The organism is Microbacterium proteolyticum (assembly GCF_014192415.1).
GTDB classification, from domain to species: domain Bacteria; phylum Actinomycetota; class Actinomycetes; order Actinomycetales; family Microbacteriaceae; genus Microbacterium; species Microbacterium proteolyticum.
Genome location: NZ_JACHXY010000005.1, coordinates 1 through 41,865 on the forward strand (window position 1 = coordinate 1; position 41,865 = coordinate 41,865).

Below are 41,865 nucleotides of genomic sequence, written 5' to 3' on the forward strand. Positions count from 1 at the left end.
GAGGACTCGCGTCACGCTACGACAAGACCGCCACCTCATACGCAGCCGGACTCAACCTCGCCGCAGCACTCCAATGGATATAGCAACACGGCCTAACCGGGTCACCATCCGCAAGCAGCCGGAGCAACGGGACCAGCAGGGTTGTCTCGGCGGATCCGGCGAGACGGTCGATCAGGTCGGTAGCAAGGTTCGTCATCGTAATTGATCCAGTTCTGATGGGGTGCGTGCGTCGGTGCACTGTCAGGCGCAGCAGGACAGTTTCGAGACGTCGGTGGTGAACGCTTTCGCGACGATACGGATGCCCTCGGCCATGGTCAGATACGGGGCCCACGCGTCGGCGACCTCGGTGATGGTCTTGCCGAGGATGTAGACGCCGGCGGCGGCGAGCTCGCCCGCGTCCTGAGCGACCGCGGTGAGGCCGAGGATTTCACCAGTGTCGGCGTTGGCAACCATCTTGATGAACCCGCGGGTGTCCCGGTTCACCACCGCACGAGGCACATAGTGCAGAGGCAGGACCCGACAGTCGCAGCGGATCCCGGCCGCGATGACCTCTTCCTCGGTCATCCCGACCGCGCCGATCGCGGGACTGGTGAACGTCACCCGCGGCATCCGCGTGTAGTCGACCGCTGCGTCCGCTCCGTTGAAGGCGTTCTCGGCGACCAGCGTGCCGTGGCGTGCCGCGACGTAGACGAACTCGGGGTGCCCGGTGACATCCCCGGCCGCCCAGACCCGAGGGTTGGAGGTTCGCAGTTCGTCGGTGACGACGACCTGTCCGGCGTCGCCGGTCTTCACCCCGACGACGTCGAGGTTGAGTCCTGCCGTGACCGGGCGGCGTCCGAGCGCGACGAGGATCTCGTCCGCACGGAACTCCTGCTCACCGCCGGAGACCTCCGCCGTGACAACGACCTGACCGGTGGCGGTGTCTCGGACGACCCGGGGCGGAACAGCACGGCGGACCACCCGGATGCACTCGTCGGCGAAGACCTCCTGCAGAGCCTTGGAAACCTCGGGCTCCTCCTTCGACGCGAGCCGGGAACGCACCAGCATGGTCACCGTCGAACCCAGCCGGGCAAACAGCTGAGCCAACTCCAGCGCCACGGAGCCACCACCCAGCACCACCAACGAGTCGGGCACCTCGGTCAGCTCCATCGCCGACGTCGACGTCAGGTAGCCAACGTCGTCGAGCCCCTCGACGGGCGGGGCCCAGGGGGCGGAGCCCGTGGCGATTAGGTAATGCGCGGTCTCGATGGTCTCAACGGTGCCGTCGGCAGCGGTGACCTCCAACACGGGCGCATCCGGAGTGCCAGCGAAGGCTGCGTCGCCCTGCCGGACCGGCCAGCCGTACGCCTCGGCCACGTCGAAGTACTTCTCCCCCCGCATGGCCTCGGCCAGCTCCTGCTTGCCACGCACCAGACCGGGCATGTCCACCGGGCCCGCGGTAGCGGCAATCCCTGGGAATCGGGCGCCGGCGTCCGCCGCCACATGGCGGGCCTCACCGGCAGCGATCAGCGCCTTGGACGGCACACACCCGGTGTTCACGCACGTGCCACCGAACGTGCCGCGCTCCACCATCACCACCGACTTGCCCAGCATGGTGGCGCGGATCGCAGCGGCGAACGCCGCACCACCCGATCCGATCACGGCCAGATCAAACCTCGACTGCATTCCGATCCCTCCCGGACCTATCGCGAACATTCGCTGCTACAGTCATCATCAACCTTCCTGTGCGGTGGAAGGTCAAGTCCTCTGACGAAGGAGCGTCTATAATGCGGATCGGTGAACTCGCTGAGGCGGCCGAGACGACCGCAAAGACGCTGCGGTTCTACGAAGACCAGGGACTCCTACCCGCGACCGAGCGCACACCCAGCGGCTACCGCGACTACACGACTGCGGCGCTTGCCCGTATCAACTTCATCCACCGCGGTCAAGCAGCCGGACTCACCCTGGCCCAAATCCGGCAGATCCTCGACATCCGCGACCACGGCCAAGCCCCCTGCAACCATGTTCGCGACCTGCTCGACACACGCCTCGCTGACATCGACCAGCAACTCGCACAGCTCCACGACCTCCGCGACACCCTCGCCGCGCTACGCGACCAGGCAGACCACGTCGAGCCCGACACCTGCAGCACCGACCAGGTCTGCCGCTACCTATAGCAGCGCCCCGATCGAGAGGTCTGAGAACTATGAGTCGTCTCCGGTGATCCCCGGGCGGAGAGGACGGACTCGAGACCATCACCGCGACATCGGATGACCGCCGCCAAACAGCACTGCAAGAACACCGCCAAAGAGCGTCATCAGTCACAACATTCCGGCACCTCGTCGATTGCCCCGTGGGTGGTGCGAAACCGATCGGTTTCGCACCACTTATTAATCGGCAGTTACCGATATGATCGTCACATGCCGATGACACAAGAGCTCGCAGCTGCTGTATCTCTGTTCCACTCTCTTGCCGATCACAGTCGCCTGACGATCCTGCGTCGGCTGTCCGTTGGTGAAGCGCGGGTGAGGGACCTCACCGACGAACTCGGCTTGGCGCAGTCAACCGTGTCAGAGCACGTTGGATGCCTCCGCGAATGCGGACTCGTTGTTGCCCGCAGTGAGGGCCGACAGAACTTTTACTCTGTCTCCACTCCCGAGGTGATCGATGTTCTCGAAGCGGCCGAGCGACTCCTCGCCGCGACGGGTTTCAAGGTCGATCTGTGCAAGACGTACGGGAGCGACGCCCGATGATCGGAACCATCGTGGCCGCCATCGGCCTGTTCGCGGCGACGAACATCGACGACATCGTCGTCCTCACCGTTCTGTTTCTCGCGTCCGCACGCGGAGCCCTCCCGGGATGGAAGGTCGTGGCCGGACAGTACCTCGGCTTCATCGCCCTGGTCGCAATCAGCAGCCTCGCCGCCGCAGGCCTCACCATCGTCCCGGACGAATGGGTCGGGCTGCTGGGCCTGGTCCCACTTGCGATCGGTGTTTACGGGCTGATTCGTACGCTCCGACATCGCGGCGACGATGACGACGACGACGAAAGCTCCATCAGCGCCGGGGGCCTGCTCGGAGTTGCCGGCATCACCATCGCAAACGGCGCCGACAACATCTCGCTGTACACACCTGTCTTCCGCACCAACCCGGTTCCGGACACCATCGTTACCATCATCGTGTTCTTGGTACTCGTTGCCGTGTGGTGTCTTATCGCCCGCTTCGTGGGTACCAGCAAGGCTGTCACAGAGGCTCTTGAGAAGATCGAGCACTGGCTCGTGCCGGCCGTGTTCATCGGGCTGGGCCTGTACATCCTGATCGAGTCCGGCGTGATCGTTCGCCTCATCGAAGTCCTGTCGTGAGCAGATTCACACGCCTCCTCGCTGCCGCTGCTGCCGTAGTTGCCGCCTTCACGGTCGACCAACTCACCAAAGCGTGGGCCCTGTCCTACCTCGACGGAGGCCGTGATATCGACCTTGGGCTGGGCGTATCCCTGCGCCTCGTGTTCAACCCTGGGGTCGCATTCGGTCTCGGCGGCGATGTGGGAGCGCCGCTTGTCGTCGGCGTTATGGTCCTTGTCGCCGCGCTGCTCACGTGGATCGTCATCCGAGTGCTGCGGAGGCAGAGCATGGGCGCTACTGCGCTGCTGGCTGCCGCCCTCGGCGGCGCGATCGGCAACCTGTGGGACCGCACCACACGCGCTGAAACCGGACCGCTCAGCGGAGAGGTCGTCGACTTCATCGCTGTCGACTGGTTCGCCATCTTCAACGTGGCTGACATCTTCACAACCCTCGGCCTGCTCGGGTGGGCAGCCTTGTATCTGCTCCGTCGAGACCACGCTCCCATCAGCGGGAGCACCGGTGACGGTTCCCAGCACCGCGGCTGATCTGGGAACGAGGAGGGCCCGCACGGGTATTCGTGCGGGCCCTTCGCGGGTGGCGGAGGGCGGTGCCCGCCGCGATGCGCGTTACTGCTGGTAGGGGATGAGGCTCAGGCCGCTGTCATCGACGACGAGGATGTCGCCGTTGTTGGTGATGGTGACGGCTTGGGCGGTGCCGTGGATCGTTCCGACTTCGAACCAGTTCTGCGCTCCCGCGGTTGTGGCCCAGATCCGTCCCTGGGTGCCGATACCGACCACGCGGTTGTGGTCCGGGGAGGCGCTGAGCCCGGCAAGAAGGGGAGCATCCGGCCACGCCTGAAATGTGGCAGCCCGGTCGGTGCTGACCAGCAGACCATCCGCGGTGGAGGCCATCACTCGCCCTGCTGCGTCAACGGCGAGCGACATGGCGTAGACGGGTGCCCCGGTGGGCTGCCAGGAGACACCGCCGTCTGTGCTGGTGAGCATTTCATTGGCGTCGGTGGCGACGCCGTAGAGCGTTCCGCGGGGGTCCGCGGCGAGGGCGTGAAAGTCTTTCTCGCCTGTGAATGCGGTGGGTTGCCAGCTCTGCCCGTTGTCGGAGCTTCGGATGATGCCCAGGTTGGGGGCTCCCAGCTCGGGCGGGGTGGTCCGACCGGGGTGGCCAGATGCCACGAGTGTGTCGTCAAGGACGGTCAGGCCCATCGCATCGAAGTCCGTCTTCGCCAGGCGGGCGCCCAGCTCACCGTCACGGGTGACGGTGAAGATGCCCTCGTGGGTTCCGATAAGGAACCCATCGGTGGCGGGGTCATCAACGATGCCGTGCACGTGCGTGAGCGGCTGCTCAGGGTGGTCGTCACCGGTGAGGGACGGTGAACCGGCGCAGCCTGCGAGAGCGAGCGCGACCATGGGGACGAGGGTGACCAAGGACAAGGCGCGGGTGCGGGAGCCCGGCGCGGTGAGGTTGGTGTGGTGGTGCTGCATTGGGGGTGCGTTTCGTCTGATCGGGTGGTGGGGCGCGGTGGTTTTCCGCGCCCCACCCGGGTGATCAGAGAGTTGCCAGAAGCTCCTCCATGGTCGCGATTTCGGACGTCTGCGATTCGACGATCTGGTTGGCCAGGGCGACGGCGTCGCTGTTCTGGCCGTTGCTGGCCTCTTCCTGGGCCATCTCGATCGCGCCGCGGTGGTGTTCGATCATCTGCTGAAGGAACAGTCGGGCGGCGTCCGTGCCGGTGGCCTGCTCGAGGGCCTGCATGTCGTCCTCGCTCATCATGCCGCCGCCGCTGTGGTCCATGCCGCCCATGTCGGAGGAGGTGGCTCCCCAGTCCTCGAGCCACCCTTCCATGGTCGCAATTTCAGGCTCTTGAGCGGCCTTGATCTGCTCCGCCAGGGCGGTGACGCGCTCGTCGATGCCGTCTTTCGACAGGAGCGTGTCGGACATCTCGATCGCTTGAGTGTGGTGCTCGATCATCATGGTGGCGAACATGACGTCCGCTTCGTTGGCGTCAGCAGATTGCGCGGGGGTAGCGCTGCTGCTGCTTCCGTGGTCCATTCCGGGCATGCTGCCGCCCGAGGTGGTTCCGCCGGAGCATCCGGCGAGAGTGAGCAGGGCGGCGAGAGTGAACGCGGCGGTCGCCGCGGCGCGGGTCTTCATGGTGGTTGTCTCCATCGGTCGGTGATGAGGCACGACGGTTGTCGTGCGGGAAGATGCGTTGCCCGCGCGGAAGGCGGGCGTACGCGTCATCACGTGCGACTGATGCAGAGAACCGTGAGGGAAGGTGGCGGGACAATCTGTGCGGGCGCGGGCCACCGGGCCTGTACCGCGCGGAGTACGTCGTCTCGGACGGTAATGCGCCACCCGATACGGTGACGTGCGAGCACGAGCACGCTGACAAGCAGCGCCAACACGCACGCCATCCAGGCCATGGCGTGATCGTCGCCACAGTCGCCGCAGCCGTCGTCGTGGGCGGCGGTCGTGTTCAGCTGGGCGGAGAGGGGCGACGCATCGTGATGGGTCGATACCTCTCCCGCGACAGCCACCGTGTCGCCATGTCCGGAGGCGGTGGTGTGGGTGTTGAGGGAGTGCATTGCCAGGAGCCCCACGATGACGGCGCCGGTTACAGCGATCACCATCAGCAGGGTGCGGGTGAATGCACGCTGGCCACGCACATGCTGCGCGAGGGTAATCAGCGACATCTTCACCTCCTGGTCGGTTTCTAGGCTAACTTTCGCCGGCGAGGGCGGGTGGGCCGCTTGACGGCCAACGCGCGCTTTGCCCGCGAGTGGGTGACGGGAACTGGTGGGTTACAACGCCGCGAGGAGGTCGTTGCACGCCTGCTCGCAGCGGCGGCATGCCTCTGCGCAGACCCGGCAGTGCTCGTGCATGTCGGCGTGCTGCTCGCATTCCTGCGCGCACGCGGCGCACGCGGTGCGGCATGCCTCCACAACAGCGCGAACCACCTCGACGTCCACCGTCGTCTGTCGAGAAAGCACCGCACCGGTCGCGGTGCAGATGTCGGCGCAGTTGGCGTTTTTGGTGATGCACGTCACCAGCTCGGCCACCATGTCTTCTGACAGGCACGCGTCGGCACACGCGGTGCAGGTCTGCGCGCATTCGATGCAGGCCTCAATGCAGCGGGCGAGTACGTCCGCGGCCTCAATGGACGCGGCCTTGGGGTGAGTAGTGAGCATCTGATCGATAGCAGTCATGTTCGCTGGTCCTTTCCCGGGGACCGTCCCCGGCGCCTGCCACGATACGAGCGGGCGACGGGGACGATTCGGGGGGTTGCGGGCGCGGGGAAACTACTTCGCGGCGACGGCTTGCGGGCTGAGGTCGAGCCGACGCAGGAGTTGCGCGTTGAGCGCGACGACGATCGTGGACAGCGACATCAGGATCGCTCCGACGGACATGGGGAGGACGAACCCGATAGGGGCGAGCACTCCGGCGGCGAGGGGGACGGAGATGAGGTTGTATCCGGCGGCCCACCACAGGTTCTGCTTCATCTTCCGATAGCTGGCCCGCGACAGGTCGATCACGGACAGCACGGAGCGGGGGTCGTCGCTGGCGAGGATGACCCCGGCGGACGCGATGGCGACGTCGGTGCCCGCGCCGATGGCGATACCGACATCGGCTTGCGCGAGGGCGGGTGCGTCGTTCACCCCGTCACCGACCATGGCGACCTTGCGGGATTCGTTCTGGAGCTGCTTGACCTTGGATGCTTTGTCTTCTGGGCGGACCCCGGCGAAGTAGCGGTCGATGCCGAGGTCGGCGGCGACGGAGGCGGCAACCGCTTCGGCGTCTCCGGTGATCATGACCACCTGCACGCCCCGCTGGTGCAGTGCGTCGACCGCGGCGCGCGATTCGGGGCGGATCTCGTCCGCCAGGCGCAGCGCTCCTGCCACCTGCCCGTCGATGAGGACGTGGAGGATGATCGCACCCTCCTTGCGCCACTCGTTCGCGATCGACCGCTCAGCGGCCTTCTCCTGCTCGAGCATGTAGGGGCCGCCGACCTGGACGGTGCGCCCGGTGACCTGCGCGCGGACACCGACGGCCGGTGACGATTCAAAGTCGTTGGAGGAGGGGACGGTGAGCTGCTTCTCTTTCGCGGCGTTCACGATCGCCCGAGCAAGGGGGTGTTCAGAGTCCGCCTCGGCGGCGGCGGCCAAGGCCAGCAGTTCGTCTGCATCGACCCCTTCGGCAGGGTCGATCGCGGTGACGGCCGGCGTTCCCTTGGTGAGTGTGCCGGTCTTGTCGAACAGCACCGTGTCGACGGTGCGCATGCTTTCCAGCGCGAGACGGTCCTTGATCAGAACACCGCCGCGCGCGGCACGCTCCGTGGCGATCGACACGACGAGCGGGATCGCCAGTCCCAAGGCGTGCGGGCAGGCGATGACCAGAACGGTGATGGTGCGGATGACCGCTTCGTCGGGGAATCCCACCAGGGACCACACCACAGCGGTGACCGCGGCCGCGCCGAGCGCGAACCAGAACAGCCACCCCGCAGCACGGTCCGCGAGCCGCTGCGCGCGAGAGGAGGAGTTTTGAGCCTCAGAGACGAGCTTTTGGATGCCCGCGAGGGCGGTGTCCTGCCCGACCGCGGTGATTTCTACGCGAACTCCGGAGTCGGTGGCGACCGTGCCGGCGACGACCTGATCGCCGTCGCCGCGGCGAACGGGGCGGGATTCTCCGGTGATCATCGACTCGTCCATGCTGGCCGAGCCCTGCACGATCCGCCCGTCCGCGGGAACCCGCCCACCGGGGCGGACCACAACCACGTCACCGACCTGCAGCTCAGCGGGGGCGACGGTGACGGTGGTTTCCCCGTCCACCTTCTCGGCCTCGTCGGGCAGGAGCGCGGCGAGGGAGTCGAGGGCGGAGGTGGTCTGGGCGAGGGATCGCATCTCGATCCAGTGCCCGAGAAGCATGATGACGACCAGCAGCGCCAGCTCCCACCAGAAGTCCAACTCGTGGTGCAACAGCCCGAGGCTTGCCCCCCAGGACGCGAGGAACGCGACGGTGATCGCGAGGGCAATGAGAAGCATCATGCCGGGCTTGCGGGCGCGCAGCTCGCTGACGGCGCCGGTAAGGAACGGGGCGCCACCCCAGACATACATGACGGTCCCGAGAATCGGGGACACCCATCCCACCCACGCCGCGTCCGGCAGCGGGTAGCCGATCAGCATCGAGAACATGCTGGAGAAAGCCACGACCGGCACCGCGAGAACCAGCATGATCCAGAACAGCCGCCGGAACCGGGCGACGTGATCACCGTGACCGGCGTGACCGCCGTGGTCGGCGTGACCGTGCCCGGCGTGCCCCGCCGCAGGTGCCCGATCATCCGTGCCGTGCGGGTGGCCCATCGCTGCGTGGTCGTGTACTGCCGTTGCCGCCGGAGCGTTGTGGCCCTGGTGGTTCGTGCGGGCCGAGTGGTTGTGATGTTCGTGCTGGCTCATGGGAGCCTCCTTCGCTGGGTGCGCCGCCACGGCGCACGATTCAGGCCGGTTGGGGCATGGGAGTGCGGGCGATGTGCACGGGTGCCGGCTCGGGGCGGAACCGGCGCAGCCGGAGGCTGTTGGTCACGACGAACACCGACGACAGCGCCATGGCCGCCGCGGCGACGAGCGGGTTCAGCAGCCCGGCCATGGCGATCGGGATGGCGGCGACGTTGTAGGCGAAGGCCCAGAACAGATTGCTCTTGATGGTGCGGAGGGTGCGGCGGGAGAGTCGGATCGCGTCGGCCACGACGGTCAGGTCGCCGGAGACGATCGTGATGTCACTGGCGGCGATCGCCGCGTCCGTGCCGCCCCCCATCGCAAGGCCGAGGTCGGCTGCGGCGAGGGCCGCGGCGTCGTTGACGCCGTCACCGACCATTGCGACCACGTGGCCATCGTTTTGGAGCCGGCGGATCACTTCGAGCTTCCCGGCGGGGGTGACGCCGGCGTGCACGTCGGAGATGCCGACCTCAGCGGCAATCCGTGCGGCCGTGGTGTCATTGTCGCCGGTGAGGAGCACCGGGCGCAGCCCGAGTGCGCGGAACAGTGCGATGGCGGTCGAGCTGGTCGGCTTCACCGTGTCCGCCACGCCGATCGCGCCCAGGTACTGCCCGTCGCGGCCGACCGCGATTGCGGTACTGGTACGAGCGAGCGTGTTCAGCTCCGCTGCGGCCTCCGACGGTGGGTGGATGCCCCACTGCTCGGCCAGCCAGGAGGCGCGGCCCGCGACCACCGCGGCGCCGTCCACGATCCCCTGCACACCGAACCCGGCGTGCGAGGCGAAGCTGTCCGCATATGCACCAGGCGCGGTGGCGGTGATCGCGCGGGCGACGGGATGCTCGGAGCCCGCCTCGACCGCAGCGGCGACCCGCAGCAGCTCGTCCCGGGTGACACCAGGGGCGGGGTGAACGGTGGTGACGGTCATCTTGCCGGTGGTCACGGTGCCGGTCTTGTCGAGCACGATGGTGTCGACGGTGCGGGTCTGCTCCAGCACCTGCGGTCCACGGATCAAGATTCCCAGCTGCGAGCCCCGGCCGGTGCCCACCAAGAGGGCGGTGGGGGTGGCGAGGCCAAGCGCGCACGGGCACGCGATGATTAGTGTCGCGACCGCGGCGGTGAACGCTTGTTCCAGCGATGCCCCAGCGATCATCCAGCCGACGAAGGCGGCGGCGGCAAGTCCGATGACGATCGGGACGAACACGGCCGACACCCGGTCAGCGATGCGTTGCACCTTGGCCTTGCCGGTTTGGGCTTCCTCCATCAGCCGGCGCATGCGCGCGAGCTCGGTGTCGGCGCCGACCCGGGTGATTTCTACGGTGAGGCGGCCGCCGACATTCACCGTCGCTCCTACGACGCGCGACCCAGTCGTCACCTCGACGGGGACTGATTCTCCGGTGAGCATGCTGGCATCGACGGCGGAGGCACCATCGATCACCAGCCCGTCGGAGGGAATCTTCTCCCCCGGTCGAACGAGCACAGTGTCTCCGACCGACAGCTGCGCGACCGGCACCATCCGTTCGGCGCCGTCGACGAGCTGCGTGGCGTGCTTCGCGCCCATCTCCAGCAGCGCCCGTAACGCCTCCGACGATGATTTCCTCGCGCGCGCTTCGGCATACCGCCCGGCCAGGATAAAGACGGTGACCAGCGCGGCCACTTCCAGATAGATTTCGTGGCCCCCGGCCTGCGGGGTACCGACGAGGGTGAACGTCATCGTCATGCCGGGCATGCCTGCGCCACCGAAGAACAGCGCGTAAAGGGACCACCCGAATGCGGCGATGACGCCAACGCTGATGAGGGTGTCCATGGTCGCCGCGCCGTGTCGGGCGTTGACGGCCGCGGCCCGGTGGAACGGCCACGCGCCCCAGACCGCCACCGGGGCGGTGAGAGTGAGGGCAAGCCACTGCCAGTACTCGAACTGCAGCGCCGGGACCATCGACAACACTGCCACCGGCAGCGACAGGGCGGCACTAATCAGCAGACGCCGCCGTAGCGCCCCGACCTCGCCGTCCTCTCGGTTTGGGGTGTTCTCATCGATATCACCGCTCGGTGGCGGTGCGGGGAGAGCCGCCTGGTACCCCGCGGATTCGACGGCGGCGATCAGGGTGGCAGGGTCGACGTCGTTCCCGCGAACACGTGCTTTTTCGGTGGCGTAGTTCACCGTTGCTTCCACACCGGGAAGCTTGTTCAGCTTGCGTTCAATCCGGGTCGCACACGACGCGCATGTCATCCCGGAAATATCGAGTTCGACGTCGACCGCGCTCATGCGGGTGCGCCGGCCAGGGTGTAGCCGGCCTCCTCCACCGCGGCCTGCACTGCGGCAGCATCGATCGGGGTCAAGCTGTGGATGGTGACGCGCGACGTACCGCCGGCGTTGAGGTCTACCGTGACGTTCTCGACACCGTCGATCGCAGTCAGCTCCTCCGTGACGCTCGACACGCAGTGCGAGCATGTCATTCCGGTCACCAGGACGTCTTCTGTCACCGTCGCCGCGGTGGACGCGGGTGCGTCTGTCGCTGCGGACGTGGCGCAGCAAGCGCAGCCGGCGTTGGTGTCTTTCAGGCCGAGGTCGATGCGGTCGGTCATGATTTGCTCCTCTGGGGTTGGTGCGGGATCAGGAACGGACGAGCCGTGCAATCGCGTCGTTGGCCTCACGAATCTTCTCTGCGGCAACCTGGCCGCCCTCTGCGCTCGCCTCCGCGACGCAGTGGCGGAGGTGATCCCCGAGCAGGGATAGCGCAACCGTCTCCAAAGCCTTCGTCGCGGCGGAGACCTGCGTAAGGATGTCGATGCAGTACTTGTCTTCATCGACCATTCGGGCGATTCCTCGTACCTGACCCTCGACGCGACGCAGCCGCTTCTGGAGGTCGTCTTTGTTGCCCTCGTATCCGTTCACCCAGATACCATACCCCCCTAGGGTATGTAGCGCAACACTCCTATTCATCCCCCTGCGCGCGTCCACCGGAGTGGGCCGCCCAACCGGGGATGATTATTCAGCAAGTCCTGTACTGTCGACACGTGTCCACAGCCACTGCGACTGCCACCGTGACGCATACCGCCGCGCTCGCGCGCCTCGGCCGCGCGCTCTCCGACTCCACGCGCGCGGGCGTGCTGCTGGCACTGCGGGAAGCACCCGCCTACCCCTCCGACCTAGCGGACGCTCTCGGCGTCTCCCGACAGGTCATGTCGAACCAGCTCGCGTGCCTTCGAGGGTGCGGGCTCGTGGAGGCTGTGCCGGATGGGCGGCGCACCTGGTATCGGCTTGCTGACTCTCACCTCTCACCCGCCCTGGACGAGCTGCTACGCGTCGTCCTCTATGTCGAACCGGGCTGCTGCGCCGGAGAAAGCTGCACCTGCGCATGACCACCACCACCCCTCGCCCCACCGACGACCGCCGGCACACTCTCCAACGACGCATCAAGTGGATCGTCACCGCGACGATCGCCTACAACCTCATCGAGGCCGTCGTCGCCATCACCGCCGGCACGGTCGCCTCATCGGCTGCGCTGATCGGCTTCGGGCTTGACTCCACCATCGAGGTGCTTTCTGCCGCGGCTGTCGCCTGGCAGTTCACCCGCCGCGACCCGGAACGGTGGGAGAAGGGCACGCTGCGCGTCATCGCCGTGGCGTTCTTCGCCCTCGCCGCCTACGTCACCGCAACGTCGGTGCTCGCGCTCGTGGGCCAAGTCGACGTGCAGCATTCCACGGTCGGAATCGTGCTCACAGCCCTCAGCGTCGTCATCATGCCGTTCCTCTCGCTGGCGGAGCGCCGGGCGGGCCGCGAGCTGGGATCGGCTACCGCTGTGGCCGACTCCAAGCAGACCCTCATCTGCACCTACCTGTCCGCCGCGGTTCTCATCGGCCTTGTCGTCAACAGCCTGTTCGGCTGGTGGTGGGCCGACGCGATCGCCGGACTCGTCATCGCCGGCTTCGCAATCCGAGAAGGCATCGAGGCATGGCGCGGTGACGCCTGCGCCACCTCCGTGGGGATGCTCCTCGAGGAGGAGCACGACGACGACCACCACTGATGAGCGGTTGAAGCACCTCAGATCAGCCATGACGGCTTCTGTCGCACGCGGCATGAGGAATCTAGGACGTCGTTCTACCGCACACGGGAGCGGAATACCACCCACCCACCCAGAACGAACGCGATCGCGGAGCCGGCAGCCAGCACCACTCCACCGAAGTCTTGGTCTTCAGCGGGCGCCCTACCCCAAGTGCGGCCCATCGCACCGAACCAGTCGGCGGCCACTAGACCGGCAGTAGAGATGTACACAGATGCAGCCGCCATCGCTGCAACTAAACCAACGACCATCAGCAGCTTCATCTGTGTCGGTCGACGGCGAGGCCCGTCACCACCTATCAAGCCACGCACGAGCAGAGATCCCACGAGGAGGATTGCTGCCGTCGTCATCTGCCGCCCTAGCAGATCCCCTACTGTCCAACGGAGGAGGTCAGAACTGAAAAGTAGCCAAATCAACATTGCGGTGGTCGGGACAGCGACCACGGGCGCCGAAGCGAAACGCACACCTCGCGAATGCATGAGCACCTGCGCCCACTCATACCCTCCCCTGCTGCCGTCCTCGCGGCGATGGGCTGCTTTGCGGGCGAGCTCGATTGGCGCCCCGGCTGCGAGAAGGGGCACCACCCCGACAAGGAGAATGACTACTCCAAGAACGTGCGCACTGTAGATGTAGCTACGGTAAGCGCCCAACGCTCCGCTAGTGACCCATACCAAGATGAGCGTCCCTGCCACCCACGCGGTCGCCCGCCAGGGGTTCCATCGGTACCCACGAGCCTTTAGCCGTCGCACTGCGCTCACGTAGAAGATGAGTCCGAGCACGCCGGCAACTAACCACAGCAGGTCGGGGCTCCACGCCGTGAACCAACGCGACATAGTCCACTCAGGAGGTAGCGGGGCGCCGGTGAGTACCTCAGCGGGTGTGAGCGCGCCTGCAGGTTCGGGGAGAATCGGCGGCGGTGTTCTCGCGAGAGCGGCAGCCGCTCCACTAGCGATCCCCATCAATCCCAGCTCCGCACACAACAGCAGCCAGAAAGTCTTGGAGTTGCTGGGGTCGGCGCGCATCCTTCGGAGTAGACGCAGTCGGTAGATCGCCCCCAAAACACCGATGGCGGTAAGGGCTACAACCTTGACGATGAGGATGAGACCGTAAGGGGAGGCGAGCGCACCGAAAGTTTCTAGGCCGATGGCGGCGCGAACCGTGCCCGAGAACGCGACGAGCGCGAAGGCAATGACGGCGATGGTGGAGTACCGCATCAAAACTGTCGCCATCTCACGCTTGGAAGTGACAGAACGAATGACCGCTAGCAGAAGCAGACCACCGAGCCAGACCGCTGCGGCGATGATGTGTATGACGATGGCTGTCGTGGCTTGCTGGTGAGAGGCCTCATCACCTGAGTGGCCTTGTGTTCCCATCGGGACAAGCGCTGCCAGCGCGAGAAGTGCCACGGTCGCTGTCCCGCCCCACGAACGCACCGCGAATGTGAGCACCGCGAGAATGGCACCCGCGATGGTCGTCATCAACCACACACGTCCCCCCTCGGTCTGCACGAGGTACCGGCCAAGCTGAGACCCAAATTCGGGACCGGCATTCAAAGCGGGGTTGAAGATGACCATGAAGCTGAAGAAGCCAGTAGCAGCAGATGCCACGGTGAAGATGGCGGCAGATACCGCAGCAACATCCAACGCCAATTCAAACCCGCGCTGTTCGACGCGCAACGAGAACAAGGCGACAAAGAGCGCCCCTCCCATTCCCGCGGCGCTCATGTTCACGACGAGCTTTGACACTGGCAGCCCCCACCGTGCGAGGGGCCCGGCGTCGGCCAGTTGCAAGGGGGCAGCGCCACCGCCGACTGCGAGAGCGCACACCAAGGCAGCGACTGCGCTGACGACGAGGATGATGAGCGCAATCACGCGGTACACGTTCCACCGGCGCGGTTGCAGAGACGGAAGCCGCGTGGAGCCAGGTGCCCCCACCCTTACCGTCGAGTGGGCGTGCCCGAGCTTAGCGCCGGAAGTAGGCATCAGTTCAGCCCCGAATAGGCATGCAGACCCTTGAAGAACATGTTCACGGCGGTGAAGTTGAACAGCACCGCAGCGAACCCCACGATAGACAGCCACGCAGAACGGTTACCGCGCCATCCACGGGTGGCACGAGCGTGGATGTACCCGGCGTACAGCACCCAGATGATGAAAGTCCACACCTCTTTGGTATCAAAACCCCAGAAGCGTCCCCAGGAGTCGTTTGCCCAAATCGCGCCGGCAATCAGGGTGAAGGTCCAGAAGATGAAGCCAATGATGGCGAACCGGTAAGCCAGGGCTTCCAGATCTTCAGCGGTGGGGAGGGTTCGAAGCAGGCCCCGCCGCGTGTTGACGGAGGGGCGACTCTCACGCCGGTGTTGCAGAAGTTGCGTCACGGACAGGCCGCACGCGATGGCGAACAGCGCAGTCGCAAGGGAGGCCACGAAGACGTGGATGACAAGCCACACGCTACGCAGCGGGTCCATCAGAGGGGTGACCTCGACGTAGAACCCCAAGGTCGCACCACCCAGAAGAAGGACGACCATCCCAAGCAAGAAGGAGCCGAGGAAACGCAGGTCGTACCGCCGAAGGGCGAAAAGGAACACGCCGACGATGAGAAGAGTGCCGGTGAGTGCGAATTCGTACATGTTCGCCCACGGCACACGAGCTGCGGCGATGCCTCGGAGGACATCCCCGCTCAGCTGCAGCGCGAATCCCAAAATGGTGAGGGCGGTTCCGATACGTGCCCATACGAGACGTTCGCGCTCATGTGGCGGCACTTGCAATTGCACCGCGGCCGCCGGGGGCGCCACCGGTGGAGCCACGTCCCCGACCGTCACGAGTTCCGCAGCGGGCGCATCGACGCGAGACACGCGCACGGCAAGGTCGATGGCATACGCCGCAAAGGCGAGCGCGTAAACGCCGATGGCCGTCCACACCATCAGCAGGGACAGCCCATCAAGGGTGAGGGCGGATGATTCGGTCACGGGTGGAATCCTTAGATTGTCCAGCACTCTTTGACGGTGCCGGTGGTTGCCAGGGCGAGAGTCGGAACGCGCTCGGTGAAGGATCGAGTGGTCTCGGGGAAGGGGGCGTACTCGACGACCCGCCACCCCACGACGCCGAAATCCTCGTCCAGGGCTTGGATGGCGCACGCAAACCGTGCGCCGGAGGGAGGGGTGGCTTGAAAGGACACCGTCACAGCCCGCTCATCGACGACGAGGTAGCCGGTCTCGGCGATGGAGATGTCGTCCAAGCTGTTTTGAAGTGTGATCCAGACCAGGTAGGCAATGGCAGCCACCGCGAACACAGCAACACTGATCCAAAAAGCTCGGCGACGCCAGGGAAGCGAAGTGCGGCCGTATCGATCGTCGAGTTTCTTTTGCAGTGCCGTTCGCTGCGGTGCGGCGCGGCGCCTGCCGCCGCGCTTTGTAATGGCGCGTTTAGTCACTGAGCATTCGCTTCCAACCACGCCAGGGAATCCACGGTGACGTCGTTGACGGACACCTCGAAATGCAAGTGGTTTGCGGTGGAGCGGCCTGTGCTTCCGACGAGTCCAAGGAGTTGGCCCGCCTGCACTTTCTGGCCGCTGCCGACCTGCCGGGTGTTGTACTGCATGTGCGGGTAGACGGCCCGGATACGTTGGCCGTTGACGACGGACTCAACGGTGACAGCGACGCCGTAGGCGCCATAGCTCTCGCTCGAGACATCGACTGTCCCGGCCACGGACGCGTAGATTGGCGTGCCGCCCGCGGTCACCATGTCGGTGCCCATGTGCGCCCCGCCTCTTGCTCCGAATTGGTCCGTGACTCTGAACGTCGAGGTCAATGGCCAGCGCACAACCCCGCTACCGGCGGCGAGGACGGGGACTGCGCGTTCAGCAGCGAAGGTGGTAGCGGGCCGAGCTGCGCGTGCTGCGGCGGCCGCGGCCGCCGCAGCCTCTCGCGCCTTTTTCTGCTGGATTTCTTCCTGAGACGTCGCTGCGTAGCTCTGCCTGTCCAGGGGCGAAGCGGGGAGCGCGGAGGACACGGTGAATTGTTGTGAGTCGTCCGCAGCGGCTTGCTGCAAGGTCGGCTCGGAGTCCGTGACAGGTGAGGCCGCGTACGCCGGCAGCGCCAGAGGACACATGAGCGCCAGCGCCAACGCACTCGCAACAAGCGGGCGGGCGCGCATTGCGCGCGCGGCCTCAGGACCGTGGGAGCTCCGCGCCTCACGCATCCTGAACTCATCAGCGTGGCGCCGTTCCCTGCGCGTTAGAGGGCGTGACTGGTGTGTCGACCAAATCTCACTGCTCATTGACGGTGTTCCTTCACTGCCCCACCTGCTGCTGTCGTCGACGCCGTCCGGACGAGAAAAGCACAAGCGCCGCCGCGCCCAGAATGACGACAGCGACGCCAGTCACTAACAGCGGAAGACCGATTCCGCTCCGTGGCTCTTTCACCTCCGCCACGGCGTCTGCTGTCGCGCTTTGTTCTGGTGTCGACGAGATGGCCGGGCTCTGCTCAGATGAGGAGGGGGCACCCGTGGTTGCAGAGGGGTCCGGTTCGGCGGACGCCGTGGGCGTTACGGGAGCGTCAACCGTGAACGCGTACTCACCGCTGATGGGGTGACCGTCGCTGGAGACCACGCGCCATCGCACCGTGACTACGCCTGGAGACGTGACTGGCTTCACTGCCTGGGTCACCGTCGTGTCAGCGACGACCGGAGGCGTCAGCGCAACGTTCGCTCCTGAGGAGTCAATCACTTCGACCGCGATGGCGCTGGAGGCGTCGAAGACCTCCCCGCTGTATGTCATTGACACCTCAGCGGGCGTCGCTGAGACGACTGAGTCCGCTGCTGGGGAGGACTGGACCAAAGCGTCGTGAGCACGAGCCGGCGGCGAACCGGGTAGAACGAACATCAGGGATAGTGCCGTCACGGCAATGCCGGCGGCTGCGAACCAGCGAGGCGAACGGGGGGCGAAAAGTGTGTGCATGGCGTCTTTCAGGGGGACTGCGGCGCCCGGGGATTGGGCGCCCACGGCAGTCGTCCAGCGTCGGATCAGAAACGCTCCGAGTGCACCTGTACGGCCGCGCCCGAAGGGGTGGGAAGTTGCGTTCGACTACAACTTCGTTGGCGTCAGATCAGCCGAGAAGGTGTGATTTTCGGAGCCCCGGTACGGGTCAGGTCCGTGAGAGAGACAGTTCGGTCAAGCTCAGCGTCGTGGTGTGTGAGCGGACGGTACGTAAAACGTGAGGCTGATCGCGTCGAGGTGAGCGGATGACATTGAGATTCGACCGCATGAGACGGAAGCGATGCTCCAGCAGCATTCCCGCCACACACACGCCTACCAGGCATAGCGCTACGGCCGCCGCTGGGAGAGCCTGCGTCAGGCTGTTGACAACGTCACCGGCGGGCTCATCGAGGACTGTTCGACTACCTTGATCGCTCTCCCACGCGTGGGTCGCGGACGCCGCATCGGAGGTCGTGGAAGCATCAGAGTGGCTGCTTGACCATACAGCGAGCAGACACATCAAGATTAGGACGAGGCTGGCGATGATCCTCATTCTCACGACGGAGGCGGTACTGGCCCCAAGTGGGGCGCGTCCCGTGCTTACCGGCATCGCAGCGATGGTACCAATCCGAACTGGCCGTCACAGCCAAGCCGGGGCAGCCTGGCATCGGAGGCCAAGCGTGCGCTGCTCGCACGGGGTGCGCGATGCGGTCTGCCGTTTGTCCAGCTCATCACCGTTTCCGCGCACGAACGTGGATACGCAGACGAACGCACAACAGCACACCGGCCGATGCGACGACCATTGCAATTTCGATGGTGGGGCTGAGCCAGCTCGCCGGCGTGATCCCCGCCCGTAGCGGCACCTCGCTCACTCGGCCAGCGGCCGTGTCCACCCCGATGGTCTCTTCGGTCGACCCATCGGGGTTGATCAGTTGGCTTGTTCCCACGGTGGAGACGTTGACCACTGCGCGCCCGGTTTCGATGGCTCGCATTCGCGCGATGGCGAGCTGCTGCACGTTCTCGTCTGTTCCGCGGAAGTCGGCGTTGTTTGTCTGGAAGATGTAGACCTGCGCGCCTTGCCGTGCTGCATCGAAGATCACGTCGTCGTAGATGACGTCGAAACAGATCGCCAGCCCGACGCGGGTGCCTCCTATATCCATCACTGGCGCCGATCTGCCTGGGGTGTACTCCCTCTGGATCAGACTGACAAGGTCAGGTGCGAGACGTTCAAACAGCCACCGGTCGGGCACGTATTCGCCGAACGGGACGGGGTTGAGTTTGTCGTAGCTCTGCTCGCTACCGTCCGTCGTCCACAGCATGGTTGAGTTGAACGTTTGCTCGCCTCTCGTGGTTGCGGCGTTCATTAGGAGCGGGGCACCGTACGCGGCGGAGATTTCACTCAGCACTCGACGTGTGGGTTCTGAAGACGCCGGGTCGATGTCCACGGAGCCCTCTGGCCAGGCGAGCACGTCCATCTGCTGGCCCCGAATCGTTTTCGATGTTGATGCTTGGGCTCGGAGCATGTCGCCTTCGTTGCGGTCGTCGAAATAGCCTGCCGGCCCGTTGCCTTGGACCCACCCGACGGTGAACGTTCCGATACTCCGGGTGGCGTACTGGGGTGTGACCGCCATGAGCAGGACTCCCACGAGCGCCGGCACGCCGGCACGCAGAGTGCGACGCCCCGGTCTGAGGGCCTGCACGAGGGCGGCGCACACGCCCACGACGAGGAAGGTCACACCCGTCGTTCCCACCCAGGACGCCACTTCAGGAAATGGTCCCGACACTTGCGTCATTCCTACCCGTGCCCAGGGGAAGCCCGAGTACGGCCACATTCCGACAAGTACTTCCCGCGCGGCCCACAGGGCTGCTACCAGCGCGGGGATACCCAGCAGGTCTAAGGCCCCGCCGAGCCTACGTACCTTCACCCAACGGTAGGTGAGGGTGATGGTTATGCTGCTGACACCGATCAGGACTGTCTGCAGGGCGCTGAGGGCCAACCAGGGCACTGGTCCGAGGAATTGCGCCACCCATACGAGGTGGGCAAGGTTGAACACGGCCCCGAAGACGCAACCCACGACGAAGGAAGCGAGCGTGCCTCTTCCGAGGAGAGCCGCGAGCAGGATCGTCACGCTCACGAAAGCAAGCGGCCACCATCCGAGGTCCGGTGTGGCCGCATCCATCAGCAACCCCGCCGCTGCCGCCAAGGGCAACGCCGCCGTCACGGGCAAGGAATCCGTGCCGCTGGTCCACATAGAGGGCATGCGCAGCGCGCCGGTTGCCCCTCGAAGTGCTGTCATGCGGACCCGCCTTTCTCTAGACGGCGCAGGTACTCGTTGTACTCGTCGAGCTCTGGATCCCCGTGCGCGTCCGCCCATCTGCTTGCGGCGGCGTCACGAACGGAGTCGTGCCGGAACCACCGGTGCATCACGATCAGGATCATGATGAGTGTGGGCGCCTCGCCATAGGACCATGCAAGACCGCCGGCTACGCGTTGGTCCTCGATGGGGTCGATCCCTAGGGCAATGGTCGATTCAGCGAATGTTCCTACTACCAGACTGGTCGCCATCATGAGGAACACCCCGAAGAAGGCGTGCAACGCTGCCTCAGCGAAAAGGTCGAGTGCCCGTCCTCCGTGGCTCATGCGGACCGGTAGTGGATCTGTGGAGAGCACCGGGATGGTGAACAGGATCCCGCTGATCAGGAACGCCGATTCTAAGGCGGTGTGACCGCCGGGGAGGGCTAGGACGGGATCGAGCAGATCTGCGATGTACAGGCCGTAGAAGGCCGCGAGGTAGGCGGGTAATGCGACCCAGGGGCTTAGGGCCCATCTTGACCCTCGCCACCGCAACGCGCCGTGCGCCACTTTGAGGACACTTTTTCCGACGCCGCGGTGCGGGGTGGCACGCAGCAGAAGGGTTCCCGGGGAACCGAGCACGAGCAGCGGTGGGATGGCCATCATCAATGTCAGCTGCTGAAACATGAACACCGAAAGCAGGGCTTTGCCGTAGTCCTCTACAGCGAGGCCGGTGACGGCGGCGAGGGCTGCGCAGCCGGAGACGAAGCTCACCGTGCGCAACACCGACCACCGTCGATGCTGCCGCCACAGACGCAGCGCCCCGAGGAGGTAGATGGTGGCCATCACCGTTGCGGCGCCCGGCAAAAGGGTAAAGGGGTGCGCTGCGGGCAGCAGGTAGTCGCCAAGGTCGAGGGGGGCGTTCATAGCTGTGGACCTATCGTGGCTGCGCGGCCGTATTCGCCCGCTCACACACTTCTGTGTGAGCCTCCGCTAGGTGCTGGACCGCGCGGGCAAGCCCCGGGTCGTCTCCTCGGGCGAGGGCGGCGTACTCCACGTGGATCGTCGAGTCGGTTGTGGTCGCCGAGTGGTGGACTTTCACCCAGATTCGGCGGCGAGGTATGAGAAGTCCGGTGAACAGCCCGACGCAGGCCAGCACAGAGAACGCGAGGACCCAGCCGCTGCTGGGGTCGCGTTGGATCTGCAGGGACGCGAACCGTTTCACCGGAGCACCGTCGGCTTCCTCCCAGGTGATGGTGCCCCACCCGTTGGGCAGCGCACCGGTGGTACCGGGCCTGAGTTCAATGGATTCCTGTCCGGTGTTGCCGCCGGTGAGCTGGGTGAGTTGGTCAACTTCCAGGGCGTAGACGGAACGGGGGGTTCCATCGTCGATGCCCAGGTCGCCTGCGAATGCGTTGAGGGTGATGACGGGGTTGATTACGTCGGGGTAGATCGAGGTGGCGGCACCTGAGGGCAAGGTGTCCTGTGTGGGGTAGAAAAAGCCGATCAGCCCGAGCTGCTGCGGCAAGCCATCCGGAACTTTCACGACGCCTAGTGAGGTCATGTTGGAGTCTTGCGGGAGGAAGGGTAGTGAGTCGCTATAAACGATCTGACCTTCCGCGTCACGGATGGTGAGGGTAGGCGCGTAACCGTTTCCGAGGAGATGGATGCGGTCGGTCCCTACAGTGATGGGGTAGTTGACGACCACCCGCTCGGTTCGGTCGTCTGCTCCGGGGGATCTGATCGTGACGTTGGCGGCGAAGTCGCCCGCTTGCCCACCGCCAGGGGAGCCTGCTGGCTGGTAGGTGACGTCGAAACGGTCCAGCGTGAGGGAGTACGGCGTCAGGTTGGATCCGTCCGCGAAACGGCCGGGGTCGAAGGAGGAGAAGTCGCTGAGGGTGTTGACGAAGGTTGTCCCCTCCACCACGACGCGCTGGCCGGTGTAGGCGAACGCCTTGCCGACGACGACGGAGACGAGCACGCCGACCAGGGCGATGTGAAAGAGCAGGTTGCCGGTCTCGCGGAGGTACCCGCGTTCGGCCGAAACGGAGGTCCACCCCTTCCCGTCGTAGCGGCGGACGCGATAGCGACGCCGGGCGAGTTCTGTTTCGGCAAGATCCAAAGCTGCCGCGGGGGTGAGATGCTCGCCGGGGATGGCTCGCTCGAGGTGTTCGGGGAGTCGAGCGAACCGGATGGGTGTGCGCGGCGGTTGTCCTTTGAGAGCGCGGTAGTGGTGTTTCGCCCGCGGGATGACGCACCCGATGAGGGATACGAACAGCAGCAGATAAATGGACGAGAACCAGGGCGAGTAGTAAACGTCGAACAATCCGACGGCGTCGAGGAACGGGAACCACTCGGGGTTGTTGCGCTCCCATTGGATGACGCCGTTGGGGTCGGCGCCTCGTTGAGGAAACAGTGAGCCGGGTACTGCGGCCAGGGCGAGGGAGAGCAGGAGGATGAGCGCGGTGCGCATGCTGGTGAGCTGGCGCCATGTCCAGCGGAGCCACCCTTTGCCATCCAGCTTTACCTGTGGGCCGTCTTGATCGTTCGGGGCCCCGTCAGGATGGTCCGCCGGCCGCCGCGGGTCTGAATCGACGTGGCGGGTATCAGAGCGGGAGGGGGACATTGATTACCACCTGTTGCAGAAGTGACATGAGCGAGGTCCACACGCCCGTCACCATGAGCAGCCCGAGCAGGATGAGCACGGCGCCTCCGATGAGGTTGAGTGTGCGGATGTGAGTGCGGAGGACTGTGACGGACCGCGCAGCCCACCCCCATCCGAGCGCCAGTACGAGGAAGGGCACTCCGAGGCCGAGTGAGTAAGACAGACCGAGGAGCCCGGCTCGGGCGGGGTCACCAAGGTTCCACGACACGGACAGGATTGCTGCGAGTGTGGGGCCAATGCACGGTGTCCAGCCGACACCAAGTGAGAACCCGAGAAGCGGAGCGCCGACGAGCCCGGCTCGACGACGGAGGGTCGGACGCATGCCACGCTGTCCAAGCCGGATTGCGCCTGTGAAGACCAGCCCCAGGACGATGTTCACAATGCCGAAGACGCGGGTAAGGAGATCGGCGTAGCGCGAGAGCGCCACCCCGAAGAATCCCCCCAAGACGGTCACGGCGACGAAGACCACAGTAAATCCGGCGATGAAGAGCAGGACGCCTGCTACGAGCCGCGGGCGTGTGGTGACCGTCGTCGCACCGTCTCCTCCGGTTGTGGAGGTGGGAGGGGCGGCCACACCGCCGAGGTACCCGAGGTAGCCGGGCACCAGCGGTAGGACACAGGGCGATAGGAAGGAGATGAGACCGGCGACCAGGGCGAGGGGGATGGCAAGCCAGAGTGCGCCGTCGACGACGAGCGCCCCGGCGCTCATGGTCTCTCCGCCAGCGTGTCCGCGACGATGGTGGACAGGATGGACGCGCTGGGAAGTTGGCCGATGATGCGGGCGGCGAGGCGACCCTGGCGGTCCATTACGAGCGTTGTGGGTGTGGCCTGGATCGGGGTGAGTTGCGCGAAGGCGAGTTTCACCTGACCGTCATTGACGTCGATGACGCTGGGATAGGTGACGTTGTTCTCGCGCGCGAAAGAGAGTGCTGTCTCAGCTTGGTCGTAGGTGTTCACTCCGAGGAAGTCGACTTCCTCGTTCTGGAAGCGCAGAAAGACCTCCTCGAGCATGGGAGCCTCGACGATGCACGGTCCGCAGGCGGCGTACCAGAAGTTCACCACGAGCACCTCACCTCGGTAGTCGTCGCTGGTGACGGTTTCACCGGTTTCGATGACGCCTTCGAACTGAACGGGTTCGCCTCTGTCCGACGGGGCAATCTCGGCCACTTGGAAATTCCCATCGGAGAACGATGCGCCCGCGCCGGCGTCCGTTGTTTGGGTCGTGGCGGTGCAACCGCTCATCACGCCGACGATGATGAGCGCCGTGCCGAGGGCGAGGAGTTTGCGATTCATGCCCGCTCCCTCTTGATGATGGCTCCCGCGACAAGGAAGACGACTGCGGCTGCGGGTTGCGCCGCGGTCCAGACAACACCTTCAGCGGGGATGGGGAGCACCGGGTTCCATGCCACCGCGATCACAGCAAACACCGGCACCCACCACAGCTGCCGCTCCTGGTAGGCGAACGAGGCGACGATGAGCGCCAAGATTGCCACGATGAAGCGCACAAGCGTGAACCAGCCGCTGTCCAGCAGCGCTGGCGCCACGAACAGGGCGGCTGCGGCGATCAGACCGGGGGCGAGGGCGTTTCGTTGATACCGAGATGGCGTCTTGGTCTTTTTCATTGCTTGTCCTCCGGGGGAACCCCGAACGTGGGTGGTGTGGCAGGCGCGACCTTGGTGCCACTGTGGGCGCGTTGGCGGAGCATCAGCATCACTGCAACCGCTATCGCTCCAGCGGCGAGGAAGACGTCTGCCAAGTTGCCGATGAACAGACGCCCGTATGCAAGGAAGTCGGTGACGTGGCCGATTGCGAATCCTGGCGGCGACATGAAACGGTCGATGAGGTTGCCGACAGCTCCACCGAGGAATAGCCCCACACCACCCGCCCATCCCACCGTTCGCGCGCGGGCCGCCAGGACGAAAAGCCCGGCAACGGCTGCCACGCCTATCAAGGTGAGAACCCAGGTCATGCCCGAGCCCGTTCCCAGCACCGCGCCGGGGTTGAAGGCGAGTTGCAGACCGAATGCGTCCCCAATAATGGGCACCCGTCTCCCGTCGGCAAGCGCAGTCAGGGCGATGGCTTTACTGAACTGGTCTATCAACACCGCGGCCGCTGCCACCATGCAGGCGACGGCGAACGGCCGCGTCTTCTCAGCGGTCACCTTCTTGGCCCTTCCGGAGGTGGCGGGTTCGCCGCGCTGTGACCAGAAGCGTGACCAGCGCTCCGCCGAGAATCATCGCCACCGCGGAGACTCCCAGCACGGGAGCGACCTCGCCACCGCCGGTGGGCACTCCTCGACCGTCCGCGCGTGGGGTGGCCGTGGAATGAGGATGGGTCTGGTGCCCAGGTGATGGAGTCTCGGAGCTCGTTACGGTGGTTCCTGAACGTTCGACGCTCAGAGGCGCAGTGGTGAAGCTGACATCCATGGCCGAGCTCAGCGCCGGGGCCACGACAGCAAAGGTCGGCGCGGCGGGTCCTGCAACGATGAGGGCGGCGCTAAGAGCGACAGTGGCGCACAGCGTCACCGTGACCTGCGTTGCGCGATGGCGAGGTCTGGATACGAGGAAGAATCTCATTGGTCTTTTCAAGGTCGGGCGTAGATGAATCGGGCAATACGAGCCGCGTCCGTCCATACCCCGGGAAGGGTGTTAGCTCTGGCCTGGCTGTGCACGGGGATTCCGGCAACGAACAGACCGGGTAGCGTCGTCGCGGTGGGGATGCGTCGCTGAAGCTGCGGCTGCGTGGGCAACCACTCGTCGCCCGCTTCGTACCCGGTGGCGAACACGACTGACTGGTAGGCCTGCCGGTAGCCATCCGCGAAGGCGAACTTGGCCCCGTCCACCCCAATCGTCTCGGCTCGAATGGAGACGCCTTTATCTCGGAGGGCGTCGTAGAGGGGTTCTGGGGCGATCTTCACGCGCCGCCACGGTGAGACGCGCGGCTGGGTGGGGAATTGCCGCGGATGCGCTTCAGCCCGTCGGGTGCGGACCGCCAGAGTGACGTCGTGCGACTTCGCGAGGTCGGAAGCAACTTCCGTCCCGGCGATACCACCGCCGACAATAAGTACCCGGCCTCGCGGAATCTGCTCGGGTGTTCTGTAGGCGTTGGTGTGCATCTGTACTCCTTCGACTTCGGCGTCCGCGGCCCATTTCGGAAATCGGGGACGTGCTGCGGCGCCGGTAGCGCACACGACGTTGCGGGTCTGCACTTCGCCAACCGTGGTGCTCAAGAGCAGGGTTGGGCCGTTGCCGTGGCGAGTCACGGCGAGGGCCTGGACACCCCAGACGGGGTTTACCCCGAGCTCCGCTTCGAATCTGTGTAGATAGCCTTCGATGTCTCCCGGGGTGGGGTACCGATACGGGTCACCCTCCAGTGGTCTGCGGGGGAAGCTGGAGTGCTCAGCATTGCTGAGCAACCGCATAGAAGGCCAGCGCGCACTCCACGTGCGTTGTCCCCGCGCGGAACTGTCGATGACCACGAAGTCACGCTGCGGTTCCATGCCGCGAGCGATCAGTGCCGCTGCAGTTGCCAATCCAGCCTGCCCTGCGCCCACGATGATGACTCGTCGGTGTGACAGGCCCGCCACTAGGGGGTGCCGTCCAAGCGGGTGGTGATGGCACTTTCAAGGTCGTTCCATCGTTCAATGACAAGAGGTTCGCCGTCGACGAAGAACGTAGGGGTTCGGTCCACGCCGAGGGCGCGTCCGTCGTCGAGGTCGGATCGAACGCGCTCGAGAGTGGCAGGGTCGGCGACAGCTTCGTCGTAGGCCGTCATACCCAAGCCCAACTCGGTCGCGTACGAGCGGAACAGCTCCGCTTGGCTTTGCTGAGACTCCCCCCACTGTGCTTGCGTCTCAAAGAGACGGTTGTACATGTCTTCGAAGCGTCCCTGGGCTGCCGCGGCCTCCGCAGCGACCGCTGAGTTTTCGGAGTTGATGTGGCCGGGAAGGGGGAAGTAGCGAACGACGTAGTTGATCTGTCCCTCATACTTCACACGAAGCTCTTCGACGACGGGGTAGTAGGCGCCGCAGGCTTCGCACTCGAAGTCCAAGAACTCCACGATGGTGATGGCGCCGTCGCCGGCGTCGTCGAGGACGTGGGAGTCGTCTCTAACAACCGCTATCGACCCTCCTCCCCGTTCCTCGGCGGCAACGCGGGTGTTGTTCTGATCGACTAGGACATAGATGACAGCCCCCGCGACGACCGCGACGGCGACGGCGGCGGTAATGACCGTCGCCTTCCAGTTGATTTTCATGGGTACTCCAACACTTGACGGCACAAGAAAAGCCCGGGTTGCCCGGGATGAGTGTCGCCGCGGGGGCGACGTGCCGATGTCAGGTTCTAGAGATACCCAGTTGCGCGATTGTGAGGGCGTGGCCCTCAGGCCTGCCGGACACCGGGTGGATCAAAGACGGCGGGAGGGCGCGCCAGACGAGTGTGATCCCAGCCGGTCCGCGGCGCACCAGGAGATGAACAACGAGGTACAGCACGAATCCGCAGACGACGCCGAGAACGCACAGCGCCATTCCGGGCGATACGTCGTACACGCTCGCCTCGACGATAGAGGTAGCGACGGGTGCGGCCGGGTCGTGCGGCGCAGTGTCAGATGCCGTCGCGACCACACCGCTTACCGGGGCGTTGTCGCCATGGTTGAGGGCCACGACTCCGAGCAGCAGGAGGGCCCCGAGGGCGATGATGGTAATGAGTCGCGTTATCGCTCCGTGCTCTTTCGCCAGCGCTGAGCGCCGGGCGTGAGCGTCGGTATACATCAGCAGCCAGTGTACGGAGAGGTTCTGGGCGAATGGCTGGGAACGGCCGACGGTGTGCCGATATGCGATCGGGCTGCGAACACGCCCGTTCGAGCGGTTCGGCGCCCGCGATTAAGCGTGACGGACATCCCCGGGTTCCGAATCTTGCAGGTCGGCTGTCTCAATCTGGAAGGTGGAGTGCAGCACGGACACCTCGAAGTGTTGAGCCACACATGCTCTGACGTCCTTGAGGACAGCGGCTGCGTGTCCGTCCGTGAAGCATTCGTCTTCAACCACGACATGCGCGCTGATTGTCGGCAGGCCGGTGGCGACTGTCGAGGCGTGTAGGTCATGGACGTCTATGACGTGGTCGAGTTGGAGAATGTGAGATCTCACATCGTCCAAGTCCAAACCGTCGGGGGTGAACTCCATCAACACCGACGACGTCTCGCGTAGCAACTTGAACGCACGCGGCACGATGAGAGCGGCGATGAAAAGACCGGCGATGGCGTCCGCTTGAAAGAAACCCGTCGTCCAGATGACGACAGCCGCGACGATAACCCCCAGTGATCCCAGCGCGTCATTCAGCACTTCCAGATACGCTGCCCGCATGTTGAAGTTAGCTCCGCGACTGGAAGACAGCACGAAGATGGCGATGACGTTCGCGACTAACCCAACGACTCCAAAACCCAGCAGTTCCGCAGCTGGCACCTCCGGGGGCTCGAAGAGCCGGCGTACCCCCTCGATGGCTGTGTAACCCCCTACCGCCATCAACAGAGCCGCTTGCCCGAAGGCAGCGATAACTTCGATGCGACGGAACCCCCACGTGCGTCGCGCACTAGCCGGCCGCAGCACCAGCGTCGCGGCGATGAGTGCAACGAGAAGTCCGGATGCGTCAGTGAGTGCGTGGGCCGTGTCCGTGAGGAGGGCAAGACTGCCGGTAAAGAAGGATCCAACCGCTTGAGTCACGGCGATTGCCGCGGTGATTGCAAACGCAATCCAGAGACGCGCCCGATGGTCGGTCGGATGCCCGGCCGCGCCGGTAGACGGTGCGTGCGTGTGACCGGCGCCCATCAGGCCGCGTCCGTTCCAAGGGCGAAGTCTTCACCAGGCTGATGAAGGTGAGCGCATAGCGTGACACGCGTGCCGGTGTCTCTCAGCAGGAGTTCGGCGGCGTTAATGAGAGCCGCAGTCGCCACAGGTTGCGCAAGATCGAACCAGGAAGCCCGACCCTCCGAGCGAACAGTGACTAGTCGGCAGTCCCGCAGGAAGCTGAGGTGCTTACTTACGGTTGATTGCGCCAATCCGAGGTGCTGGACGAGATCCCGGACGCGATGCTCGCCGGACGCCAGATGCTGGAGAACCGCCAATCGCGTGGGGTCCCCAAGCGCGTCGAATAGGTGCGCGTACACAGCGGTCGCGTCAGGATCGAGTAGACCACCCTCTTTATTCATCGCCACATAGCGATGATATCGTCAAATGCCGTGTCCGTCACGTCTGCATCCAACTGGGAACCATGCTCATTCTCGCCGGATCAGTGGGCCACCCGAATGCTCGCCCACAGAGCAAGCGCGACGATTGCGGTGAGGGTGGTGAAGGACAAGGCGCGGGGCCGGAGACCGGCGCGCGGTGGTAGTTGTAGTCGCGCCACAGGGTGCGTTTCGTCTGATCAGGTGGTGGGGCGCGGTGGGCTTTCCGCGCCCCACCCCGGGCGGGATCAGAGAGTGGCGAGAAGCTCCTCCATCGTGGCGATCTCGGAGGTCTGCGCCTCGATGATGGTGTTGGCGAGTGCGACGGCGTCGCTGTTCTGGCCGTTGGTCGCTTCTTCCAGGGCCATGTCGATGGCACCGCGGTGGTGCTCGATCATCTGCTGGAGGAACAGCCGGGCGGCGTCGGTTCCGGTGGCCTGCTTGAGCGATTGCATGTCGTCTTCGCTCATCATGCCGCCGCCGTGGTCCATGCTGCCGGTGGCGGGATCAACGGCTCATGACCGTCAACGGGGCGTGAGGGCCGCGCGTGGTACAGGTTTGGTCTCCGATGTCTCAGCTGCAGCGCTCCCCCGAGCCGGGGGTGTGGCTCGTCTTCGACCGCAGCAGACGAATCGCGATTGTGCGCGTGGTCGAGGTGCAGGGGCGGAAGCTGCTGCGCTCGGTGACGTTCCACGACGATCCGGCTCAGCGGCAACTAATCGGCTATTTTCCCGAGGACGGGATGAAGCTCGCAGTGGAATGCACCTGGGCGGAGTACGTCAAGCACACCGGTCCCTCGACGAGCAACCGGAAGTGAGGACTATCGCGCTCGGCCCTCATCACCTTCGGCCACAGGAATGTCCCCGTGTACCGTTGGCATAAACGGGGGATCGAAAATGCTCCCACCAGCCAGCGTTGACCGGCGACGGGGCGAGCTCCCCGCGTGAGGGGCGTTGTCGGAACTGGCGGGACGCTCACCTATCAGGGAAGGCCGCGGTTGCGGACTCTGTCGGGGCATGACGTTTCTCCTTTGAGAACGAAGACGGACTCCATGAGACAAATGTCTAGATGGACCGTAAGTCATCTTCGGGCGCGCCCCCGGGAGCGAGTCCGGAAAGTGATTCACCCCTCCCCCGGATGCTGGGATCGTGGCACGCGGTCGATCACCGTCAAGGGCGCTGCGCGTCGCGACGCGATGCGGCGTTGCCGCACCCTGGACCGTGCTCTCCCTTGCGCAAGATCGGCATGTATCCGGTGCGAGCAGCTGATGTGGTGATGCTCGAGAACGAAGGAAGGGACCGGCCCCGTGGGCACGGTCCCTTCTCAGCGCGTGTCAGGCGGTCTTGGAGACCGTCTGGGCCTCGGGGTCGACGCCGAATCTGCGGATGTAGGTCTGGCGGATCTCTTGAAGCTGTGCGCGCTCGCGCTCGCGATCGCTGATCGGGTCGGCCTCGCCTGCCGCGATGCGGCGCTGGAGGCTGCCCTTGTGCGATGTCACGAAGCGTCCGGTGAAGGACGAGCGGGAATGCCGAGCCATCTGATCACCTTCCTTCTCGGTCTATTTTCCGTCGCGATTGCGGGCGTGTCTACGGCGGCTGGGCGTTGAAGGTTCTTGATCGTGCGGTAGATCATCTTGCCTTCGGTGGGGGTCGCGTCCTCGAGCAGGGCCTGGAGGGCGTCGTTTGCAACCTCGCGATCTTCCTGGTCATCGGATGCGGCCAGCCCTAGGGCCCATTGCGCGCGGTTCCACCACTGTTCGCGCGCGGCGTTCTCGCGGGCGATTTTGGTTGAGCGGATGGCGGGAGTGAAGGCGATGACGGCGGCGATGACAGCGAAGACGCCGGCCATCGGGGGCCCGCTCAGAATCGCGCGCCAGAGAGCTTCGTCGATGACAACGGGTGTGGTCAGCGCTGGGTAGGGCGGGAAGGCGCTGCGAAGGCCGTACCCGACACCCCCGCTTGCGAGGATGATCCCGGCCAGCGCCCAGCCGCGCCGCGCTCGAACGCTCACGTCATACCCCCATTGGACGCCCCTGGGGCAGTTCGCGGGCCTTGACGGGCGGGAACGGCTTGCCGTCGTTGTACTTGGCCTCGAGGCGCTCGACCTCTTTCATCGCGGCAGCGTTGAGGAATTGCGAGAGGTTGCGGAACCCTTCTTGCGCGAACGTGTGAAGGATCGCACCGCGGATGCGGTCGGTGTCTTCAAGCTCCTGGTAGAACGACACCTTCGGCGGGTACTTGGTGCGCTTCTTCGGCGCGGGCGCCTCGGCCGCGGGCGCCGCCTCGGCGGTCTTCTCCACGGGGGCGGCGGCGGGCGCCGGCTGTGGGGTCTCAGCGGGCTGATCGTCCTCGAGGCGCCCGACGAGGGAGGAGAGGGTTTTGCGTGCCATGGGAGATCCCCTATCTCTTTCCGTTGGCCCAGAGGCTCGTGAGCTCCAGGGCGAGGTCTTTGTAGTCGTCGATGGCGTTGGCGGTGGCTCGGCTGCGGGGGTAGGTGGTGACCACTTCCCCGGTCAGCGGTGCGTCCGTGTGCATGACGTATTCGCGGATGACGCTGCGGAAGCGTGGGAGGTGCATCTCGTCGAGGAGTTCGAGGGCGTCGTCTTTGCGCAAGGATCGCGCTTCACACGGCTCACCAGGACTCGGTAGGGCAGGTTCCGCGGCTCGATCAGCTGGCGAATGACGCGAACTGCGGGCTTCACGCTCATGGTCGCGGGTTCCATGGGCAGGATGACGAAATCGCTGTTGTCGAGGACCGCGCCGAGAACGTCGGTGTCCCGCAAGCTTCCCGGGGTGTCGACGACGATCACGTCGTACTCGTTGGTGCGCCGTAGACCGGCGAGGACTTGGGGGTCTGACTCGGTAGCGAAGTCGAAGGGCACATTGTCCCCTCCCGCCTCCGCCCAATCGGTCGCGCTGCGCTGCGGGTCGACGTCGACGACGAGCACGCGGGCATGATCTGACAGCACTGCGGCGAGGTTCATGACGGTCGTCGTCTTACCGACGCCGCCCTTCTGCCCGACGACGGCGAGGATGCGAAGAGTCATCTGGGGCACCTTCCCTGTAACGGTAGTCCGCCGGTCTCGGTGGTGACCAGCTCTCCAAGTCGTGGTGGAGGTCGAGGCCGAGATCGATCGGGATGTACCGTCCCTTCCACTCCCCCTCCACCCGCAACGTGATGTCCAGCTCCGTCCAGCGGGCTCCAATGTCGTAGAGCGTGCTGGAGTCGCTCAGGCCAAGGTCGCGAAGGGCGCCGAGGGCGGCTCGATATGGCGCTGGTCGCTTGTTTTCCACCGCTATCCCAATGCCGGCGAGCGGGTTTCGATGTTAGGCGACAATTGAACAACTGTTGCGTAACATCGCGTCTACACAGACGTTCATCGACGCCAACATGAGCGGCACAACCATGTTGACCAGACGCTCATGTTAAATATGTCTTGTTTAACTGTTGGAGTTGGGTTGTATTCAAGAAACAAGACCTATGCATCACTTCGATGTCCAGGTTGCGCTGGAACAGAGCAACGCCTCGGCAACAGCTATTTGAAGGTCGATGTTTATGTATCTTCGGGACGGCGTTAGGGTATATGCGGGTAATGCTAATGTTTCGTAACTGTTACGTACACCAAACATCGCGGCAGCGGCGTGTCGCAAACGTACTCATCTTGTTGTGCCACTACGTTGGCGTTCGGGTTCGCTAACACCGCCGCGACACATAGGCGGGTGCACTGTTGACCCAACGTCTGTGTTTCGCATCGCCGGCGTAACAGTTACAGAACAAGCAGGGGAGTGGTCTCGTGAAAGTCATCGCAGTGTGCGGGCAGAAGGGCGGCATCGGCAAGACGTCGGTGTCGATGAATCTCGCCGCGGCCATGTCGAAGCACAGCAAGATCCTCGTCATGGATGTGGACCCGCAGGGTTCGACGATGTTCTGGGCGGAGACGGCGGATGACGTTGAAAACGAGCTCCCGTTCGATACCTCGCCGTCGACGGACCCCGAGGCACTCCGTCACCTGAAGAGCCTGAACGAGTACGACGCGATCATCGTCGATACCCCCGGCTCGCTGAGGGACGAGGATGTCCTGGGGGCCGTGCTCGACCTGGCTGACTTCGCTATCCTCCCGATCACGACGTCCACACTGGACTTCCCGGCGATAACTCGGACGTTGAACGAGTTCGTCATCCCTAGGGGAGTGCCTTACAAGCTCCTGCTGAACAAGGTCGACACCCGCCGCGGACAGAAGCGTCTGGACGGGTGGAAGCAGGCCATCGACGAGGGAGAGTTCGTCGCCGACCGCATCGGTGTACCACGGTTCAACCACCACATCCGTCTGTCGTCGACGGTGGAGGACATGCCGATGGAGGGCAAGGTCGTCACCCAGTACACGGATACCCGAGCGAACCAGAACGCGATCTTCGATTACACGGCGGTCGCGCTCGAGCTCACGGCGCAGTGGTACGAGGAAGCGAAGGCCAACTGATGGCAAAGATGGATCTGACCGCGCGGTTGAAGAACTCTGCGAAGCGTGCGCAGGATGTCACCGCGCAGGCGCACCTCGTGGCAGTTGAGGACTTGGTTGAGCCGCCTGTCACAGAAGCCCAACCGGATAGCTCGGCGCCCGCTGTCGAGCTGACGCAACCCGCCGAACCTTCGGCTGTCGCGACGGACGAAGCAGCTGGCAACGAGGCGACACCGGCACAGAAGCAGGTGTCCCGTCGGCGCCCGGCGCCCGCGGAGCCGCGCCGCGCGCCGGCTAGGCCGTCGACGACTCCGGACAACGTGGCGGGGGAGTCGGTGAAGGGTCTCGCCCTTGAGCTGCCGAAGTCTCTGAACGCCCGTCTCAACGCTCATCACACGCAGACAAAGATGAGCTTTGTGCTGACCGTGATGACGGCCGTCGAGGTGGCCTACCCCCGGCTGCAGGAGCTGATCGACAAGAAGCTCGGTCGTCATGACGAGCCGGCTCGAGTTTCACTGTTTGCAAAGCCGACACGGCAGAGAATCTCGCGCGACGAGGAGACCGAACGGCGGACAATCCGGATGAGCGCCGGCGGTCTTGAGGTGCTCGACGGACTGGTCGAGGAGTTCGCAGCGCCTTCGCGCACATTCCTGGTCATCGTTGCACTCGACACGTACCTCCCCGCCCAGGACTGACGTGCACGGCCCTGCGTCCGGGCCTCGGGGAGAACTCCTACCTGGCGCTCAGGACCGACCTCGCCGCATCCCAGACCATCGCAGCGCCTGAGACGTTCGAGGGGGCGGCCTGAGGCCTCGACTTGGCTCTGTCAATCGAGCCCACCTACGGAATCTGCAGCACGGCAACAGTCCACCGCGGCCACGACTCCAACCGGTCCTTCGTCGTATCAGGCCGCCAGGGCTAGTCCCTGCTCGAGGTAGCCGGCACGGACCAGCTCACGAGCCTTCCTGTGGTCTCGTCGCTTGGTGGGCCCTCGGGGGTACGCAGCATAGTCGGGCCGGTCGGACTCATTTGAGTAGGACTTCTTCCCTCTCCGGTGTTTCGCGCGTCGTTCCATCCAGGTAACCTCAGCACGCCACCATGCCCACACAAGGCGTTCCTCGTCGTATCTGGCGCGACGCTGCTCCAGGTAGCCGTCAACACCGCGTCCGCGGGCGACGAAGTCACGAGCGGTGGGGGAGAGGCGTCGCCATCCTCCAGGGGTCCTCTCGATTAGACCCGACGCGCTCAAATCGTCGACGCGGCGTCGGACGACGTCGGCATCCAGCCCTGTTCGATGGACGAGCTCGGCGAAGGTGGCGCTGCCCTCTGCCGGCGTGTGCTTGTAGATCAGTCCCGCGTTCCTGCCCATGCTGCGGGGTGCGGTGAAGACGTCGTGTGCGAACAGTTCCAGCCGGGTGCTGATCTCTCTGATGAGGGCTTGGGAGAGCGGGACGGCGTTGGCGATGGCGCGCATATGCGCTTGTGTCCGCTCTTGTACTGACTCCTCTGTGGAAAACCGGGTGTCGAGTCGGTAGCGCTTTGCGTGCACTCCTTCGGCCTCCGTCACGACGGCGAGCCAGCCGCCTGCGCCGTCTTCCCCGGTAAGGGCGCGGAGGGCACGGGAGACGGTGGTGCGCCCGTAGCCGGTGTCGGCGCTGAGCCGGCGTACGTCGGCTTCGACGGTGTGCTGGGAGCTCTGCAGCATGTACAGGCAGATGGCGTCCAGGACGACGCGCTGCGCGTGGGAGCCTTCGACCCGACTGTTGTGTGTCGCCCACATACCGGGGAGGGCGTCAGCGCGTGTGAGGGCGCGTTGCACGGCGGCGGCAACGCTCGCGGTGCGCTGGCGGTAATCCTCATCGTCGCCCGAAGCGCTGAGTGGGTGAGCGGCTACGAAGCGGACGGCGTACTCCCATGCAGCGGTCAGCACCTTGTCGATCTGGTGTTCGCTCCGCCGCTGGCGTGTGGCACCGACGCGCCGCGTGCGGGCGTGTTCGAGGCCCAGGGAACTGTGTACCTGCTCGCGAAGGTCCTGATAGCTCCAGCGGGCGTGTGCGGCGGCCGCGAGGATCCGCACCAGCGTGTGCGACGCGTCGGGACCGGCTTCGCTGTGCAGCACCAGGTCCATGGCCATCGACAGGGGCCGACGGCGGCCGCGGATCCGGGGCCTTCCGGCATCATCACGGACGACGTTGTGCAGGTCCTCGGTGGACGGGGCGGGCAATTCCGCGCCGAGGTCGACAAGCAGCGCATGCAGCTGGCCGGGGACGTCTTCGTCGGCCGCGTGGTCGGTAATCGCAGCCAGGTCACCCACCGGCGCCGAGTGCCCACCGGCGCGGTGGGGAGCGTAGGGCGGGCGGACGCAGCCCGCTTTGGGGTTCGTCAGCGGCGCGAGGTCAAGAGAGGGGAACAGGCTCCTGGTCAGGTAGGCGATGTCGCGGACGGCGTCAGCGTCAGCGGGCACGTCGAGGTGGACCCAGACGTGGCGTCCGCCGGTAGGACCGGACAGGCACAGCAGATGGGGGACATTGAGCTGCTCGAGCCAGTACGTGAAACGGTCTGCATCGCTCGCGGCGTCCCCGACGGATGCATCGAAGTCGAAGCAGAGGTAACGGAAGCGAAGGTCATCGTCGGCCAGGAACATCGCCCACGTCGTCGACGGCGGCGCCTCGTTGAGGGGCCAGAGCTTGTCGTAGGCGTTGAGTACCTCGCCGCTGGCGGCTCGGGCAGCCGCGCGGACGTCATCCCTGGGGGAGAGGCGGCGGGTAATCGCCCACACCTCGTCAAGGGAGTAGGGCGACACGCCGGTGGGGTCGACGAGCGTCAATGCTCGTGCGCGCCCCCGGATGGGGATTACCATGGCGACATCACCTCCTCGGAGGTACGACAAACGCCCCTCGCCAAGGGGTTGCAATCGAATACCTGCTCTCTCCGACTCCCAGTCGCCAAACCTTCGGTTGGAGTGAGTGAAGCTCTTGACTCCAGGCCCACGCGCTACGCCAATAGCGCGGAGGGCCTGATGTCATTTACGGGCGCGTCACATGACGAGCTCCTTCCATCACGGTGGGGGACGGCCGGCGGGACGCCGAGCCGAAAGTGCGGGCCCCATTGGTGAGACCGGTCTGGGTGCACGCCGTAGCGCGGTGGGGGAGAGGCATGTGGCCTCGATCCGCCGGAGTCGCCTGTGAGGGGCCGGGAGTGATGCTCGACCGGGCCATGCTGAGGGGATGTTCGCGTGACACGCCGACGTTGGTACGCGAATCCACCCCGCCGCGCGGGGTTTCGGTTAGCATGAGAGCACCTCCTGAGGAAGCTCGGGTGGGTTCCAGACTCTGGTTTGGTCGCTAAGGTCTGGCGAACTACATCGAGGGGCCCCGTCGTCTGACGGGGCTCCTTTTCGTTAGCTGGCGATCTGCGTCTGCGTCGGCAGCTCCCTCGAGGATGGGCGTACCAGGGCGAGCGGCGACACCGGCGCGACCTGATCGACTTGGGGGAATGGTTCGACGAGCAGCTCTTCGAGCATGTCGCCGGTCACTCCGGGCTGGGGTGCAAGCTCGGGCATACCGAGCTGGTGCGCCGCGAGATGAACGAGGTAGTCGCCGTAGCTCATGTGCAGCAGGTCCGCGTTCGCGCGAATGACCATGCCGAGTGGCTTAGCGGGCTTCGCCGTGATCTGGTCACGTTCGCCTTTGCTTGGTCGTCCCATGTGTCCAAGCATGCCCCGTGATTTCTTAGGCACCTACGATTGCCGTTCGGCGTGTCGAAACGTAGGTGCCTAGGAAATCTGCCCGCTTGAGGGCTATATGCCGGGGGTCGTGGCATTGCCACGAGGGGACCATTGGCGCCGAAATCCGCAAGCGCAGCCCGCCGGGGGAGCGGGGGCGCTCCTGTCACCCTCTCGCACTCCGCCCGCGTTGCGTTAACGCCGCCGCCGGCCGGGCGCGCCCGCGTTGCGCTCAGTTCCGTCCGCCGCTTACGAGCCCCACGACGCGGCGTCACGCCTCGCGGCCGCTACAACGCCGGCGACTTCTCCAGCGGCGAGGCGGTCGATGTGTCGCCGCTCCACTCCGTCCCCGCCGCGGAGGGGCGTGTTGAGCCACTGCGCCCATGTCCACGGGTCGTCGACGCCCTCCCCGAGGATGGGCAATACTTCGCTCAGACCCGGCACCAGCGCGCCGTTGCGCACCTGGAAGGCGGGGTAGAGCGTGCGCTGGTCGGAAGTGTCGAGGCGGAGGGCGCGGCGCTCACGGACGGCTTTGGAGAGGGCGGCACGCCCGACGCCGAGCTCTTTCTGAAGCCCACCGCTCGAGTAGCACGGGCCGACAATGTCCGCCCATGGGTTCTTGACGAGGCCGAGGCGGGCGACGATGTCGGCGGCTACGGTGTCGGGGGAGCCCAGCGCGCTGACCTTCGCCCCGTCGCGAATGAGGCGCTCGAGCCGGGCGCGTATAGCCTCGAGGAGCTCGTCGGTGGCCGCGTTCTCCCGTTGGTGTTCGTCTTGGTCGCTCGACACCGAACCCTCCCCGTCAACTCCGTCAACCCGTACGCTGGAGCGGGGGTGTCAACTTTGTCAACTCAGTATGCCGCGACAGGGGAGTAGCTTCCAACCTTCAACGTCGGGTCGAACCTCACCAAATACCCGCGGATACCAGCTCGCACCCATCCGAATGCCGGTATGGCGGCGCCGCAGCGAGTGTCGGGCCGCACCCCGTCAGACGATGTTCATACCTCCGGTGACCGGGGTGTTCGCGACGGTCCAGCCGAGCGCCCGGCACGCGTCTTCGCCGCTCAGATGGCGAGTCGCGGTGTGCCCGGCATGTGCGCTCGGTGCGCCGGCGTCGCCGAAGAGCGCGTAGGCGTCGGGGCTTCCCGTGGTGAATGCCGAGCCATAGAGGACGCCGTCGTAGCCTGCGTCCTCGAACGCCTGCGCCCACGCTTGCGGGATCGAGTAGTCCGACATGGTCGTCAGCTCGCGCACGATGCCGTGCTCGGCTGCGGCGACGTCGTTCACCGCAGCGCATCGGTGTTCGGTGGGCGCGCTGACGACGGAGACGACGAAGGAGTCAGCGAGGGCGCGCGACACCACGCCTTTCCGCGACACTCGACCACGGATCCTCTCTCGCACCGCCGTGTCCACGCTTAGTGCGGTGCAGCAGGTCCCACGGGCGCCGTGCAGGTTGAACCGCCCCTCCACGCCATTGTCGTAGTACCAGGCTCCGTGCGCTGTTCCGTGGGAGCGGTACATCGGAGCGCCCGCGGCCAGGGTGGCCTCCGGAAACGCGCTGAGGACTACCCCGGCCGGCGGGGCGCTCTGCGAGGCGGTCACGCGGCCCAGGCCGCTGCGTCGTGGCGCGCCTCGACGAGCACGGTCTCCAGATCCCCGTTGGCGAGGAGGTCGATGGCGCGCGGCTGGTCCTCGCCGTTCTCGTCCGCCAGGGGAGTGTTGAGCCACTGCGCCCACGTCCAGGGGTCGTCGATGCCGGACTGCAACACGGTGAGCACCTCTTTCAAGCCCGGCACGAGCTGTCGGTTGCGGACCTGGAAGGCGGGGTAGAGGTTGCGGCCATCGGCGGTCGGGAGCCGGAGTGCGCGAAACTCCTTCACGGCACGAGAAACCGCGCCGCGTTCGACGCCGAGCTCGCGCTGGAGGCTGCCGCTGGTGTAGCAGGGACCGACGATGTCTGCCCAGGGGCTCTTCGTCACACCGAGGCGGTCGACAATGTCCTGGATGACGGTCTCGGGCTTGGTGATCACGCTGACCTTCACGCCGCCGCGCACGAGCGCGTCGATCTTGCTGCCGAACAGGTCCTTCAGCAGGTTCGCGGCCTGCTCTTCCTGTCGCCGCTGCGGGTCTTCGGGTGCGAGAGTAGTCATCGTTCCTCCATGTGTACCATGTCTACCACTCAAGTATGCGCGTGTATGTCGACCATGTCTACCACCCCAATAGGCGAGTGCCGGTACACCATGACACCCAACGGAGGGGGAGAAGCGACCACCGGCAAGCGTCGGGAGCGCCGCGGTCAGACGCTGTGCCTCCGCGATGATCCGGGCGGCGAGGTCGATGAGCGGCTCGGCGATCTCGCGGGCGGCATGCCGGTGGGTGTCGTCATCACGTGAGGCGTAAGACGGCATCGCGTTGTGAAAAGCAGAGCCGGGTCGCGTCACCACCTCGCTCCAGCGCGTTCCGTTGAACCGCTCGACGAGGGCGCGCGACTGCTCAGCTTAGGCGTCTACCCGGACGGTAACGCGCAGCACGGACACCGGCTCGTTGACCGTGATGATCCGCACGAGCTCGTAGGACTGCCGAGTGCGGGAAAACGTCGTCTGGTCGATACTCATGCGTACCCACATGCGCGGTGGCGTCGGACCGTGAGGACCGCTCACACCCGGCAGTTTTTGCGGCAAGACGGTACCGAGCAAACGCCGGTAATCTACGTTATGTCAGTTTGCGAACATCGAGCCCGTCATTCAAAGACTCTCCGGGCCTACTACTCACATAAAACCTCTTCCATTCGTCGAGTTGTGACGTGGGCGGGTGGTATGAGGATGAGAGCAAAGAGGACCGCAGCCACACCGACGAACGCCCTGGCCGCGAGTAGTGCGACGCCGAGGACCCCGAAGACGATAACTGCGGACCACAGAATGATGCAGAGAATTGACGTCCAAGTCGGCCGCATCGTTCCCGTGGGGCCTGACCGTGCGATCAGACGTCCGCGTCCTCGTCCTCTTCGGGGTTGAAATTAGAGGCGGTGTCGGAGTGTCCTGCGGCGATTCCGTTCGGGTGGGGCGGGATGGTGCCGTCGCTGCCGAGGCCGCCAGACTTCTCAGTGCCGCTTTCTGAGGTGGGCACCTCGACGCCAGCCCCTTCGAAGGCGTCAGGGTTGGAGGAGAGCTGGGATGAGTCGCTGGTGTTGGAGGTCATGAGTCTTGTTCCTTGTTGGTGGTGCGGGATCTCAACGGCGCCGGAGGAGCGCCATCGCGGCAGCGATTGCAAGAGCGACTGCCCCGGTGGTGAGGATGGTCCGTCGCAGGTTTCGGCGGATGGTGATGCCTGCTCGCGTGGTTGCTGCGAGCACTATGTCGATGGCGTTTGTCGCTGGCTCTGACGTGGCGTCGACAGCCAGCGAGACTGTGTCGCCCACTTTCTCCGCTGCCCCGCGATTGTCACCCTGACCCGTGCAGGACCCGTTGTCGCGTCGCAACGCGTCGGTCGCGCGGTTCGTGTGGTCCTTCGCCGTCTTCGCGGCGTCTGCGTCTGAAGTGCTCACGAGACGAACCCTGAGCCAGCCGGTCGCTGAGTGAGACTTGGTGCCTTCTCGGCCGTCCCGGCCCAAGTCGATCCCAGGGGTGGTCGGCTAGGAACCGGGCGAGGTTTCGTGTGGCGTGACCGGGCGGTCGACGACGGGCGGCGGTGGGGAGGGGTCATCGCTTGGTGGCCATTTCGCCGTGCGCTCGCTCCTGCTCTTCCCAGTGCGTGGCGCTCAGCATGACACCTCCGGAGGAGTTCGCCTGGTTGGCGAGGAACTTGAGGTAGAGAGGGTTGAGGCGGTGCGGCTCGACTGTGTCATAAGAGAAGCGCATTTGGATCGCTGGCTGCAGCCACAGGGTGACGCGGCCGGTGTCCGCCCCAGCCGCGGGGGTCCAGGTCATCGTGAACGATTCCCCACGCCGCATCTTGGTCGCGATGACGACCTGCAGGTAGTTGAGAAGCCGGTCGTCCATGTGGAGGGGCTGGTGGTCAGTGCCGTAGAACAGCTGGCCCATTGAAGTCCTTCTGGTGCAGTAGAGGTCGCGTCAAGGTTGCGGCCGTGCCGCGGGAGCAATCTGGGTTGCTCTACAAGTAAGAGCACGCCACCAGCCATATCGTCACAAAAAAGGTGTGACAAAGTTGGGCGGTGACCTCAGACCGCGTCAGCGCAGCGTTGCTGGCCTCCGCAGACGAGACCCTCGTGGCTCGATGCGTCGCCGGTGACACCGCGGCCTTTGCTGTTCTGGTGCGCCGTCACTCGCCCCTCCTGCGCGTGCTCATCACCCGCATCGTGGGAAGCGCGACCGAGGCGGACGACGTCGTGCAAGATTCCTTCGTCATCGCGTGGCGAGAGATGGCGAACCTCCGCGACGGCTCCGCGGTCCGCGCCTGGCTCGTCCGCATCTGCACGCGACAGGCATACGCGCTGCTACGCAAGCGCCCCGCTGACCTCGAGCTCGCCGTCTCCGAGGCGGCACCCGCAACCGCAGGGCAGCCGGAGACACAGGCTGTCCGCAACGCACAGCTTCGCGCCCTAGGGCGCGTTGCTAAATCCTGTTCCGCAGGGGCGGGGCGATCCTTGAAGCGTGTCGCGAGATGTCATCACAGATGAGGCGTGGGAGCTGATCA

At 65.3% G+C, this 41,865-nt stretch carries 51 protein-coding genes; 11 read left to right on the forward strand and 40 right to left on the reverse strand.

Annotation, left to right across the window (positions count from 1 at the left end):
* Nucleotides 1–240 precede the first annotated feature (240 nt).
* Nucleotides 241–1,665: a mercury(II) reductase gene (gene merA, locus FHS07_RS15745; RefSeq protein WP_183420891.1), complete on the reverse strand. Its 1,425-nt coding sequence runs from the start codon at nt 1,663–1,665 to the stop codon at nt 241–243.
* 101 nt (nt 1,666–1,766) lie between these two features.
* Between merA and FHS07_RS15750 the strand changes: the two genes are divergently transcribed.
* The 4 genes from FHS07_RS15750 to FHS07_RS15765 all read left to right on the forward strand — a co-directional run bounded on the left by FHS07_RS15750 (nt 1,767) and on the right by FHS07_RS15765 (nt 3,864).
* Nucleotides 1,767–2,156 carry a heavy metal-responsive transcriptional regulator gene (locus FHS07_RS15750; RefSeq protein ID WP_108320786.1) on the forward strand — a complete coding sequence of 130 codons (390 nt, stop codon included), beginning with the start codon at nt 1,767–1,769 and terminating at the stop codon, nt 2,154–2,156.
* Between the two features lie 93 nt (nt 2,157–2,249).
* Complete coding sequence (locus FHS07_RS15755) at nt 2,250–2,732, forward strand: ArsR/SmtB family transcription factor (protein ID WP_319801395.1); 483 nt, start codon at nt 2,250–2,252, stop codon at nt 2,730–2,732.
* Nucleotides 2,729–3,340 (forward strand): cadmium resistance transporter, encoded by a 612-nt coding sequence (locus FHS07_RS15760; protein ID WP_183420869.1) that lies wholly within the window; start codon nt 2,729–2,731, stop codon nt 3,338–3,340. Before FHS07_RS15755 ends, FHS07_RS15760 begins: the two co-directional genes overlap by 4 nt.
* Complete coding sequence (locus FHS07_RS15765; protein ID WP_164878281.1) at nt 3,337–3,864, forward strand: signal peptidase II; 528 nt, start codon at nt 3,337–3,339, stop codon at nt 3,862–3,864. Before FHS07_RS15760 ends, FHS07_RS15765 begins: the two co-directional genes overlap by 4 nt.
* An 81-nt stretch (nt 3,865–3,945) precedes the next feature.
* Here the strand turns inward: FHS07_RS15765 and FHS07_RS15770 are convergent, their stop codons facing one another.
* From FHS07_RS15770 to FHS07_RS15805, 8 genes are all read right to left on the reverse strand, one after another.
* Complete coding sequence (locus FHS07_RS15770; RefSeq protein ID WP_239277143.1) at nt 3,946–4,818, reverse strand: F510_1955 family glycosylhydrolase; 873 nt, start codon at nt 4,816–4,818, stop codon at nt 3,946–3,948.
* A gap of 64 nt (nt 4,819–4,882) precedes the next feature.
* Entirely contained in the window at nt 4,883–5,488 is a 606-nt protein-coding gene (locus FHS07_RS15775) for a DUF305 domain-containing protein (protein ID WP_183420870.1), read from the reverse strand.
* Nucleotides 5,489–5,577: 89 nt separating this feature from the next.
* Nucleotides 5,578–6,030, reverse strand: a complete 453-nt coding sequence (locus tag FHS07_RS15780) for a DUF6153 family protein (RefSeq protein ID WP_108320502.1) — start codon at nt 6,028–6,030, stop codon at nt 5,578–5,580.
* Nucleotides 6,031–6,138: 108 nt separating this feature from the next.
* The gene (locus FHS07_RS15785; RefSeq protein ID WP_108320501.1) at nt 6,139–6,543 is read right to left on the reverse strand and encodes a four-helix bundle copper-binding protein; all 405 of its coding nucleotides are present in this window, start codon (nt 6,541–6,543) and stop codon (nt 6,139–6,141) included.
* Nucleotides 6,544–6,636: 93 nt separating this feature from the next.
* Nucleotides 6,637–8,787, reverse strand: a complete 2,151-nt coding sequence (locus tag FHS07_RS15790; RefSeq protein ID WP_425488165.1) for a heavy metal translocating P-type ATPase — start codon at nt 8,785–8,787, stop codon at nt 6,637–6,639.
* A 40-nt stretch (nt 8,788–8,827) separates the two neighbouring features.
* Entirely contained in the window at nt 8,828–11,089 is a 2,262-nt protein-coding gene (locus FHS07_RS15795) for a heavy metal translocating P-type ATPase (RefSeq protein ID WP_183420871.1), read from the reverse strand.
* On the reverse strand, nt 11,086–11,409 hold the full coding sequence (locus FHS07_RS15800) for a cation transporter (RefSeq protein WP_183420872.1): 324 nt from the start codon (nt 11,407–11,409) through the stop codon (nt 11,086–11,088). Before FHS07_RS15800 ends, FHS07_RS15795 begins: the two co-directional genes overlap by 4 nt.
* A gap of 28 nt (nt 11,410–11,437) precedes the next feature.
* Entirely contained in the window at nt 11,438–11,719 is a 282-nt protein-coding gene (locus tag FHS07_RS15805) for a metal-sensitive transcriptional regulator (protein ID WP_058233655.1), read from the reverse strand.
* 89 nt (nt 11,720–11,808) lie between these two features.
* Here FHS07_RS15805 and FHS07_RS15810 point away from each other — a divergent pair, with 89 nt between their 5' ends.
* Both FHS07_RS15810 and FHS07_RS15815 read left to right on the forward strand, forming a co-directional pair.
* Entirely contained in the window at nt 11,809–12,186 is a 378-nt protein-coding gene (locus FHS07_RS15810; protein ID WP_183420873.1) for an ArsR/SmtB family transcription factor, read from the forward strand.
* On the forward strand, nt 12,183–12,851 hold the full coding sequence (locus FHS07_RS15815; protein ID WP_183420874.1) for a cation diffusion facilitator family transporter: 669 nt from the start codon (nt 12,183–12,185) through the stop codon (nt 12,849–12,851). Before FHS07_RS15810 ends, FHS07_RS15815 begins: the two co-directional genes overlap by 4 nt.
* 74 nt (nt 12,852–12,925) lie before the next feature.
* On the opposite strand, the gene FHS07_RS15820 is transcribed toward FHS07_RS15815, so the two are convergent.
* The 18 genes from FHS07_RS15820 to FHS07_RS15905 form a co-directional block, all read right to left on the reverse strand.
* Complete coding sequence (locus tag FHS07_RS15820; protein WP_183420875.1) at nt 12,926–14,632, reverse strand: cytochrome c oxidase assembly protein; 1,707 nt, start codon at nt 14,630–14,632, stop codon at nt 12,926–12,928.
* Nucleotides 14,633–14,868: 236 nt separating this feature from the next.
* Nucleotides 14,869–15,852, reverse strand: coding sequence for a c-type cytochrome biogenesis protein CcsB (gene ccsB / locus FHS07_RS15825; protein WP_343054743.1), 984 nt, complete (start codon nt 15,850–15,852; stop codon nt 14,869–14,871).
* 11 nt (nt 15,853–15,863) lie between these two features.
* Nucleotides 15,864–16,337 (reverse strand): DUF4307 domain-containing protein, encoded by a 474-nt coding sequence (locus FHS07_RS15830; RefSeq protein WP_308192667.1) that lies wholly within the window; start codon nt 16,335–16,337, stop codon nt 15,864–15,866.
* Complete coding sequence (locus FHS07_RS16570) at nt 16,313–16,639, reverse strand: M23 family metallopeptidase (RefSeq protein WP_246383717.1); 327 nt, start codon at nt 16,637–16,639, stop codon at nt 16,313–16,315. Before FHS07_RS16570 ends, FHS07_RS15830 begins: the two co-directional genes overlap by 25 nt.
* A 535-nt stretch (nt 16,640–17,174) precedes the next feature.
* Nucleotides 17,175–17,840 carry a copper resistance CopC family protein gene (locus tag FHS07_RS15840; protein WP_343054744.1) on the reverse strand — a complete coding sequence of 222 codons (666 nt, stop codon included), beginning with the start codon at nt 17,838–17,840 and terminating at the stop codon, nt 17,175–17,177.
* Between the two features lie 749 nt (nt 17,841–18,589).
* The gene (lnt, locus tag FHS07_RS15845) at nt 18,590–20,155 is read right to left on the reverse strand and encodes an apolipoprotein N-acyltransferase (RefSeq protein ID WP_246383718.1); all 1,566 of its coding nucleotides are present in this window, start codon (nt 20,153–20,155) and stop codon (nt 18,590–18,592) included.
* The gene (locus tag FHS07_RS15850) at nt 20,152–21,078 is read right to left on the reverse strand and encodes a cytochrome c oxidase assembly protein (RefSeq protein ID WP_076677849.1); all 927 of its coding nucleotides are present in this window, start codon (nt 21,076–21,078) and stop codon (nt 20,152–20,154) included. Before FHS07_RS15850 ends, lnt begins: the two co-directional genes overlap by 4 nt.
* Before the next feature lie 10 nt (nt 21,079–21,088).
* A complete protein-coding gene (gene resB / locus FHS07_RS15855) occupies nt 21,089–22,624 on the reverse strand; it encodes a cytochrome c biogenesis protein ResB (RefSeq protein ID WP_278100885.1) in 1,536 nt (511 codons plus the stop codon).
* A gap of 133 nt (nt 22,625–22,757) precedes the next feature.
* The gene (locus FHS07_RS15860) at nt 22,758–23,525 is read right to left on the reverse strand and encodes a cytochrome c biogenesis CcdA family protein (RefSeq protein WP_076677854.1); all 768 of its coding nucleotides are present in this window, start codon (nt 23,523–23,525) and stop codon (nt 22,758–22,760) included.
* Nucleotides 23,522–24,109 (reverse strand): TlpA family protein disulfide reductase, encoded by a 588-nt coding sequence (locus FHS07_RS15865; protein ID WP_076677856.1) that lies wholly within the window; start codon nt 24,107–24,109, stop codon nt 23,522–23,524. Before FHS07_RS15865 ends, FHS07_RS15860 begins: the two co-directional genes overlap by 4 nt.
* Nucleotides 24,106–24,438: a DUF6804 family protein gene (locus tag FHS07_RS15870; RefSeq protein ID WP_076677858.1), complete on the reverse strand. Its 333-nt coding sequence runs from the start codon at nt 24,436–24,438 to the stop codon at nt 24,106–24,108. The genes FHS07_RS15865 and FHS07_RS15870 overlap by 4 nt, the downstream gene beginning before the upstream one ends.
* Nucleotides 24,435–24,977, reverse strand: a complete 543-nt coding sequence (locus FHS07_RS15875; RefSeq protein ID WP_083709109.1) for a signal peptidase II — start codon at nt 24,975–24,977, stop codon at nt 24,435–24,437. The genes FHS07_RS15870 and FHS07_RS15875 overlap by 4 nt, the downstream gene beginning before the upstream one ends.
* A 423-nt stretch (nt 24,978–25,400) precedes the next feature.
* Nucleotides 25,401–26,402: a flavin-containing monooxygenase gene (locus FHS07_RS15880; RefSeq protein ID WP_076677860.1), complete on the reverse strand. Its 1,002-nt coding sequence runs from the start codon at nt 26,400–26,402 to the stop codon at nt 25,401–25,403.
* Nucleotides 26,402–27,070 (reverse strand): DsbA family protein, encoded by a 669-nt coding sequence (locus tag FHS07_RS15885; protein ID WP_183420878.1) that lies wholly within the window; start codon nt 27,068–27,070, stop codon nt 26,402–26,404. The genes FHS07_RS15880 and FHS07_RS15885 overlap by 1 nt, the downstream gene beginning before the upstream one ends.
* A gap of 79 nt (nt 27,071–27,149) precedes the next feature.
* Nucleotides 27,150–27,584 carry a hypothetical protein gene (locus FHS07_RS15890; protein ID WP_076677865.1) on the reverse strand — a complete coding sequence of 145 codons (435 nt, stop codon included), beginning with the start codon at nt 27,582–27,584 and terminating at the stop codon, nt 27,150–27,152.
* 111 nt (nt 27,585–27,695) lie between these two features.
* Nucleotides 27,696–28,637: a cation diffusion facilitator family transporter gene (locus FHS07_RS15895; protein WP_076677867.1), complete on the reverse strand. Its 942-nt coding sequence runs from the start codon at nt 28,635–28,637 to the stop codon at nt 27,696–27,698.
* Nucleotides 28,637–29,017: an ArsR/SmtB family transcription factor gene (locus tag FHS07_RS15900; protein WP_083709113.1), complete on the reverse strand. Its 381-nt coding sequence runs from the start codon at nt 29,015–29,017 to the stop codon at nt 28,637–28,639. Before FHS07_RS15900 ends, FHS07_RS15895 begins: the two co-directional genes overlap by 1 nt.
* 263 nt (nt 29,018–29,280) lie before the next feature.
* Nucleotides 29,281–29,523, reverse strand: a complete 243-nt coding sequence (locus tag FHS07_RS15905) for a DUF305 domain-containing protein (protein WP_083709110.1) — start codon at nt 29,521–29,523, stop codon at nt 29,281–29,283.
* Nucleotides 29,524–29,600: 77 nt separating this feature from the next.
* On the opposite strand from FHS07_RS15905, the gene FHS07_RS15910 reads away from it, so the two are divergent.
* Nucleotides 29,601–29,849: a hypothetical protein gene (locus tag FHS07_RS15910; protein WP_076677871.1), complete on the forward strand. Its 249-nt coding sequence runs from the start codon at nt 29,601–29,603 to the stop codon at nt 29,847–29,849.
* A 516-nt stretch (nt 29,850–30,365) separates the two neighbouring features.
* Here the strand turns inward: FHS07_RS15910 and FHS07_RS15915 are convergent.
* From FHS07_RS15915 to FHS07_RS15930, 5 genes are read right to left on the reverse strand one after another with little or no spacing between them, the layout of a single operon-like run.
* Nucleotides 30,366–30,530: a hypothetical protein gene (locus FHS07_RS15915; RefSeq protein WP_183420879.1), complete on the reverse strand. Its 165-nt coding sequence runs from the start codon at nt 30,528–30,530 to the stop codon at nt 30,366–30,368.
* Complete coding sequence (locus FHS07_RS15920) at nt 30,527–31,042, reverse strand: hypothetical protein (RefSeq protein WP_183420880.1); 516 nt, start codon at nt 31,040–31,042, stop codon at nt 30,527–30,529. The genes FHS07_RS15915 and FHS07_RS15920 overlap by 4 nt, the downstream gene beginning before the upstream one ends.
* A 1-nt stretch (nt 31,043) precedes the next feature.
* Nucleotides 31,044–31,421, reverse strand: coding sequence for a ParB family protein (locus FHS07_RS15925; protein ID WP_076677875.1), 378 nt, complete (start codon nt 31,419–31,421; stop codon nt 31,044–31,046).
* A gap of 10 nt (nt 31,422–31,431) precedes the next feature.
* Nucleotides 31,432–31,566, reverse strand: coding sequence for a hypothetical protein (locus FHS07_RS16735; protein WP_281369437.1), 135 nt, complete (start codon nt 31,564–31,566; stop codon nt 31,432–31,434).
* Complete coding sequence (locus FHS07_RS15930) at nt 31,545–32,078, reverse strand: ParA family protein (protein WP_221189605.1); 534 nt, start codon at nt 32,076–32,078, stop codon at nt 31,545–31,547. The genes FHS07_RS16735 and FHS07_RS15930 overlap by 22 nt, the downstream gene beginning before the upstream one ends.
* Before the next feature lie 747 nt (nt 32,079–32,825).
* Here FHS07_RS15930 and FHS07_RS15935 point away from each other — a divergent pair.
* Together FHS07_RS15935 and FHS07_RS15940 are read left to right on the forward strand one after the other, a co-directional pair.
* Complete coding sequence (locus tag FHS07_RS15935) at nt 32,826–33,509, forward strand: ParA family protein (RefSeq protein WP_183420881.1); 684 nt, start codon at nt 32,826–32,828, stop codon at nt 33,507–33,509.
* Nucleotides 33,509–34,183: a hypothetical protein gene (locus tag FHS07_RS15940; RefSeq protein ID WP_183420882.1), complete on the forward strand. Its 675-nt coding sequence runs from the start codon at nt 33,509–33,511 to the stop codon at nt 34,181–34,183. The genes FHS07_RS15935 and FHS07_RS15940 overlap by 1 nt, the downstream gene beginning before the upstream one ends.
* Nucleotides 34,184–34,392: 209 nt before the next feature.
* Here the strand turns inward: FHS07_RS15940 and FHS07_RS15945 are convergent, their stop codons facing one another.
* The 5 genes from FHS07_RS15945 to FHS07_RS15965 all read right to left on the reverse strand — a co-directional run bounded on the left by FHS07_RS15945 (nt 34,393) and on the right by FHS07_RS15965 (nt 39,362).
* Nucleotides 34,393–36,348, reverse strand: a complete 1,956-nt coding sequence (locus tag FHS07_RS15945) for a hypothetical protein (RefSeq protein ID WP_183420883.1) — start codon at nt 36,346–36,348, stop codon at nt 34,393–34,395.
* A gap of 540 nt (nt 36,349–36,888) precedes the next feature.
* Complete coding sequence (locus tag FHS07_RS15950) at nt 36,889–37,131, reverse strand: hypothetical protein (protein WP_183420884.1); 243 nt, start codon at nt 37,129–37,131, stop codon at nt 36,889–36,891.
* Between the two features lie 330 nt (nt 37,132–37,461).
* Nucleotides 37,462–38,001: a hypothetical protein gene (locus tag FHS07_RS15955; RefSeq protein WP_183420885.1), complete on the reverse strand. Its 540-nt coding sequence runs from the start codon at nt 37,999–38,001 to the stop codon at nt 37,462–37,464.
* A 198-nt stretch (nt 38,002–38,199) separates the two neighbouring features.
* Complete coding sequence (locus FHS07_RS15960; RefSeq protein ID WP_246383730.1) at nt 38,200–38,733, reverse strand: RES family NAD+ phosphorylase; 534 nt, start codon at nt 38,731–38,733, stop codon at nt 38,200–38,202.
* Between the two features lie 77 nt (nt 38,734–38,810).
* Nucleotides 38,811–39,362, reverse strand: coding sequence for a hypothetical protein (locus tag FHS07_RS15965; protein ID WP_108317194.1), 552 nt, complete (start codon nt 39,360–39,362; stop codon nt 38,811–38,813).
* Nucleotides 39,363–39,452: 90 nt separating this feature from the next.
* On the opposite strand from FHS07_RS15965, the gene FHS07_RS15970 reads away from it, so the two are divergent.
* The gene (locus FHS07_RS15970) at nt 39,453–39,605 is read left to right on the forward strand and encodes a hypothetical protein (protein ID WP_183420887.1); all 153 of its coding nucleotides are present in this window, start codon (nt 39,453–39,455) and stop codon (nt 39,603–39,605) included.
* A 586-nt stretch (nt 39,606–40,191) separates the two neighbouring features.
* On the opposite strand, the gene FHS07_RS15975 is transcribed toward FHS07_RS15970, so the two are convergent.
* The 3 genes from FHS07_RS15975 to FHS07_RS15985 form a co-directional block, all read right to left on the reverse strand.
* A complete protein-coding gene (locus FHS07_RS15975) occupies nt 40,192–40,410 on the reverse strand; it encodes a hypothetical protein (RefSeq protein ID WP_183420895.1) in 219 nt (72 codons plus the stop codon).
* A 31-nt stretch (nt 40,411–40,441) separates the two neighbouring features.
* Nucleotides 40,442–40,756: a hypothetical protein gene (locus FHS07_RS15980; protein WP_183420888.1), complete on the reverse strand. Its 315-nt coding sequence runs from the start codon at nt 40,754–40,756 to the stop codon at nt 40,442–40,444.
* A 154-nt stretch (nt 40,757–40,910) separates the two neighbouring features.
* A complete protein-coding gene (locus tag FHS07_RS15985; protein WP_183420889.1) occupies nt 40,911–41,252 on the reverse strand; it encodes a DUF7882 family protein in 342 nt (113 codons plus the stop codon).
* A 131-nt stretch (nt 41,253–41,383) separates the two neighbouring features.
* Here FHS07_RS15985 and FHS07_RS15990 point away from each other — a divergent pair, with 131 nt between their 5' ends.
* Entirely contained in the window at nt 41,384–41,848 is a 465-nt protein-coding gene (locus tag FHS07_RS15990) for a sigma factor (protein ID WP_183420890.1), read from the forward strand.
* Nucleotides 41,849–41,865 lie beyond the last annotated feature (17 nt).

Coding starts and splice junctions, on each gene's coding strand:
- FHS07_RS15840 (WP_343054744.1), bottom strand. CDS start 17,840: ATGCACACACTTTTCGCCCCCCGTTCGCCTCGCTGGTTCGCAGCCGCC.
- FHS07_RS15895 (WP_076677867.1), bottom strand. CDS start 28,637: ATGGGCGCCGGTCACACGCACGCACCGTCTACCGGCGCGGCCGGGCAT.
- FHS07_RS15885 (WP_183420878.1), bottom strand. CDS start 27,070: ATGAAAATCAACTGGAAGGCGACGGTCATTACCGCCGCCGTCGCCGTC.
- FHS07_RS15925 (WP_076677875.1), bottom strand. CDS start 31,421: ATGGCACGCAAAACCCTCTCCTCCCTCGTCGGGCGCCTCGAGGACGAT.
- FHS07_RS15890 (WP_076677865.1), bottom strand. CDS start 27,584: ATGTATACCGACGCTCACGCCCGGCGCTCAGCGCTGGCGAAAGAGCAC.
- FHS07_RS15770 (WP_239277143.1), bottom strand. CDS start 4,818: ATGCAGCACCACCACACCAACCTCACCGCGCCGGGCTCCCGCACCCGC.
- FHS07_RS15985 (WP_183420889.1), bottom strand. CDS start 41,252: ATGGGCCAGCTGTTCTACGGCACTGACCACCAGCCCCTCCACATGGAC.
- FHS07_RS15775 (WP_183420870.1), bottom strand. CDS start 5,488: ATGAAGACCCGCGCCGCGGCGACCGCCGCGTTCACTCTCGCCGCCCTG.
- FHS07_RS15950 (WP_183420884.1), bottom strand. CDS start 37,131: ATGGTCATTCGCGCGAACGCGGACCTGCTGCACATGAGCTACGGCGAC.
- FHS07_RS15910 (WP_076677871.1), top strand. CDS start 29,601: ATGTCTCAGCTGCAGCGCTCCCCCGAGCCGGGGGTGTGGCTCGTCTTC.
- lnt (WP_246383718.1), bottom strand. CDS start 20,155: ATGACAGCACTTCGAGGGGCAACCGGCGCGCTGCGCATGCCCTCTATG.
- FHS07_RS15970 (WP_183420887.1), top strand. CDS start 39,453: ATGACACCCAACGGAGGGGGAGAAGCGACCACCGGCAAGCGTCGGGAG.
- FHS07_RS15940 (WP_183420882.1), top strand. CDS start 33,509: ATGGCAAAGATGGATCTGACCGCGCGGTTGAAGAACTCTGCGAAGCGT.
- FHS07_RS16735 (WP_281369437.1), bottom strand. CDS start 31,566: ATGCACACGGACGCACCGCTGACCGGGGAAGTGGTCACCACCTACCCC.
- FHS07_RS15810 (WP_183420873.1), top strand. CDS start 11,809: ATGATTATTCAGCAAGTCCTGTACTGTCGACACGTGTCCACAGCCACT.
- FHS07_RS15815 (WP_183420874.1), top strand. CDS start 12,183: ATGACCACCACCACCCCTCGCCCCACCGACGACCGCCGGCACACTCTC.
- merA (WP_183420891.1), bottom strand. CDS start 1,665: ATGCAGTCGAGGTTTGATCTGGCCGTGATCGGATCGGGTGGTGCGGCG.
- FHS07_RS15750 (WP_108320786.1), top strand. CDS start 1,767: ATGCGGATCGGTGAACTCGCTGAGGCGGCCGAGACGACCGCAAAGACG.
- FHS07_RS15870 (WP_076677858.1), bottom strand. CDS start 24,438: ATGAAAAAGACCAAGACGCCATCTCGGTATCAACGAAACGCCCTCGCC.
- FHS07_RS15960 (WP_246383730.1), bottom strand. CDS start 38,733: ATGTACCGCTCCCACGGAACAGCGCACGGAGCCTGGTACTACGACAAT.
- FHS07_RS15905 (WP_083709110.1), bottom strand. CDS start 29,523: ATGGACCACGGCGGCGGCATGATGAGCGAAGACGACATGCAATCGCTC.
- FHS07_RS15790 (WP_425488165.1), bottom strand. CDS start 8,787: ATGAGCCAGCACGAACATCACAACCACTCGGCCCGCACGAACCACCAG.
- FHS07_RS15975 (WP_183420895.1), bottom strand. CDS start 40,410: ATGACCTCCAACACCAGCGACTCATCCCAGCTCTCCTCCAACCCTGAC.
- FHS07_RS15780 (WP_108320502.1), bottom strand. CDS start 6,030: ATGTCGCTGATTACCCTCGCGCAGCATGTGCGTGGCCAGCGTGCATTC.
- FHS07_RS15930 (WP_221189605.1), bottom strand. CDS start 32,078: ATGACTCTTCGCATCCTCGCCGTCGTCGGGCAGAAGGGCGGCGTCGGT.
- FHS07_RS15945 (WP_183420883.1), bottom strand. CDS start 36,348: ATGGTAATCCCCATCCGGGGGCGCGCACGAGCATTGACGCTCGTCGAC.
- FHS07_RS15850 (WP_076677849.1), bottom strand. CDS start 21,078: ATGAACGCCCCCCTCGACCTTGGCGACTACCTGCTGCCCGCAGCGCAC.
- FHS07_RS15760 (WP_183420869.1), top strand. CDS start 2,729: ATGATCGGAACCATCGTGGCCGCCATCGGCCTGTTCGCGGCGACGAAC.
- FHS07_RS15900 (WP_083709113.1), bottom strand. CDS start 29,017: ATGAATAAAGAGGGTGGTCTACTCGATCCTGACGCGACCGCTGTGTAC.
- FHS07_RS15865 (WP_076677856.1), bottom strand. CDS start 24,109: ATGAATCGCAAACTCCTCGCCCTCGGCACGGCGCTCATCATCGTCGGC.
- resB (WP_278100885.1), bottom strand. CDS start 22,624: ATGCGCACCGCGCTCATCCTCCTGCTCTCCCTCGCCCTGGCCGCAGTA.
- FHS07_RS15965 (WP_108317194.1), bottom strand. CDS start 39,362: ATGACTACTCTCGCACCCGAAGACCCGCAGCGGCGACAGGAAGAGCAG.
- FHS07_RS15795 (WP_183420871.1), bottom strand. CDS start 11,089: ATGAGCGCGGTCGACGTCGAACTCGATATTTCCGGGATGACATGCGCG.
- FHS07_RS16570 (WP_246383717.1), bottom strand. CDS start 16,639: ATGGGCACCGACATGGTGACCGCGGGCGGCACGCCAATCTACGCGTCC.
- FHS07_RS15755 (WP_319801395.1), top strand. CDS start 2,250: ATGACCGCCGCCAAACAGCACTGCAAGAACACCGCCAAAGAGCGTCAT.
- FHS07_RS15785 (WP_108320501.1), bottom strand. CDS start 6,543: ATGACTGCTATCGATCAGATGCTCACTACTCACCCCAAGGCCGCGTCC.
- FHS07_RS15860 (WP_076677854.1), bottom strand. CDS start 23,525: ATGAGCGCCGGGGCGCTCGTCGTCGACGGCGCACTCTGGCTTGCCATC.
- FHS07_RS15800 (WP_183420872.1), bottom strand. CDS start 11,409: ATGACCGACCGCATCGACCTCGGCCTGAAAGACACCAACGCCGGCTGC.